This window comes from Rheinheimera baltica DSM 14885, assembly GCF_000425345.1.
In the GTDB taxonomy this organism is placed as follows: Bacteria; Pseudomonadota; Gammaproteobacteria; order Enterobacterales; family Alteromonadaceae; genus Alishewanella; species Alishewanella baltica.
Genome location: NZ_AUDG01000019.1, coordinates 1 through 57671 on the forward strand (window position 1 = coordinate 1; position 57671 = coordinate 57671).

57 protein-coding genes (1 of these 57 running past the window's edge) are annotated in these 57671 nt (G+C 46.5%); 30 read left to right on the plus strand and 27 right to left on the minus strand.

The window, feature by feature from the left end:
* Positions 1–127: 127 nt before the first annotated feature.
* The 6 genes from H595_RS21885 to H595_RS0108015 all read right to left on the minus strand — a co-directional run bounded on the left by H595_RS21885 (position 128) and on the right by H595_RS0108015 (position 7177).
* Positions 128–1645, minus strand: coding sequence for an amino acid ABC transporter ATP-binding/permease protein (locus tag H595_RS21885; protein WP_051219789.1), 1518 nt, complete (start codon positions 1643–1645; stop codon positions 128–130).
* Positions 1638–3377, minus strand: a complete 1740-nt coding sequence (gene cydD / locus H595_RS0107995; protein WP_027670740.1) for a thiol reductant ABC exporter subunit CydD — start codon at positions 3375–3377, stop codon at positions 1638–1640. Before cydD ends, H595_RS21885 begins: the two co-directional genes overlap by 8 nt.
* Positions 3349–3462, minus strand: coding sequence for a cytochrome bd-I oxidase subunit CydX (cydX, locus tag H595_RS0108000; protein WP_027670741.1), 114 nt, complete (start codon positions 3460–3462; stop codon positions 3349–3351). The genes cydD and cydX overlap by 29 nt, the downstream gene beginning before the upstream one ends.
* A gap of 17 nt (positions 3463–3479) precedes the next feature.
* Entirely contained in the window at positions 3480–4616 is a 1137-nt protein-coding gene (gene cydB, locus H595_RS0108005; protein WP_027670742.1) for a cytochrome d ubiquinol oxidase subunit II, read from the minus strand.
* A 1-nt stretch (position 4617) separates the two neighbouring features.
* Positions 4618–6174, minus strand: coding sequence for a cytochrome ubiquinol oxidase subunit I (locus H595_RS0108010; protein ID WP_027670743.1), 1557 nt, complete (start codon positions 6172–6174; stop codon positions 4618–4620).
* A gap of 142 nt (positions 6175–6316) precedes the next feature.
* Complete coding sequence (locus H595_RS0108015; protein WP_027670744.1) at positions 6317–7177, minus strand: MurR/RpiR family transcriptional regulator; 861 nt, start codon at positions 7175–7177, stop codon at positions 6317–6319.
* 137 nt (positions 7178–7314) lie between these two features.
* Here H595_RS0108015 and H595_RS0108020 point away from each other — a divergent pair, with 137 nt between their 5' ends.
* The 3 genes from H595_RS0108020 to H595_RS0108030 all read left to right on the plus strand — a co-directional run bounded on the left by H595_RS0108020 (position 7315) and on the right by H595_RS0108030 (position 10401).
* Positions 7315–8517, plus strand: coding sequence for an anhydro-N-acetylmuramic acid kinase (locus H595_RS0108020; RefSeq protein WP_027670745.1), 1203 nt, complete (start codon positions 7315–7317; stop codon positions 8515–8517).
* 104 nt (positions 8518–8621) lie between these two features.
* The gene (locus H595_RS0108025) at positions 8622–9479 is read left to right on the plus strand and encodes a hypothetical protein (protein ID WP_027670746.1); all 858 of its coding nucleotides are present in this window, start codon (positions 8622–8624) and stop codon (positions 9477–9479) included.
* A 154-nt stretch (positions 9480–9633) separates the two neighbouring features.
* Positions 9634–10401, plus strand: coding sequence for a hypothetical protein (locus H595_RS0108030; RefSeq protein ID WP_027670747.1), 768 nt, complete (start codon positions 9634–9636; stop codon positions 10399–10401).
* On the opposite strand, the gene H595_RS0108035 is transcribed toward H595_RS0108030, so the two are convergent.
* The 7 genes from H595_RS0108035 to H595_RS0108065 form a co-directional block, all read right to left on the minus strand.
* Entirely contained in the window at positions 10391–11746 is a 1356-nt protein-coding gene (locus H595_RS0108035) for a sensor histidine kinase (RefSeq protein WP_027670748.1), read from the minus strand. The genes H595_RS0108030 and H595_RS0108035 overlap by 11 nt on opposite strands.
* Entirely contained in the window at positions 11743–12438 is a 696-nt protein-coding gene (locus H595_RS0108040; protein ID WP_027670749.1) for a response regulator transcription factor, read from the minus strand. The genes H595_RS0108035 and H595_RS0108040 overlap by 4 nt, the downstream gene beginning before the upstream one ends.
* 29 nt (positions 12439–12467) lie before the next feature.
* On the minus strand, positions 12468–13598 hold the full coding sequence (locus H595_RS0108045; RefSeq protein WP_027670750.1) for a type 1 glutamine amidotransferase domain-containing protein: 1131 nt from the start codon (positions 13596–13598) through the stop codon (positions 12468–12470).
* 79 nt (positions 13599–13677) lie between these two features.
* Positions 13678–16233: an ABC transporter permease gene (locus H595_RS0108050; RefSeq protein ID WP_240474856.1), complete on the minus strand. Its 2556-nt coding sequence runs from the start codon at positions 16231–16233 to the stop codon at positions 13678–13680.
* On the minus strand, positions 16223–16924 hold the full coding sequence (locus tag H595_RS0108055) for an ABC transporter ATP-binding protein (RefSeq protein ID WP_027670752.1): 702 nt from the start codon (positions 16922–16924) through the stop codon (positions 16223–16225). Before H595_RS0108055 ends, H595_RS0108050 begins: the two co-directional genes overlap by 11 nt.
* A gap of 218 nt (positions 16925–17142) precedes the next feature.
* On the minus strand, positions 17143–17460 hold the full coding sequence (locus H595_RS0108060; protein ID WP_027670753.1) for a CcdB family protein: 318 nt from the start codon (positions 17458–17460) through the stop codon (positions 17143–17145).
* Positions 17460–17705, minus strand: a complete 246-nt coding sequence (locus H595_RS0108065) for a type II toxin-antitoxin system CcdA family antitoxin (RefSeq protein WP_027670754.1) — start codon at positions 17703–17705, stop codon at positions 17460–17462. The genes H595_RS0108060 and H595_RS0108065 overlap by 1 nt, the downstream gene beginning before the upstream one ends.
* 326 nt (positions 17706–18031) lie before the next feature.
* Between H595_RS0108065 and H595_RS0108070 the strand changes: the two genes are divergently transcribed.
* Together H595_RS0108070 and H595_RS0108075 are read left to right on the plus strand one after the other, a co-directional pair.
* Positions 18032–18289, plus strand: a complete 258-nt coding sequence (locus H595_RS0108070) for a type II toxin-antitoxin system Phd/YefM family antitoxin (protein WP_022990189.1) — start codon at positions 18032–18034, stop codon at positions 18287–18289.
* Positions 18277–18579: a type II toxin-antitoxin system RelE/ParE family toxin gene (locus tag H595_RS0108075; RefSeq protein ID WP_027670755.1), complete on the plus strand. Its 303-nt coding sequence runs from the start codon at positions 18277–18279 to the stop codon at positions 18577–18579. The genes H595_RS0108070 and H595_RS0108075 overlap by 13 nt, the downstream gene beginning before the upstream one ends.
* A 75-nt stretch (positions 18580–18654) precedes the next feature.
* On the opposite strand, the gene H595_RS0108080 is transcribed toward H595_RS0108075, so the two are convergent.
* From H595_RS0108080 to H595_RS0108105, 6 genes are all read right to left on the minus strand, one after another.
* Complete coding sequence (locus H595_RS0108080; protein WP_027670756.1) at positions 18655–19572, minus strand: histone deacetylase family protein; 918 nt, start codon at positions 19570–19572, stop codon at positions 18655–18657.
* Positions 19572–21428 (minus strand): bifunctional acetyl-CoA hydrolase/transferase family protein/GNAT family N-acetyltransferase, encoded by a 1857-nt coding sequence (locus H595_RS0108085; RefSeq protein WP_027670757.1) that lies wholly within the window; start codon positions 21426–21428, stop codon positions 19572–19574. Before H595_RS0108085 ends, H595_RS0108080 begins: the two co-directional genes overlap by 1 nt.
* A 104-nt stretch (positions 21429–21532) precedes the next feature.
* Complete coding sequence (locus H595_RS0108090) at positions 21533–22231, minus strand: OmpW/AlkL family protein (RefSeq protein WP_027670758.1); 699 nt, start codon at positions 22229–22231, stop codon at positions 21533–21535.
* A gap of 131 nt (positions 22232–22362) precedes the next feature.
* Positions 22363–23754, minus strand: a complete 1392-nt coding sequence (locus H595_RS23445) for a DUF3300 domain-containing protein (protein ID WP_051219790.1) — start codon at positions 23752–23754, stop codon at positions 22363–22365.
* Positions 23755–23931: 177 nt separating this feature from the next.
* A complete protein-coding gene (olsF, locus tag H595_RS0108100; RefSeq protein ID WP_027670759.1) occupies positions 23932–25638 on the minus strand; it encodes a bifunctional ornithine lipid synthase OlsF in 1707 nt (568 codons plus the stop codon).
* Positions 25639–25730: 92 nt separating this feature from the next.
* On the minus strand, positions 25731–26516 hold the full coding sequence (locus H595_RS0108105; protein WP_027670760.1) for a UDP-2,3-diacylglucosamine diphosphatase: 786 nt from the start codon (positions 26514–26516) through the stop codon (positions 25731–25733).
* A gap of 88 nt (positions 26517–26604) precedes the next feature.
* Between H595_RS0108105 and H595_RS0108110 the strand changes: the two genes are divergently transcribed.
* Positions 26605–27525 carry a 2-hydroxyacid dehydrogenase gene (locus tag H595_RS0108110; RefSeq protein WP_027670761.1) on the plus strand — a complete coding sequence of 307 codons (921 nt, stop codon included), beginning with the start codon at positions 26605–26607 and terminating at the stop codon, positions 27523–27525.
* A gap of 1 nt (position 27526) precedes the next feature.
* Positions 27527–28117, plus strand: coding sequence for a GNAT family N-acetyltransferase (locus H595_RS0108115; RefSeq protein WP_027670762.1), 591 nt, complete (start codon positions 27527–27529; stop codon positions 28115–28117).
* A 314-nt stretch (positions 28118–28431) separates the two neighbouring features.
* Here H595_RS0108115 and smrA read toward each other — a convergent pair whose 3' ends face one another.
* The 3 genes from smrA to H595_RS0108140 form a co-directional block, all read right to left on the minus strand.
* Positions 28432–29010, minus strand: coding sequence for a DNA endonuclease SmrA (gene smrA, locus H595_RS0108125; RefSeq protein WP_027670763.1), 579 nt, complete (start codon positions 29008–29010; stop codon positions 28432–28434).
* Between the two features lie 73 nt (positions 29011–29083).
* Positions 29084–29371: a hypothetical protein gene (locus H595_RS0108130; protein WP_027670764.1), complete on the minus strand. Its 288-nt coding sequence runs from the start codon at positions 29369–29371 to the stop codon at positions 29084–29086.
* A 590-nt stretch (positions 29372–29961) separates the two neighbouring features.
* A complete protein-coding gene (locus H595_RS0108140) occupies positions 29962–31293 on the minus strand; it encodes a M20/M25/M40 family metallo-hydrolase (RefSeq protein ID WP_027670766.1) in 1332 nt (443 codons plus the stop codon).
* Between the two features lie 257 nt (positions 31294–31550).
* On the opposite strand from H595_RS0108140, the gene H595_RS0108145 reads away from it, so the two are divergent.
* Complete coding sequence (locus H595_RS0108145) at positions 31551–31856, plus strand: ArsR/SmtB family transcription factor (protein WP_027670767.1); 306 nt, start codon at positions 31551–31553, stop codon at positions 31854–31856.
* A 50-nt stretch (positions 31857–31906) separates the two neighbouring features.
* Here the strand turns inward: H595_RS0108145 and rpsT are convergent, their stop codons facing one another.
* A complete protein-coding gene (rpsT, locus tag H595_RS0108150) occupies positions 31907–32176 on the minus strand; it encodes a 30S ribosomal protein S20 (protein ID WP_027670768.1) in 270 nt (89 codons plus the stop codon).
* A 175-nt stretch (positions 32177–32351) separates the two neighbouring features.
* Between rpsT and murJ the strand changes: the two genes are divergently transcribed.
* The 19 genes from murJ (at position 32352) to H595_RS0108245 (ending at position 51372) form a co-directional block, all read left to right on the plus strand.
* Complete coding sequence (gene murJ / locus H595_RS0108155; protein WP_027670769.1) at positions 32352–33926, plus strand: murein biosynthesis integral membrane protein MurJ; 1575 nt, start codon at positions 32352–32354, stop codon at positions 33924–33926.
* A gap of 41 nt (positions 33927–33967) precedes the next feature.
* Positions 33968–34951: a bifunctional riboflavin kinase/FAD synthetase gene (gene ribF, locus H595_RS21895; protein ID WP_338109704.1), complete on the plus strand. Its 984-nt coding sequence runs from the start codon at positions 33968–33970 to the stop codon at positions 34949–34951.
* Positions 34948–37776: an isoleucine--tRNA ligase gene (gene ileS, locus H595_RS0108165; protein ID WP_027670770.1), complete on the plus strand. Its 2829-nt coding sequence runs from the start codon at positions 34948–34950 to the stop codon at positions 37774–37776. The genes ribF and ileS overlap by 4 nt, the downstream gene beginning before the upstream one ends.
* Positions 37776–38264, plus strand: a complete 489-nt coding sequence (gene lspA, locus H595_RS0108170; RefSeq protein WP_037054128.1) for a signal peptidase II — start codon at positions 37776–37778, stop codon at positions 38262–38264. The genes ileS and lspA overlap by 1 nt, the downstream gene beginning before the upstream one ends.
* The gene (gene fkpB, locus H595_RS0108175) at positions 38261–38698 is read left to right on the plus strand and encodes an FKBP-type peptidyl-prolyl cis-trans isomerase (RefSeq protein ID WP_027670772.1); all 438 of its coding nucleotides are present in this window, start codon (positions 38261–38263) and stop codon (positions 38696–38698) included. The genes lspA and fkpB overlap by 4 nt, the downstream gene beginning before the upstream one ends.
* Before the next feature lie 2 nt (positions 38699–38700).
* Complete coding sequence (gene ispH, locus H595_RS0108180) at positions 38701–39630, plus strand: 4-hydroxy-3-methylbut-2-enyl diphosphate reductase (protein WP_027670773.1); 930 nt, start codon at positions 38701–38703, stop codon at positions 39628–39630.
* Positions 39631–39710: 80 nt separating this feature from the next.
* Entirely contained in the window at positions 39711–40733 is a 1023-nt protein-coding gene (locus H595_RS0108185; RefSeq protein WP_051219791.1) for a sensor histidine kinase, read from the plus strand.
* Between the two features lie 10 nt (positions 40734–40743).
* Positions 40744–41454 carry a LytR/AlgR family response regulator transcription factor gene (locus H595_RS0108190; protein WP_027670775.1) on the plus strand — a complete coding sequence of 237 codons (711 nt, stop codon included), beginning with the start codon at positions 40744–40746 and terminating at the stop codon, positions 41452–41454.
* Between the two features lie 123 nt (positions 41455–41577).
* Positions 41578–42144, plus strand: a complete 567-nt coding sequence (locus tag H595_RS0108195) for a GspH/FimT family pseudopilin (RefSeq protein ID WP_084153535.1) — start codon at positions 41578–41580, stop codon at positions 42142–42144.
* Between the two features lie 3 nt (positions 42145–42147).
* A complete protein-coding gene (pilV, locus tag H595_RS0108200; protein ID WP_051219793.1) occupies positions 42148–42570 on the plus strand; it encodes a type IV pilus modification protein PilV in 423 nt (140 codons plus the stop codon).
* Positions 42567–43550: a PilW family protein gene (locus H595_RS0108205; protein WP_027670778.1), complete on the plus strand. Its 984-nt coding sequence runs from the start codon at positions 42567–42569 to the stop codon at positions 43548–43550. Before pilV (H595_RS0108200) ends, H595_RS0108205 begins: the two co-directional genes overlap by 4 nt.
* Before the next feature lies 1 nt (position 43551).
* Entirely contained in the window at positions 43552–44061 is a 510-nt protein-coding gene (locus H595_RS0108210; RefSeq protein ID WP_027670779.1) for a pilus assembly PilX family protein, read from the plus strand.
* A 17-nt stretch (positions 44062–44078) separates the two neighbouring features.
* Positions 44079–47492, plus strand: a complete 3414-nt coding sequence (locus tag H595_RS0108215; RefSeq protein ID WP_027670780.1) for a pilus assembly protein — start codon at positions 44079–44081, stop codon at positions 47490–47492.
* Positions 47493–47503: 11 nt separating this feature from the next.
* Entirely contained in the window at positions 47504–47914 is a 411-nt protein-coding gene (locus tag H595_RS0108220) for a type IV pilin protein (protein ID WP_027670781.1), read from the plus strand.
* An 80-nt stretch (positions 47915–47994) separates the two neighbouring features.
* A complete protein-coding gene (gene pilV, locus H595_RS23450; protein WP_051219795.1) occupies positions 47995–48489 on the plus strand; it encodes a type IV pilus modification protein PilV in 495 nt (164 codons plus the stop codon).
* Between the two features lie 2 nt (positions 48490–48491).
* Entirely contained in the window at positions 48492–49445 is a 954-nt protein-coding gene (locus H595_RS0108230) for a PilW family protein (protein ID WP_027670782.1), read from the plus strand.
* A 9-nt stretch (positions 49446–49454) separates the two neighbouring features.
* On the plus strand, positions 49455–49826 hold the full coding sequence (locus H595_RS0108235; protein WP_156885945.1) for a hypothetical protein: 372 nt from the start codon (positions 49455–49457) through the stop codon (positions 49824–49826).
* Position 49827: 1 nt separating this feature from the next.
* The gene (locus H595_RS0108240) at positions 49828–50898 is read left to right on the plus strand and encodes a hypothetical protein (RefSeq protein ID WP_027670784.1); all 1071 of its coding nucleotides are present in this window, start codon (positions 49828–49830) and stop codon (positions 50896–50898) included.
* On the plus strand, positions 50899–51372 hold the full coding sequence (locus H595_RS0108245) for a type IV pilin protein (protein ID WP_084153533.1): 474 nt from the start codon (positions 50899–50901) through the stop codon (positions 51370–51372).
* Here the strand turns inward: H595_RS0108245 and H595_RS0108250 are convergent, their stop codons facing one another.
* Together H595_RS0108250 and nadE are read right to left on the minus strand one after the other, a co-directional pair.
* Positions 51373–51873 carry a GspH/FimT family pseudopilin gene (locus H595_RS0108250; protein ID WP_027670786.1) on the minus strand — a complete coding sequence of 167 codons (501 nt, stop codon included), beginning with the start codon at positions 51871–51873 and terminating at the stop codon, positions 51373–51375.
* 90 nt (positions 51874–51963) lie between these two features.
* A complete protein-coding gene (gene nadE, locus H595_RS0108255) occupies positions 51964–52791 on the minus strand; it encodes an ammonia-dependent NAD(+) synthetase (RefSeq protein WP_027670787.1) in 828 nt (275 codons plus the stop codon).
* A gap of 149 nt (positions 52792–52940) precedes the next feature.
* Between nadE and glnB the strand changes: the two genes are divergently transcribed.
* The 3 genes from glnB to H595_RS21905 all read left to right on the plus strand — a co-directional run bounded on the left by glnB (position 52941) and on the right by H595_RS21905 (position 55387).
* Positions 52941–53279, plus strand: coding sequence for a nitrogen regulatory protein P-II (gene glnB, locus H595_RS0108260; RefSeq protein ID WP_027670788.1), 339 nt, complete (start codon positions 52941–52943; stop codon positions 53277–53279).
* Between the two features lie 76 nt (positions 53280–53355).
* Entirely contained in the window at positions 53356–54486 is a 1131-nt protein-coding gene (locus H595_RS0108265) for a tetratricopeptide repeat protein (protein ID WP_027670789.1), read from the plus strand.
* A 1-nt stretch (position 54487) separates the two neighbouring features.
* A complete protein-coding gene (locus tag H595_RS21905) occupies positions 54488–55387 on the plus strand; it encodes a M28 family peptidase (protein ID WP_051219797.1) in 900 nt (299 codons plus the stop codon).
* Between the two features lie 16 nt (positions 55388–55403).
* Here the strand turns inward: H595_RS21905 and H595_RS0108275 are convergent, their stop codons facing one another.
* A complete protein-coding gene (locus H595_RS0108275; RefSeq protein WP_027670790.1) occupies positions 55404–56915 on the minus strand; it encodes a cryptochrome/deoxyribodipyrimidine photo-lyase family protein in 1512 nt (503 codons plus the stop codon).
* Positions 56912–57671: the 3' portion of a DASH family cryptochrome gene (locus H595_RS0108280; RefSeq protein WP_027670791.1), read on the minus strand. It continues 614 nt past the right edge of the window; 760 of the gene's 1374 nt are visible here — the last part of the coding sequence; its start codon lies beyond the right edge, outside the window; it ends in the stop codon at positions 56912–56914. Before H595_RS0108280 ends, H595_RS0108275 begins: the two co-directional genes overlap by 4 nt.

A 57671-nucleotide genomic window follows, 5' to 3' on the forward strand; every position in this document is an offset into this window, starting at 1 on the left:
AAGCGAATTATCCATGTTGACTGGTATTAAGGGCGTGTTTTACACGAGTGAATATATAACTGAAGAGCCGGATGCGGTAATTCCGCACGTCCGGATCTGTGTGGGGGCGGCTCAGTAATGGGTCGTTCTACCACGATTCCAGCCCGGCAAAGGGTTCATCCAACATTAACACTGGCCGCTCTGTTAACAGTAAACGAGCTAGCGCAACGCGCCGTGCTTGCCCGCCAGATATTGCTGCACCATATTCGCCCAACACGGTGTTAAGGCCGTCAGGCTGGTGTTTAGCCCAATCGGCCAGAGCAACATCGGCGAGAACTTGCCAAAGTATTTCATCACTGGCGTCGGGTGCGGCTAAACGCAGATTTTGCGCTAATGTTAAGTCAAAAATATCCAGCTGTTGCGGCAAGTAACCTAACGTCTGCTCCAGTTGCCAGTGATTAAACGGCTGGTTGTTCAACTCGAGTGTTCCGCTATAGGCCAGCTGATTTGCCAGGGCTTGTAGTAAGGTAGTTTTACCTGCGCCAGACGGGCCACTAATGAGAAGCACATCACCACTTTGTAATGAAAAGCTAATATTGTCCGGGCCATATAAAGCGTTACTCTGGCGGGCGAAAAGCTGGGAAACGTTAAGCTGAAAAGGGCCTGTAGGCACTGGTTTTTCGCTATTGTCGGCGAGTGCAGTACCCGGTATTTGGTTAAGCCGGTCTCGCGCTGACATGCTAAGCCCAAGGGCAATAAAACTGTGGCACAGTGGCATCAAGACTTCATGTAAAGCCCACAATGCCAACACTGCTGCTAGCAGTAACGGCACACTGAGCATTGTGTCGTTTACTAACGCAGTGCCTTGCCATAATAGCGCTAACAGACTTATAGCCAATAACCATTGCTGTATTAATCCACTGCGGCTGGCTAATTGTTGCTGACGTATTTGCAATGTCAGATAGGCGCTATCCTCGGTGCTAAATTGTTGTGTTTTGTCGCACCAGCGCTGCCAAAGCAGCAGTGCGGTAAGCATAGACAGTGGCTCTAGTAACATTGTACGGCGCTTTGCTGCGGCAGCGGTGTCTTGTTTTGCCAGTATTATACCGCTTCGCAGTGTGATAAGCGGAACAGCCAAAGCTAATAGCAGTGGCACGCTGGCGCTAATAAACAGTGCGGGTGTTAACCAGTACCAAAATAATAAAACGAACGCCAATAAGCTGCAGGCCCAAAACCAGGGTGCGATAACTTTTAATGGAAATTGATCAAGCAAGTCTATGTCCGTTACCAGACGCTGCAGGGTATCGCCAGAGTGGCGCTGGTTTGCGCGGCTGTTGGCTAGCGCAGTAAAGCGATTGACACGTAAGTCTTTAAGTAAGCCAAGCGCAGCATAGTGTGATGTTAATCGTTCGGCGTAGCGGCCTGCAGTGCGGCCAATGGCGCATAAACGAATAATGGCCGCTGGACGAAAATAATCAAATCCGACGGCACTGATACTGGCCAAGCCAGCTAAAGCTGCCGCACTAATAAACCAGCCTGACAATGTCAGCAACGTGACTGCCGCCAGTAGGGTAATACTCCCCAGTAGCAGGGCGAGAAGCCAGGCATTGCGGCGGCTGTGTAGTAGCGTGCGCAGCTGGATCTGCTGCCGATGTCTCTCAGGCATTGGCGGTATATCCTTGGCTTATGTTGTCGGTATCGTTAAGGGTTACCACTCTATCTACCCAATTAAGCCCGGATAACGTGTGACTGATAATAATCACTGTTTTACCCCTGCTCAATTGGCCTATAAGTTGGTACAAACGATAGGCTGTTGCGTCATCAAGGTGCGCGCAAGGTTCGTCCAATAACCAAAGTTTGGCATCACGCAGCAGCAGTTGTGCCAGTGCTAATCGTTGTAACTGGCCACCGGATAAGCCCAGGCCGCGCTCGCCTAGCAGGGTGTTCAGTCCAAGTGGAAGTTGTTGTATCAGTTGCAATAACTCAACCTGCTGCAATACGTCTAGCAATTGCTGCTCAGTTGCCTCGGGGGCTGCCAGACGCAAATTTTCGGCAATGCTGGTCGCAGCTATCGGGCTATGTTGTGCCAGATAGGCTAACTGTTGCTGCCAGTGATCCCGATGCATCTCGCCTAAGGGAGTGTTGTTAATAAGTATATCGCCTTTAAAAGGCACAAAGCCCAACAGCGCTTGCAACATCGAAGATTTACCGCTGCCACTGTAACCTTGCAGTGCAATACGCTCAGCACGGTTAAGGTGTATATCAACCGGCGCCAGCCGCTCGCGGCCATTCGTGGTTAAAATGTGTAGCTGGCGCATGCAGATGGCGGGGGGCTGATTTAGGGTTATTTTGTTTAAACCTTGATGATGCCAGGCATGGTGTTGCAGTATTGGGGTTAGCTCCTCCAGTGCCGCTTCAGCCTGTGCTTTAGCATGGTAATCGCTACCCAGCTGGCGCAGCGGTGCATAAAATTCTGGCGCCAACAACAAAATAAATAAGGCACCCTGATAAGGCACCGGTATTACACCTTTAGCCCAGGGTAAAATGCCCAACAGCCCCAGGCCTAAATACAGTGCCAGTAATGCAATTGCCAATGCTGAAAAAAACTCCAGTACGGCACTGGATAAAAAGGCCAGTTTTAACACGCCCATACTACTGTCTCGATAACGCTGTGCTGCATTGGCGATCGACTGCGTGGCGCGATCCGTTGCTTGTAGCTGCTGCAGGGTGTTGATGCCGCGAACTAAATCCAGAAAGCGACCGCTCATACGGGCAAGTTGGCGAAACTGCTTCCTGCTGGCTTCAGCCGCGGCATTGCCCAGTAGTACCATAAACACCGGCACCAAGGGTGCGGTAAGTAATAAAATAATGCCGGCGAGTGTGCTGTAGTAAAAGGTTGCGGCTACCAACAATAATGGTGTAATCACCACCAGGTAACGCTGCACATAGTAACGGCTTATAAAGCCATCCAGTGCATCAACTTGCTCAAGTAACTTACTGCTTAAGTTGCCATCACTGCCATACAGGCTTTTACCTGGCCCTGCGCTGGCTAATTTATCCAGCAAGGTGTTACGCAACGCCAGTCGAATATGTTTGCTGGCCTGTAAACTGTATTGTTCCCGGCCATATTGCAGCAAAGGCCTAAAGAGCAAACATAGCGCTAAAGCAGGCAATATCGCCAACAGTACAGAAGCGCTAAGTGGCTGTGCTTGCTGGCTGGCCATTAGCCAATCAGCAAACACAACTGACAGCAAATAGCTCTGCAGAATAAACAGCACACTGCTGACAACCGCCAGCGACAGTGCAATACGCAGTCGTCGTTGCTGTGGCCCTAGCAGCCGGTTTAGCTGTTGAGCTGCCGTTACCGCTTTAGTCAGTTTGGGTGTCCTCGCCTTCATAGCCTTTTAATTCCAGCCACATGGCATTGATGATGCCAAAAGAACAGGCCAGTAATACCCCTAAAATCCAGGCAAAATACCACATAGAGTGCTCCTGATTAATTAATACAATGAATGGCTGTTATCACGAATATGCTGCTCGTTTAATCTGCCTCGCATGACAAAGTAGCTCCATGCCGTGTAGGCCAGAATAAGCGGTACAAAGATGCACGCTACAACGAACATGATCATCAACGTAGACTCACTGGCAGTCGCATCCCACATAGTTAGACTGTGTGCCGGATGGCTGCTTGAAGGCATAACAAACGGAAACATACTTACGCCCACAGTCAGGATAACCATTGCCAGTGCCAGCGCAGAGCTAACAAACGCTAATATATGGCGGCGGCTTTTGCTGGCCAGCGCGCAAATTAAGAAGCCAGTAACGCCTAGTGCCGGTATTAGCCACAGCAGCGGCCATTTAGCATAGTTGGCAAACCAGGCACCGCTGGCAATGGCGACGGTTTTTTCTGTTGTGCGGTTTCCGCCGTTGGTATCTATCATACTGGTAACGCTGTAGCCATCAATGGCGCTATATAGCCAGACACCGGCCAATACAAAAAGTGCGGCACATACTAATGCTAGTATCGACGACAGTTTTTCACTGCGGGCTTTAAGTTCGCCTTCAGTCTTTAGTTGCAGATAGGTGGCGCCATGGTTAACGATCATCAGTAGGCTTAACACGCCGGCCAGTAAAGCAAAGGGGTTAAGCAATGCCCAAAAGCTGCCGGTGTAATGTAGGCGCAGAATGTCGTCAAAATAAAATGGTACGCCTTGTAGCAAGTTACCAAACGCCACACCAAAAATAACTGCCGGAACTGCAGAGCCTGCAGTTAATGCCCAGTCCCAGCGACTGCGCCATTGCTCGGTATCAATTTTAGCGCGGTATTCAAAGCCGATAGGGCGTAAAAATAGCGCAAATAGCGTTAGCATTAAGGCGATATAAAACCCACTGAATGAGGCCGCATACACCGTAGGCCAGGCGGCAAAGAGTGCCCCACCTGCGGTAATCAGCCAAACCTGATTACCGTCCCAGTGCGGTGCAATAGCGTTAATCATTACCCGGCGTTCGTCGTTGCTATTGCCGAGTACTTTTAGTAGCGCAGCAACACCCATATCAAAGCCATCGGTTACCACAAAACCAATGAGTAATACGCCAATTAATAACCACCAGATAAATCGCAGTGCTTCGTAATCCATGTTATGCCTCCTTCGCTACTGGGCTTTCTAAGTCATATTTACCGGTATGCAAGGCGGAAGGCCCAATTTTGGCATACTTGGTCATTAACCACATTTCGATAATGACAAACACTGTATACAGCACCGCTATGGTGGCCAAACTAAACCAAATATCGCTGACACTAAGCTGAGATACCGCCATATGGGTGGGTAAAATTTCACCAATAGCCCAGGGCTGACGACCGTATTCGGCGACAAACCAACCGGCTTCACAGGCAATCCAAGGCAAAGGTAGGCTAAATATGGCAAATTTGAGTAACCATTTCGGCTTGTCGACGGTACGCTTGGCGCTATGCCAAAAGGCGAATGCAAACAGCAGTAACATTGATACACCGCAGGCGACCATAATGCGGAAACTCCAAAATAATGGCCACACTTTAGGTACTGAGGCATCTACAGCCAGTGCAATCTGTTCGGCCGTGGCATTGGCAACATCATCGGTATAAGCGGTAAGTAACATACCGTAACCTAAATCATCGCTAACTGCGTTAAAGCGAGCCACTGTAGCGGCTGACTTGTCACCAGCGCGGTATTGCTTCATTAATACGTAAGCTTCCTGGCCGCGAATAATGCGCTGCAGATGCTGGGCTTTTAGCTCTGTTAGCCCAGGCACTTCTTCGTCTAGTGAACGGGTAGCAATAAGCCCAAGCACAGCGGGTATTTTTAATGCGAAGTCGGTTGTTTGTGTTTCTGCATTTGGTAAGCCAAACACGGTAAAAGCGGCAGGAGCCGGATGGGTGTTCCATTCTGCTTCTACGGCAGCCAATTTTACTTTTTGCACATCACCTAGCTCGTAACCAGACTCATCACCCAGCACAATTACCGACAGCGCACTGGCTAAACCAAAAGCTGAAGCAATAGCGAAACTGCGTCTGGCAAAGGCTAAATCACGGCCTTTTAGTAAATACCAGCTGGAAATTGCCAGCACAAAAACGGCGCCGGTAACATAGCCTGCCGATACGGTATGAACAAACTTAACCTGAGCTACCGGATTAAATATTACCTCGCTGAAGCTGGTGAGCTCCATGCGCATAGTATCGATGTTAAAGACGGAACCTACCGGGTGCTGCATCCAGCCATTAGCAACCAGGATCCACAATGCCGACAAGTTGGTGCCTAGTGCCATCAGCCAGGTAACGGCCAGGTGTTTCTCTTTACTTAGGCGATCCCAGCCAAAAAAGAATAACCCAATCAGCGTAGATTCAAGGAAGAACGCCATCAGGGCTTCTATGGCTAGTGGTGCACCAAAAATATCGCCAACATAGTGCGAATAGTAGGACCAGTTCGTACCAAACTGAAACTCCATCGCAATACCGGTGGTAACCCCTAGCGCAAAGTTTATACCAAACAATTTACCCCAAAACTTAGTCATATCGCGATAGATGGTTTTACCAGTCATAACATAGACTGACTCCATTATTGCCAGTAAAAATGTCATGCCAAGGGTTAAAGGGACAAACAAAAAGTGGATCATTGCCGTAAAGGCAAACTGAAGTCGGGACAGGTCTACAATATCCATCTGCTTACTCCGCAAGCGCAGGTTAAAAAGGAGCACTGCAGCTACAAAGGTAGTACAGTCTGGCCACTATACTTGCATCGATGGCCAGCGCTTATGCGCTGGATCAAGTTTCTGTTTAGATATATTAGTAAAGTTGAATGCGTTAGCGTTTGCGGGCTAGGAAGGTATCAACCGCTTGATTGGAGGCAGCAAGTTTTTTGCGGCCTTGTGGGCAGGTTTGTGTCAGTAAAATAAACAGGGTGTCTATTACTAATTCTTGTGCGTTTCGCGCCAGGATTGATGACAAGCGCGCAGAGCTCTCATCGGCAACGGTAAATAAATTTAGGCTGGCCAGTTTAGCCACACTGTTGCCGCCAAATGCAGTAATACTGATAATTTTAACGCCGTTGGCTGCAGCTTGTTCGGTAATTTTTACGCTATCAGGCGTTTCGCCAGATTCACTTAATACCACTAAAACATCGTCACTGGTGTAATTGGCAATATTGGCCAGCTGGACATGGGTATCGGTTTCTGCCAGAGCGGCGGTACCTAACTTTTGCAGCTTGTATGATAAGTCTTTTGCCACCAGTGCAGAGCCACCTTTGCCACACAGCAGCACGCGTTTTGCGTTACGCAGCAACATTGCAGCCTGCTCAAAACTGGTTTGTGAGTTAATGGCGAAGGTTTTTTGCAGCACATTAATTTTGCTGGCCAGTAATTTTTGGCTCATGGTGCTAAAGGTATCGTCCAGTGAAATTTCACCGTGCAGTTTATCTGTACTGGACGCAGGTGTTTGATGATGCAAGCTGTCACTGATAGCAAATTTAAAATCGGGGTAGCCTTTGTAGCCTAACTTCTGAGTAAAACGCACCACACTGGCCTGACTAATGCCTACAGCTTTGGCCAACATCTGTGATGGCATATCACGGATATGATCTGGATTCGCCAGAATATATTCTGCAAGCTGCTGTTCAGCGCGCGGAAATTTATCGCGTAGGGCGGCAATTTTATCAAGTACAGACATCGGATATCCTTTGTGCTATGCGCAACACCAACTGATTTTGCCAGAGGATGCAGCATTGCAAGGCGTTAATTGGTAATCTACGGCTTATTATACGCATAAATTATTCATTTTTGTCGTCGCATGCAGAGGAAACCGCTATGCACCACCATATTCAGCAGCTATATAACATAGCGACTAAGCCTGGCCGAAGGGTTATAGGTTTGATGAGCGGTACTTCTCTTGATGGCTTGGATGTGGCGCTGTGTGAGCTAACCGGCGCTGGGTTAAATACCGCTATTAAGGTATTGCAGTTTACTACCGTTGATTATAACGCTGACTATAAGCAGCGGGTAAAGGCGGTATTTTCTAAACGTGAAGTAGACCTGCAGGCTATTACGCTGCTTAACCCGTGGATTGGTATTGAGCATGGTCGGATAATTAACCAGTGCCTGGCCAAATGGCAGCTAACGGTAAGCGATGTTGATGTTATTGCCAGCCATGGCCAAACAATTTTTCATTGCCCGAAACGCCAGCACAACCTCATAGATTACGGTAATGCTACTTTGCAAATTGGCGATGGTGATCATCTGGCGGTTACCACCGGAATTATTACGTTAAGTGATTTTCGCCAGAAACATATTGCCGCGGGTGGTGAAGGGGCGCCCTTAGCCGTATACGGTGATTATTTGCTGTTTAGTAGTGAGCACGAAAATCGCATTATGCTGAATATTGGCGGCATAGCTAACTTCACCTGGTTGCCAAAAACACGAGACGCTGAGGCCGTATTTAGTACGGATATTGGCCCCGGCAATACCATAATGGACGCCTTTATTCAGCAACATTACCCTGAGCAATATTTTGATGCAGACGCCAAACTGGCTAAAGCGGGTGTAGTCAGTGAGCCTTTGCTTGAAGCGTTGAAGCAGGATGATTTTTTTGCCCTTGGTTTTCCTAAAACCACCGGTCCGGAAGTATTTAACCTGGCGTATCTGGCTAAAGCACAGCAACAAAGTGACACAACAAGCCTGAACCCTGCCGATGTGATGGCAACCCTTAATCGCTTTTCTGCCGATATGATTATCAGTGCTATTGCGCGCACTACAGCGCAGTTAAATAATTTTGTCATTTATGCCAGCGGCGGCGGTATTCATAACCCGTTGTTAATGTCACAAATTAAGGCTGCACTGCCTGGCGTGGACATTAAAACAACGGCAGATCTTGGCATAAACCCTGATGCTAAAGAGGCGGTATTATTTGCTGTACTGGCGAATGAATGTTTGGTGGGGGGCAAGCAACAATTTAGCAATGCCCGTGAAGGCATACCGGGAGTAAGCATGGGGAAAATCAGCTTTTCTGATTAATAGCCGGGAAAAAGGATTCATTGAAAGGAATGTATGAATCTTATACAATGACACCGTTGTCATTAGTAGGGCAGCCAACTCAAAAAACGATTTCAGGAGCAGTAATGATCGGTCGATTAATAAAAGGATTTAGCCTTGGTTTGCTATTTAGCACTAGTGTATTGGCCACGCCGATTCATTTAGGAGAGTTAGCTAACTTTGCTTTGTTTGCTGGCGCGAACGGGGCCAGTAGTCAGTCAGGATACATGGGGCTTGGCTCTGAGAGTGATGTACATGGCAACATTGCCGCGAAACAATTAGAGTTTGGCGCGGGCACTATCGTTAATGGTTATGCTGCCGGTATCAATCAACAGCAAGGTGTGGGTATTCACATTACGCAAGGCTGGCAGCAGTGGAACAATAGTCAGTTTATCAGCTTGCAAGATCAGCTAAGTGCGTTATCGCAACAGCTGCAGGGCCTGGGCGGTACGCAGACAAATTTACAGAGTTTAAATAACTATACCGGGAATGGTGGTTTAAATGTATTTTCGTTAAACCCGGTTATTATGGCGCATCAAGCTATTAACTTATTTGGTAGTGCTGATGACACCTTTGTATTTAATATCAGCCAGTGGTTTATGATGGACGGCGGCGGCATTTTTTTACATGGTATAAACCCAAACCAGGTGTTTTTTAATTTCCATAGCCAAAATCAAGCGGAAGAATACACTACGCTATCTGCCGGGATGTTTGGTACCAGTAATATTCAAGGCAACTTGTTGGCGCCCAATATGTTTTTGCAAGTAGGGGACGGTGCGACACTTAATAACACCCGTATTCTTGCCGGAGCGCTGCAGTTAAATATTCAAACATTAATTCCACCACCTACAGCGCAGGAGCCATCACAGGTTCCAGTGCCTGCCAGCATGTTATTATTGTTACCCGGTTTGCTGCTGTTAACTAAACGCAAGCGCTCAAACTAACGGTTAACAAAGATAGAGAAGGCTGAACTTTCAGCCTTTTTTATGTCTACTCACTTAGGCTTGCGGCTCAAATTAAATAGGTATGGATTTCACGCCGGTTTCACAAGCCCGGCGTTATGTTGAGTGCCTGTTTGGTTGATCTAAAAGGCATAACATGGCTAAAAAATATTATGGGTTGCTGCTTTGCATTGGTTTTGCGGCGCAGCCGCTGGCATTAGATATCAGCGCTACAGAACACGTAGCGCTTAATGCGCACCTTTCTGCAGCGGCGGAGTTACAAAACACTATTGCCAGCGAGATACGGCAGTTTGAACAACGATCGCGCCGTGACTGGGCTTATCGTATTAGCCGTTATGAAAATGAAGAGGGTGATATTAGCAGTAGTGTTGAGCTGTTTGAGCCAACAAATACGCCGGACAGGCAATGGCAGTTGTTAAGCATTAATGGCCAGGCGCCGGATGATAAACAGCTGAGAAAGTTTGCCGCGTTGAAACAGCCACAGGGCAAAGCGGCCGGGCAGCAGAATTTTTCGGTTAAGCTAAGTGAGCTTATTCAACTGGATAGCTTGCAGCTGACCTTTGAAACCCCGCAACATTTACAGGCCAGTTTTGCGGTGTATCTCAGCCAGCTTGGCGGCGATGTCAGCAAAAAACTGCAGGGTTCGCTGCGCTTTAATAAAGAAGAGCACTATATCGACACTATTGAAATTACTAACACAGCAAACTTTTCACCGCTGTTTAGTGCCAATATCAACGAGTTTAACCTTACACTGCGCTTTACTAAAATTGACAGCGCAATACTGCCACAGCAGCAGGAGATGAGGATGAAAGGCACTTTTGCCTTTTTCACTAAGATTGATGAAGTCTCGACCGATACCTTCTCAGATTATCGCTATGTTGGTAATGAAAGTTTTACTGAGTAAAACCTACTCTCACTGTGGTGCCCTTATCGCTACTGACGTGGGCACTGCTAACGCTCATCTGCCAGCCCTGATGTTCACACAATCGTTTAACAATGGCTAAGCCAAACCCAAAGCCGGTACTTTGCCGGCCTTTTACACCAGCCTCGGTAATATGCGGGTAAATATCAGCTGTCATGCCCGGGCCGGTGTCGCGGATTATTAGGTTGTTTTCGCTAAAGGCAATGCTTACTTCGCCTGACTCGGTGTATTTAAAGGCGTTACTGAGCAAATTATCCAGCAGCACTTTAAGCATGTCGGCATTGGCGCTGATGCTAACCTGGCAACTATCACACAGCTGCACCGTAACCGGCTTGCCTTGTAGCAGTATGCTGTTGTCCAAAATAGCCCGCTCAACCAGCGGCATCAGTTCAGTGCTACTGTATTTATTGGCGGCATGCTCTTCTCTGGCCAGAATAAGCAGGGTTTGCACGGTTTTTTCCATTTGTACCGCAGCATCATAAATGCGTGTCATTAGCAGCTTATCGCTGTCAGGCTCTGTCTGCGGAGGTGCCGCCTGTTGACTGCCAGTTTGCTGGCTTTGCCATAGCTCTGCGGCGTTTTTAATCACCGCCAGCGGGGTGCGCAGCTCGTGGCTGACATCGGCGGTAAAACTTTTTTCGCGTTTAAGCGCTCGGGCAATACCGCTTAGGCTATGTTCCAGTGTGCGCGCTAAAATGCCCACTTCGTCATTGGCGAATTGGCTGGCAAACTCACTGGCAAAGGGTTTAGAAAAACGCTGCGACAGCTGTTCAGGCGCGACATTATCAACCAGTGCCGCCAGCTGTTTTAGCGGCCGGGTAGTTTTGCGGCTGACAAACCAGGCGATAAGGCAGGCAAGGGTAGTGACAAGCAGTGCGCTGATAAACAGAAATTGCAGCACACCGCCACGAATAGGCCTTACCAGTAATTGCTGGCTTACCTCGGCCAGCAGTAACACTTCAGGCTGTGGCGTAACCGTATATAAGTGATAATGCCGGCCCTGCTGGCCGGCAAACTCTTTGCGCTTTGGCTCTGCTAATGCTTTTTCGCGTATCTCGTCGGGCAGGGTGTCGCGGCTAAAATGCAGTTGCATGCTGTTACTTGCCGGCGGTAGCCATTGGCCGTTGGTTTGGTAATGGCTATCAAGGCGAGCCGCTTCCTGCTGCAACTGCTGTTCAATAAAGCTGTCTTCCAGCGTGTACATCAGGATAAAAGAGATAAGGCCGTTCACCGCAGAAATTACCAGGGTGAAAATACAGAACTGCAATACGATACGCCGGCTTATGCTGTGAAACTTTGCGGTGTTTTTTCGGCTATCAGCGCTCATTGTGCGGGTATCTCCAGGGTAAAGCCGACGCCAAAAACGGTTTTTAACAGCGGATAGGCAAAAGGTTTATCCAACACAGCGCGCAGCTGATAAATATGCGAGCGCAGCGCGTCAGATTCTGTTGGTTCATCGCCCCAAAGTTTGTGGCTTAGTTCAGAGCGGCTGAGCACTTGCGGATAAGCCTCAGCCAACAGCAGTAAAATGTTATAGCCCATGGTGTTAAGCGCCAGCAGCTGGCCATCGCGTTTAGCAATTCTGCGTTGTTTGTCCAGCTCCAGCGGCCCCAGGGTTATCGTGTGCTGTTGTTGTAACAGATGGCGGCGGCACAGCGCCAGACAGCGCACTTCCAGCTCCTGCAGTGAGAACGGTTTGGTTAGATAATCGTCGGTGCCAACCGTAAAGCCGGATACCTTAGCATCGATGCTGTCGCGGGCGGTGAGCATTAACAACGGAATATGCCGGTCTGCTTGTTGTCTTATTTGTTGGCACACCTGCAGGCCGTCCATGCCCGGCAGGTTTAAATCCAAAATGATCAGGTCATAATACTGTTGTAGTGCTAACGCCAGCCCCTGTTTGCCATTGTTGGCAAAATCAAAAATATGGCCTTTTTGCTCCATATAGCCGGCAATGTTTTTCGCAATGCTCAGCTCATCTTCAATTAGCAGTACCTGCAGTACTCCGGGCTTGTTCATCACTCAATCCATTCCAATCCAGTTTAAGGCTACAAATCAGCTAACAATGCGGTTGCCGCGGCGAAATCGGGTTTAGCGGCAAGAATCTGCTGCAGTGTTGCGCGCGCGGCGGCCTTATCATTCAATTTAAGCTGTGTTTTTGCAATCGCCATATCCAGTGCAGTGTTATTAATGGCAGTTTGGCCTGCTTGCATCAGTGTTAGTGCATGCTGCCATGCTTGGGCGGTACTGGCCGTATTAAGGTAGTAATACCCGTACATGCCCAGCAATTCAAGCTGATACTGCGTGGCATCGGCGGACAATACCTGCTGTGCAGTAATGTTGCCGTTCAAAAGTTCAGCTACCAGTGTCAGGGTAGCATCATCTTGATGTGGCGCCATCGGTAGTGGGGTAATGCCCATTGATGTAACCAACGCCATCGCTGTTGCTACCGTTGAGGTTGGGTTTTGTCCGGTGATCAACCGGTTATCCACCGCCACATGGCTTAGCATCATTGGGCTGTGTTCAAAGCGGCCACCGCGTGCAGTTAGTTTGTCTTGCAGCATAAAATCAAACTGAGCCAGCCACTTTTTGCCAAACAAATGCTCTTCTTCGTTGGTAAAGCTGTTTACCGCTTTATTGGCTACCAGATAGCTGCCGTCGGCTAATTTCACATTAACCAGCGCCGCCGGGCCATGACAGACGGCCGCCACCGTGCCTTGCTGCTGATAAATATCGCTAATTAATTGCTGCAGAGCAGTGTCTTTAGGTAAGTCGAACATGGCGCCTTTGCCGCCAACGATAAAAATAGCGTTGTAGTCAGCTGCTTTAAGCTGCGCAGTGCTAAGGCTATGGTTTAACTTTGCCATAATGGCGGCGTCGTTCAGCACTTGTTGGTTATAGGCTTTGGTCGCATCGTATTTATCGGCTTCTACTTTGCCGCCTAACGGGCTGGCAATGTCGACCGCAATTCCATGCGCCTGAAATACCAGATAGGCCTTGGCAAATTCATCAAATTCATAGCCCGGTGCTTGTTGCTCTGGCTGGCCGTAACCACTTAGTACCATCACAATACGTTTGCTGTCGGAAGATTCGGCAAATGCCGGGCGACTGACCAGCGCGCAAAGCAGGGCGCAAAGCAGGGTGGCGATAATCAGCATACAAAGTTTAAACTGTTTCATCTTAGTGCTCCTAAAAATGGGGTTGCGCCGACAGCATGGCAACGCAGCCGTGAAATGCATGTGAAAAATGGCTGCTGGTTCACTCCGCCATCAGCTGACGCACAGAGCCGGCCAAACTGTTTTTACTCAGTACAATACCCAGCCCCGTGACCAGCGACAAAATAACGGCCAGGGTGCCCAGTAACCAGCCAATATCAGGGTGGTAGGGTAAGGAGAACTGCGATTGATAAATCAGTAAACCGGCCAGCCAGGTGGCAACAATGGCACCCGTGGCAGCAATAGCGCCGGTTACCAGCCACTCGATGATATTCAGTTGCAGGCAGGTGCGTTTTGACAGGCCGAAACTAAGAATAATGCTGTTCTTTTTCTGCTCTTTGGCTTCAACGGCATGCACTGAAGACACCATAACGACACCGGCAAGCAGGATAATTAGCCCGGCAAAACCGCTGATAAGCCTGGTTACCAGAGCCAGGCTGCTGTCAAAGCGCTGGGTCAGTTCTTGTAGCGACACCATGCGTAGCGACGGGTGTTGCTGCCACAGTTGGCCCAGTAAGGAAAATTGCTCTGGCTGCAGCTCCAGGCTGGCCATACTGTAATGTGGCGCCTTGATATGTGTAAGTGCCGCAGGTGGCATTTGCAGCCAGAAGGTAATAGCGCCGGCACCGCTTTGGTAAGCATGCGTGGCCGCAATGCTGAACTCAACATAGTGCTCTGCAATTACCAGCCCTAACCGGTCGCCCAGCTGCAAGCCAAGATCGGTCATCACTTCTTGCTCTACCGACAGCTGCTGCCAGTTGGTATCTGCGCTGTGCCACCATTGGCCGCTAACCAGCCGGTTATTACCCGGTACAGCTTCGCTCCAATGCAGACGCACCGGGCGACTTAAGGTCGCCAGACTGTCGCTGGGTTTTTGCATCACATCCGCCAGCTGGCCGCCGTTGATGTGGGTAAGCTGGACGTACATAAAGGGTTTATGCTGGCGAATGGTAATAGCGTGCTGCGCCGCCCATAGCTGAATATCGGCCATTTGTGCCGAACTTGCCTGCGACACCAACAAGTTGCCATCATGCGTTCGCTGATGAGCCGCCATATTGTCGCCCAAATCTTTTAGCAGCATTAAAGTAAACAGCAACAAAAACGCGGCTAACCCTATGCCTAAAATTTGCGTCGTTTTGCTTAGCAAGCGCTGCTTCATCATATAAAGGGCAAACGGCAGTATACCGGAAAACGGCTGGCTGAGCTTTTCGCAAAGCGACAGAGTCAACCAGCTAAGCACCAACAGCAGCGCAATACTTGCCAGCATTGAGCCCAGCAGCATGGCGGTGAGCAGGCCATTATCCGAGTAATGTGCCGCCACCCCGGCCAGTACCAGTGTTGCGCAGCCAAACAATACGGCGTTACTGATGCTGCGCCGCTGCGGCTGAATTAACTGCCGCACAGAGCATTGCCACAGGGCCAGCCAGAGCGGAAAGTTGAGGACTAAAAAAATCGATGCACTGGCAACAATGGTTTTTACTGCCAGCGCAATGTCGGGCTGCCACGCCAGATTGGCAAAACTGCCGGCTGCCCCTTGCTGCGCAAAGGCTTGTGCCTGTAGCCATTGCAGTAATAACCAGTGACACAGCGCAGAAATCGCCAAAACCTGGGGTAATAACAACAGTAAGCCGAATAGCCACTTCAGCACAGAAATGTGTAGCACAGTCTGTTTCGACGCGCCCACGCTTAAACACACCGCGCTGAAAAACTGCTGTTGCTGCAGTTGCGCCCGGGTAAGCTGCTGCATGGCAATGGCCGCCATAAAAAATAATAATATTGAGGCTAAACCAATAAAGTTTTCTGTGCGCTGCCAAAACAAGGCTAACGGGTGGGCGCCATGTTTATGGTGTACTTGCGCGGCGGGTAAATGGGTTTTTTGCCACTGTAAAATAGTGGAGATTTGCTGTGCATTAGCGGCAAATAAATAGCGATGCTGAATAATATCGTCGGTAGCGCGAAACTGCTGCAGATCAGTGCGATGCAGCAGGGCGCGCATTTCCACAGTGTGGCCCTCCATCAGCCGGTCGGGTTCATGCAGCAATATGCGCGATACGGTAAGGCGGTGACCGCCAATGCTAAGTTGCTCACCAAGGCGCAGCCCTAAAGCGGCGAGTAAGCGCGAGTCTAGCCAGATTTCACCCACAGCTGCCCCTTGGGCGCTTACATTTTCTTGCCCGCCCTGAGACGTTGCCGTGCGTAATTCACCTTGTAACGGGTAATCATCTGCTACGGCTTTTAGGGTTGCCCGTTGCCATTGACCATTATGAGTAAGCGTTGTGGTTAAGCTTTGGCTTAGCACTATCTGCTGAGACATTGCTGCCAGTTCGGCGTGTTGGCTTGCCGAAAGCGCAAGCGGTTGGCTCAGTACCAGGTCGGCGCCCAGCAGGTTGGCTAAGTTATGGCTCAGATAAGCCTGAATGCTGGCGCTGGTTTGGCTTAGCGTAACAATAAATACCAGCAAAATGCCTTGTACCCAGCGCAGCACGCGTTGGCTGCTATGGTGCTTTTGCTGTTGATAAAAATGCCAGGCCAGTTGCAGGCTATTTCGAATTGGATTTTTTCGAAGTGGGCTATTTTTAGCAGAATTATTAGCAGGCACTTTGCACCTCCAGCGGCGCATTTTCAAGCAATGCACAGTTGCCATTGTTAAAGGCAAACACCTGCTGTGCCCGCGCCGCCAGTTGTGGGCTATGGGTTACCATTACCAAAGCAGCACCGTTTTGCTGGCAGCAGGCAAACAGCAGCTCGGCCACATCTGCAGCACTTTTGCTATCGAGATTACCGGTGGGTTCATCGGCAAAAATAAACTTAGGTTGAAATACTAAAGCTCTGGCAATGGCTACCCGCTGTTGCTCACCGCCACTCAGTTGCTGTGGTTTGTGGTTAAGCCTGTGGCCCAGGCCAACTTTTTCCAGCCATTCGCGGGCCGTTGCTTCGGCATTTTTTTCGCCGCGCAATTTAAGCGGCAAGGCCACATTGTGCAGCGCGGTAAGCTCGGGCAATAAATGAAACTGCTGAAACACAAAACCAATATCTTGTCGCAGTTGCGCCAATGGCATGCTGCGCCCGTGCTGCAGGTAGGCAACCTGGCCGGTGGTAGGCTGCTCCAGGCCTGCCATCAGCATTAACAAACTGGATTTACCCGAGCCGGATGGGCCGGTAATGGCATAAGAGTGGCCTTGTTCAATACACAAGCTCAGCTGGTGAAACAACTGCACCTGATGGTTATGATGACTGAACGTTTGACTGACATTAGTCAGTGCAATGGTACTGAAAGCAGATAGCGGCATGGGGTCACCTCTTCAATGGTTTAGGCATCGAAGCGTAACGGCCGGGCTGTGAAACAGGTGTGAAATGAAGCAGAGAAAATGGGGCTGTATTTGCTAAGCCAGCAATGATTATTAGGGTCAGAACAATGATTATTAGGGTCAGAACAAAATTGAGCTAATAATCGTTATGACTGTATTTAATTGTCTCCGACCCCTTTTTCGGACCCCTTTTTCGGGTGTTAAATTCCGGTAACCAGGAAGTCTATGGCAGCGACAATATCATCTCGACAGTCAGTAAGTGAAGCTTCCTTCTCTTTTAAAAAGCTGACGGAGACGCTCGTTAATTGATGAGTAAGAAGAACAAACTTTTTGTTTTTGATTTCAATGACAGGACAAAGGTGCTTGGGGTAGGTTTTTTCAGATTTCCGAACGGGCGTTAGTGGTATTACTACTCTACTGTTAAGTGTATCGAGAAGGTCATTTTGAATATCAACAAAGTAGGGATAAGTCTGATTGGTATCTTGATCTGTATTTACGTAAAGGTCAAACTGCTCCATCAGAGTACCCGATGTTTATCAGAGAAAAGACCGTTTTCTTCGACAAGTGTATTACAATTATCAATGGCTTCACGGTTATCTTTCCGCCACAGATTGCGCTTTTCCTGGCGGATTTTCTCAGTCAGCGCCCATTCAAGAGTTGCTGAGAGGTTTATGTTCAGGCTGCGAGCCTCTGCCAATAAATCTCTGTTTATAGAGAGGTTTGCCGCTTTTTTAGAGGTGGCGTTGCCAGATAAAGGTTGCATCAAATTTGCTCTAAGCATAACCCGTGCGTATTGTTAATGCGAATTATTGTAGTTGGGCGCATTTAACAAGTCAAGTAACCAGACTGCTTCGCCGCCGGTTATCAAAGGCGTTGAGGCTCTCTAAGGTATAAGGGGTCGGAGCTAATAATCGTTATGATTTTGCAAAGCACTGAAATACAAGGGGATTAACCTAGGCGGTATTTAATTGTCTCCGCCCCCTTTTTTCCGGGTCATTACCGACTTTTTCTACAGCCTCGTTAGCTGGGATTGCCTCACCCGCAAAGTGATACTATAGTGTCACTTTAAATTTAGAGCAGGGTGAACGGATGAAAGTTGAGCTAGTTACGAATCTAAAGCGTCAAGCTACAAAGATTCTGGCAGATCTGCACTTGTCGAAAGAGCCCGTATTGATTACGGAGCATGGCCAGCCATCTGCATACCTTGTTGATGTGCAAGATTATGAATTCATGCAGCGTCGGCTTGAGCTGCTTGAGGGGCTCTCTCGGGGAGAGCGTGCTGTACTTGAGGGAAGAACGTATAGCCAAAGTGAGGCCAGAGAGAAAATGAGTAAATGGCTGAAGTAATCTGGACAGAGCCCGCCCTTCAAGAACTGGATGCCATTGCTGAGTATATTGCATTAGACAATCCTGCTGCCGCAAGCGATCTCGTTAAGGTGGTTTTCGATAAGATCGAGCGTTTGGAGAATTTCCCCAAATCCGGGCGGACTCCTCCAGAGCTCCCGGATTCGGTATACAGTGAGGTAGTGGTTCCACCGTGTCGCATTTTTTATCGTGAGGATGAGCAGCGAGTTCTCGTCCTCTATGTTATGCGAGAGGAGAGGCAACTTCGTGCGTTCATGCTTGGAAAAAGCTAGCAACGTCATTCGGGACCTTCGGCCCCTGCGACGCTCTACTCTGCTCATGCCAGCCTATAACACTGCATCAAGAACCTAAATAAGCCCTTTTAAAAATGCGACCACGCTGCGCCCCAGTGCGCTTAAGGCATAGCCACCTTCCAGCGTAGCTACAAGACGCCCGTCGCAGTGGGTGTCGGCTAATTGCTTCAGTTGTTGTGCTATCCACTGATAATCATCTTCGGTGAGCAGAAACTGCGCCATATCGTCTTCGCGGTGGCCATCAAAGCCGGCTGATACCAGAATAAGCTGCGGTTTAAAGTGGTTTATACGAGGCAGCCAGTGCTTAACAATTTGCTCGCGCCATAGCGCTGGTTTGCATAAGGCGGGCAGTGGTAGGTTTTCAATATTATTACCCAGCGGTGTGTCACCCGTATTAGGGTAAAGCGGAAATTGAAACGACGAGCAAAACAACACCCGCTCATCGCCAGCAAAAATATCTTCTGTACCGTTACCATGGTGCACATCAAAATCGACGATAGCGATACGTTCAAGCTTATGCTGTTCAAGTGCATGCAAAGCTGCGATAGCAATATTGTTAAAAATACAAAAGCCCATGGCCTCGCCGCGGGTAGCATGATGTCCAGGTGGGCGCACACTGCAAAATGCTTGCTGATTGGGCTCTTGCATCACTAAATCTACCGCATTAATACCCGCGCCAGCGGCGTGCAGGGCCGCGTTTAGGCTGTGCTTCATCATCTGGGTATCCGGATCCAGCCAGATATGACCCTCACCAGGTGTCTTAACGAAAATTTCATCGACGTATAAGTTGCTGTGCGCGCGATAGACCGCATCTTTGGTGGCAGCAGTGGCATCGCGCTGCTGCACGATATACTCCATACCCGAGCGTATTAACTGATCATTAATCGCACTGAGGCGGGCTGGTTGCTCAGGATGGTCATCGCCGGCTAGGTGCTGGTAACAGCTGGGGTGACTAAACATGGTAATGGCCATCAGCTAGGTTCTCCATTGCTTGTTACGCGTGGTAAGCGCAATTGCAAATACACTTCGGTTGGGTCGTCACCAGGAAGCCGCGCAAAGCCGGCTTTTTGGAATACTGCCAGCATGGCTTTATTCTCGGCACGGACAAAAGCCAGCATATTACTCAGACCACGTTGCTCGGCTACCTCTATTAGTTCTTGCAGCAGGCGCTTGGCCATGCCTTTACCCTGATACTTTTCACGCGTAACAAAGGCCACTTCACAACCTTGATTATCATTGAGTAAATAATAACGGCCTACGGCCTGGATTTTTACCGCTGAGCCTTTTTGCTTAACAATACACAGCGCCAAATCTCTGGATTGATCGACGCCAACCAGTGTGCAAGATTTCTCCCGGCTCATTTGTGTTGGCACAGCACTGTAGCGCAGTTGCAGTGTTTCTTTGGTGTGCGAGTAAAAAAACTCTTGTAACCGGCGCTCGTCTGACGGGTTTAGTGGCCGCAGATCAAACTCTTCGCCATCAATAAACAGTTCTTTAAAGCCAATACTGCCAAGTTCTGGCACTTCGGTGGGGGTATGTAACTGATAATGCGGCACCCAGAAATGCAGACGGATTTGCTCCAGCAGTTGCTGGCGAAACTTCGGGTGTGCTACGCGGATTAACTCCAGGGCTCGCTCGCGAATGCTCTTACCACGTAAAGACGCCACGCCAAATTCGGTAACGACATAATGTACATGGCCACGCGAAGTGACAACACCTGCACCTTGGCTTAAATGGGCAACAATGCGTGATACTGTGCCGTTTTTTGCTGTGCTGGGCATAGCAATAATGGGCTTGCCGCCGTTACTCATCGAAGCGCCACGGCTAAAATCGACCTGACCGCCAATACCGCTGTAGAATAAATGCCCAATAGAGTCAGAGACAACCTGGCCAGTCAAATCGACCTCTATTGCGCTGTTAATGGATACCATATTGTCATTGCGGGCAATATTGGCCGGTGAGTTAACATACTCGCTAGGGTAAAAGCCCATATGCGGGTTGCAGTGCACAAAGTCGTATAGCGCTTTACTGCCCACACAAAAACTGGCCACGGTTTTGCCCGGGTGAAAAGTTTTTCTGCGATTGGTTATTACGCCTTTTTTAATCAGCTCCATCATGGAGTCGGTGATCATTTCACTGTGAATGCCTAAATCTTTGTGGTTGCCCAGGTAGCGCAGCACTGCATCGCACATTTTGCCAACACCAATTTGAATGGTGGCACCATCTTCAACCAATAAAGACACATACTGGCCAACGCGCTCGGTAACGGTGTCCAACTTTACTGCCGGCATCTGTGCAAGGGGTTGTTCGGCATATAAATAAGCACTGATTTGATCTTTATGAATAAACGACTGTCCATAGGTGATCGGCATTGACAGGTTTACCTGAGCAATAACTTTTTTTGCTGCTTTTGCAGCCGCTGAAACAATATCAACAGAGACACCAAGCGAGTGATATCCGTGTTCGTCAGCCGGACTAACCATTATCAGCGCTGCATCCAAGGGTAATATGCCATCGCTGAATAATGAGGGAATATCGGACATAAAACAGGGGGTATAGTCGGCGCGGCCTTCTGCTACCGCACGGCGTACCTGTTCTCCACCAATAAATAAGGCATTAATTTTAAACAGTTGCTGGTGCTCTGGTTCTGCCCACTTATTATCTGACAAGGAGTACACCTGCACTATTTCAATATCGTGCAGTTGTTTGGCGTTAGTGATTAAATCGTTAATCAGCAAGGTGGGTGTGGCGGCATGTGAGCCAATAAAAATACGATCGCCAGATTTTAACAACTGCTGCCAGTTTAGTTTTTCCGGATCTTTTGCCACTGTTAGGCTCCGTTTGGCTCATGTGTAACTGATTGATACCAGTGTAACGTAAAAAGGCGACAGTATTGCAGTCGCCTTTAGTCTAGTTGACCACGCTTTCGATATTATATCTGCCAGCGCAAACCAACCATGGCAACATAGGGGTCAATATTGACATCAACACTTTGCACTGTGCTGCCATTTACTTGTACCCGGCCTGTGGTATCAATGTCTATTTTGCTTAACATTAAATGCAGGCCAAGATTGTCAGTAAAACTAATGTTTATCCCTGCTTGTAAAGCCAAACCAAAAGAGTTTTTTAGTTTTAAATCGACTACGTCATTTGGGCCTGTAACATTTAACGCAGAAAGAGCGCCTTCAAGCTCAGTGTCAGTTTGGCTATCAAAGAAAACTGTGTAGTTCAGGCCCACGCCAACAAAAGGATCGAATGTAGCGTTTGCTGGCATAAAGTGATATTGCGCCAGCAACGTTGGTGGTAAATGTTTAGTGCTGCCTACTTTTAAACCGTCAATGGCTGAACCTTTAACAGCAATGTCGTGGCTAAATGGGGTTGCAGCAATTAGCTGCACTGACCACTGTGGTGTAAATTGGTAGTCTACCGTCAGGCCTAATTGAGTATTTGAATTAACACCTACTGCTGTAGAACCCGTTGGCAAACCGGCAACTTGTTCAATGACATTTAAGCTGCTACTGCTGTCGTCAGGTGCGACGCTGATAGCGCCGACGTTTATTGCAAAATATGCCAAAGCTGGTGCTGAAGCCAGCACTGTAACTAAAGTAAGGCAGGATATCGTTTTTTTCATAACACTCTCCACAGATAAGTTCTGCGTAGATTGTCTGCTTTTGGCGATGATAAATATTGGTCTGGATCAATAAAAACGGGGCTGAATTAATATTCAGCCCCGTAATTTGTTTTGCATCAATAAAATAACACCTAATCGATACTTCTAGCCTGGCGTTCCGACGTTCTAGCCGTAGTTTGACGGGAAGGGGACTCTCGTTGCGCACGGTGTGTCACTGCTTTTGGCTCAGCAGCGCTTTGCACCTGACGCTGTGGTACCGCCGGAGTGCGATACTGAGGCTCTTGCCGAGGAGTTACGCGCTGTTGTGTTTGAGCCGTATCGCGCTGGCGTAACTGTTCAGTGCTGGCGGCTCTTGTAGTAACCGGTTCCCTAACCATTCGCTGGTCGCGTAGAGGCTCATTCAAACGTTGCTGGGCTTTTTGCCGCTGCTCATCACGGTTATTGTTAGCATGTACTTTCTGCTCATCATACTTGCTGCGTTGCTGGCGCAGGGTCTCATTGCGCTGGCGTGCATCACCATCGCCAATTCGCTGTTCGCGTTTTAGCACGGTAACTTGTTCGGCAGTTTTACGTTGATACTGTTGTTTGTGTTCACGCACCGACACATCACGATCATTGCGAGTGTGCCGTACTGCAGTACTTTTCGTTTCGCGTGTAGGCTGGCGGTAACCATAACCGGCATTATAATCGCGGTTTAAACGTTCATGCCGGTAGTGTACGCCGCGACGGTGTTCGGTGTTGTGGTGCCAGCGACGGGCATCCGTATAATGTTTATGGCGTTTGGGGTAATACCGTGGCGGTGTGCGATAGTAATTGTGTTGAACGATCACATGGCGTTGACGCCAGTCGAATATGCCAAAATAGAACCAGGGACGAACGTTGACACTTACACCCCAATAAAATGGACTATTACGATAGTATGCGCCTGCTGTGTGCCAGTATACCGGCGGGTGAAAAGGCCACCACCAGTTACCATAAACAACACGAGTATCATATACCGGCACATACACGACTTCTTGACGTGCCGGTTCTATAATGATGATTTCGCGTTCACGTTCTACCACAATGTGTTGGTTATCATCTAGCGCGCCATTGTCATACGCTTTTTGCCGCAGGGTTTGAATGCTGGCAAGAACGGTGGTTTCATCGGCTAAGAAAGCCTCACCCAGTTGTTCGGTCCAGTCTAAATCATCACTGAGCCGTGTCAGTAGCTGTGGAAATGCCACCAAAGCTTTAACACTTGGGTCCCAGCCTTTATCTTCAACCGCGTTTACAGCGTCTTCACCCGTTAGATTAGGGTTCGCTTTTACCCAACGTGATGCTTGCACCACTTCAAGTGGATAAGTTGCCGCAATCAGTACGTGGGTTAATACGGTATCAGGATACAACGCAACAGGTGCGAGCATCTGATCCAGTTCTGCTTGAGTTAAAGCGTCTTCATTGGCTAGTGCAATGCTCGCTGTGCTAAGCAGAATTAAAACAGCGGCTAGTAGCCGGCTTACTTGCAGCATGAAATTTTTCATCTTGCTATCCTCAGTTTCACCGTCAGGGTATTGTTGCGCTGATGGCTTTTTGAACACTGTATAGCTTATAGGGGGCTGGGGCTGAATTGAAACTGAACTTTACGTAACCTTTACATTAAAGCACTGGCAGTATTTTCTGCCAGTGCTGGTTTATAAGAATAGAAGTGAAGAAGGAGGTTAGTCGATATAGCGTGCTTTTTTATTCGCTTTTAACATCGTCATATCAACCAGCACCAAGCCATCAACGCAGTTAGCGAAATCAGGATCCGTGCCGAAGGCTAAAAACTTCACGCCGCCAGGTTCACATAACTCACTGTATTGTTTATACAGTGTGGGCACGCTAACGCCCATATTGGCCAGTAAATGTTTTAACTGGGTAAAATCGCCAAGGTAGTTATTGCCACAAAAGTGTTGTTGCAGCTCAGTGAGTACCGCCTGTGGTAGCTGATAAGGCTGTTTTGATACGGCGGCACAGCTTGGATCACTAAAGTACAAACTGTAAAAATACACCATCAAATCACGTGCTGCCTGCGGATAGCTATGTGACAAACTCACGCCACCAAATAAATAGCGTATATCCGGGTTACGCTTTAAGTATGCGCCAATGCCATACCATAAGTATTCTAAGCTACGTTTACCCCAATATCGGGGTTGAACAAAGCTGCGTCCAAGCTCTAGCCCCGCATCTAAATAAGGCTTCATACTGCTGTCGAATTGAAACAAAGATGCGGTATAAAGCCCTGTTAAACCGTGCTTTGCAATAATATTGCGGGTGTTAGCAAAACGGTAGGCGCCAACAATTTCCAGATCATCTTTATCCCATAAAATAAGCTGTTCATAGTAGCTGTCAAAGCGGTCGATATCACGGCGTAACCCACTGCCTTCGCCCACGGCTCTAAATGCAAATTCTCTCAGGCGGCCAATCTCCCTTAAAACAGGAGAGCTTTGCTGATGTTGATAAAGATAAATCTGTTTACCGTCGGCGGTTTCGCCCAGCAACTCGCAGTTCTCTACCGCTTTTTTAAGCACTATCCGTTCTTCCGGATGAGCAATGGCACTTTGGGTAGTAAAAAGCGGCGGCTTATCTTTGGCCAGACGATACAAATGTTTTTTAAATAACTTAACTTTGGCCTGGGTTTCCAATGCTAAATTAGCAAAAGCGTCATAAGGGATTTGCTCGCCAATACGTATTTCGAGTTTTTTGCGCTGCTGCTTAAACATTTCCTGCACCAGCAACATGGTTGCCAGCGGCTTGTACAGCATAGAAGCGCCATAGAATAGTGCCGAATTTCGGCCATCAATAAATACGGGTAAAATGGGTGCTTTAGCATTGCTGGCAAAACGTAGGAAGCCGTTATGCCACTTACCGTCCCGAATGCCATCTGGGCGCAGCCTGGATACTTCGCCTGAAGGGAACAAGACTAATGCGCCTTCTGCGGCTAAATGCTGCTGAATATTATCCAGCGCACGCCGTTCAGTACCCCCCTGCATATTATTTACCGGTAGCAATAAGTTGTGCAGTGGCTTTAGCGCCATGAGTAGCTGATTAGCAACAACTTTTACATCTGGCCGAATATCGCTTACCAGCTTTAGTAAGGCTAAGCCGTCCAGCGAACCTATTGGGTGATTGGCAATAATAACGATGCGGCCAGACGAGGGTATGCGTTCTATTTCGTTATCGCGTACGGCATAGCGAAAATTAAAGTAATCCAGTACCTGCTCAACAAATTCTAACCCTTGTAAATGCGGGTAGCGTTCAGCAAAGTGGATAAAATCCTGTTCATGCAACAACCGGCGCAAGGCACCTTTTACCGGCTTATAAAGCCAGGGCTTGCTGGTTAGCCCGGGAAGGTTTTGTGAAAGCACTTGTTCAACATTGATCATACTTAGCTCCGGTAGCACTGCAATAGGCTGCAGTCAGGCTAATGGTGTTGTATGACAGTCAGGTGTCTTTTTTATGGCAGTTTGTGGAAATTTCAGGCAGCCTTTTTACTGTTACCCGTTAGCGGAAGACCAGCAATTATCTCGGCTTGTTCTGTCCAATGATACAACGCCAGACAGCCATCTAACTGTTCAACTAAGGCCGTGCAGCTGTCAATCCAGTCTCCATCATTACAATAGATAATACCCTGTTGTAGCCGAATTTCGGGGTGATGGATATGGCCGCATACCACGCCATCAAAACCCCCACGTTTGGCTTTGGCGATAGCCGCATCGCGATAACGGGCAATAGCATTTTGTGCGCCAGGGACTTTACTTTTAATGTAAGCGGCAAGACTAAAATAACTGCCACCGGTAAGACGACGCAGCCGATTATACCAACGGTTTAAAAATAGCAGCAAATCGTAGAGATTATCGCCAAGCCAGGCTTGGGCGCGGCCAAAATTCACCTCTTTGTCAAATTCATCACCATGAAGTAGTAGCAATTTTTTGCCTTGTGCTGTGGTATGGCTACCACGTAGTGCAATATGAATATTGCCAAAGCGTTTCCCGGCGTAAAGCCGCATTGCTTCATCATGGTTACCAGGGATATACACGATTTTGACGCCTTGTTCGGCTTTATCCAGCAAACAACGCACAATTTTATTCTGGCTTAATGTCCAATGAACTTGTTTACGCATAGCCCAGAGATCCACGATATCGCCCAGCAGGTAAATGGTATCGGCCTTAGCTTGCTCAAGAAAGTTAAGCAGATAATCAGCCTGGCAGTCTTTACAGCCCAGATGTACGTCAGATAAAAAGATAGTGCGGCAGTTCAGCATCAGTCTGTACCATGTTATCTTTGAACCGTTCCAGCATTACTGTTGGCTGTGTCAACGGTATGACGCATTTTTGACGTTTTGGTGACCTATGAGCCTTGCCCTGATCATCCCTGATCGTAAATTAGATGACTTACGCCTGCGTTTGGCGAATTTGCTATCCGATACCCACATTGAAATCTGGCCCCAAATCGCTGAGCCTGACACGGTTGATTTTGCCGTCGTGTGGAAGCAGCCACATGGCAGCCTGGCCTGCATGAAAAACCTAAAAGCTATTCAATGTTTTGGTGCGGGCGTTGATGCTATCTTGTCAGATCCCGAGTTGCCAGCCTTGCCCATAGCCCGCATTGTAGATCCAACGCTAACCGACACCATGGTGCGTTACCTGGATGGGGTGGTAAATTACTATCGGCTAAGGTTGGATCAGTTTAGTGCTCAGCAGTTGCAACGAGTTTGGAAAGCGAAAAGTCCCAGAAAATTTAGCACTATTTGTGTGTTAGGGCTGGGTGAATTAGGTGCTGCCGTCGCACAGCATTTTGTTCAACTGGGTTATAGCGTTCATGGGTGGTCTCGAGGCCGCAAAGCGCTAGACAACATTGTCTGCCATTTTGGTGATGATGGCTTAGCTGCTGCAGTGGCAACCGCCGATATTGTAATTTGTTTACTGCCATTAACGCCTGCTACAGAAAACCGGATAAATACAGCGTTTTTTCAACAGCTCAAAGAGGGTGCGGTATTTATTAATGTGGCACGCGGCGCCATAGTCGATGATGACGCCTTGCTGGAGGCGCTGGATAGTGGCCAGTTACAAGCAGCTTGTCTTGATGTCTTTCGGCAAGAACCGTTGCCCAAGCATCATCCGTTTTGGCAGCATGCTGGCATTATGATCACACCACACGTTTCTGCCGTGACAAACGTGAATACGGCGGTGGCACAGATTGCTGAAAACTATCGGCGTAGTATGCGCGGCGAAATGATGCTGAATCTGGTAGATATTAAGCGGGGCTATTAATATGTCGACAAACGATACAATCGAAATTACCACCTGGTTTTTGCAGTTTGATGCAGATATCCCCTCACACGTGGCGTGGCCTGACAAGGTGCAGTTGGTAGAGGCAGAAATAGCTAGCCCAGAATTAAATCAATTTATGTTTCGCACCGTTGGCGGGCCTTGGCGTTGGTTTAGTCGGCTAAGCTGGACTTATCAGCAATGGCTGCAGTATTTAACACAACAACAAGTACGTACCTGGCTGTTGTGGGTAAAAGGTACCCCAGCGGGGTATGTTGAATTGCTAAAGCATGACGATGGCAGTGTTGAAATTAAATTTTTTGGTTTGTTGCCTCAGTTTATCGGGCAAGGATTAGGCCAGCCTTTAGCACAGGCCGCCGTGATGCTTGCGGCACAATGGCAGGCAACAAAAATATGGCTGCATACCTGTTCTGCGGATCATCCTTCTGCGTTAAAAAATTATCAACGAGCAGGGTTTACTTTGACCCATAGTGAAACAACGCAAGAGGCATTACCGCAGTTAACTGATGGCCGCGTGCTTGCGGCAGATTTTGTTTATTCAGCTTTGGCGTATTATGCTGAAAATGCTGGTTAAATATACAGTTATTGTAACTTTATTACAATTTAACTACACTCTGTACCGGCTTAAGATAATTTAAGCCAAGCTACTAAATAAAATAATAAAATGTGTTTTGAGGTTTATTATGAGTAAAGCGTCCAATCGTGGTTTTGGCTTTACCGCAATCGCTGTTGTTGTATGTTTAATGGCGTTATCGGCATTTTTAACCAAAGCCGAAGCTGTCTGCCTTTTGTGTGGATAGCAGGAACCGAATCTGGTCAAATGGATTGACCTAAATTCAAGGGGTCTTTACTGTGAACGCGGTACCGGCCCCTTGATGTTTTAAGTGACTAGCGTTTGCTATGTCGTTCCCGATTCTCTCTTTTTTGTTCAGAATTTTTCTGTAAAAGTACATAAATAGCTGAATAACCGCCATGTTGTTTTTGCGCCGTATTACACGCTAAAACGATCGGTATTTGAGGTAGCCATTTAAACACGTAGCTACGTAAAATAGCTGGATGAGGCTTACTGTTTCGTCCCATACCGTGATGAATTAATAAGGTACGAATACCGCGTCTGTGGCAGTCTTCAATGAAGAAAAAGAGTTCACGACGTGCATCGGCCAGTGTTTTGCCAAGCAAGTTTAGCGTAGCATCCAGCTGATATTTTCCTAAGCGCAGATTGCGATAAACGCCATCCTGAACCCCATCTTTCTTGTAGGTAAACGGCTCATCGGGTTTGACTAAGTCAACATATTCCATGCTGAGATAGTTAGCGTCGTATTCCATCTCCTGTTCTGCTGCTTTACGTCTGGCTTGTTGAGCCAAGGTTGGACTGAATTCACCTGGCTCCAGCAATACCTCATCTTGTGACAGAGGTTTAACACCAGACATCTCTTGCAGAAACATGTCTATGTCATCGTTTTGCATTCTGGATACTCTTATCTTAGCGGGTCAATAATTATAACCCGCTTAAAGACGAGACAAAAGAAGTAAGCCGCTGTTACTCCGCTTCAGTCGTCAACGAACGAGCCGGAATAGCCGACTGCTGACTTGCTTTTTCCGCTCGTCGGGCTTTTGCGAAGTGTAATAAGTAATAAGCATTAATTAATAATACTAATAAATTAGAAATCACACCTTGTGGAATAGCGATATGGCTGTAATAAACAAAGAGCAGGCTGCATCCTACTAAAGTGGCGAGGCGTAGCCAAAAAACGTCTTTAATAAAAAACGCACCAATACAGATTGTTAAACCAATCCAGCTAATAATGTCGAACACGATATGTTCCATGGTGCGTTTCCAATTGCTTGTCTGACCAAAATTTGTGCGCATTATGCTGATCTGAATTAGCTTGCTCAACTGAGTAATTTTACCGCATTCAGATTAGTTAAATTGATGCATTAAATCAAAGCTTGCGCTGCTGGTTAAAAAGTGTTCTACACTTAGTTGGAGCTAAACATGGAGGGTAGATTATGTTGCCTGGAAAAGTGTACGAAGTGTTACCTTATGCATATGTCGGATTAGGCTTGGCACTCTGTTGATGTTCGATTCTTGGCTGGCTATATTGCCAGGACTTTATATCGCAGCCGCAGGTGCAGTGATTTGGATATTACGCTCTAATAATCGTCGTTCAGATGTAAAAAACGCTAATGAGAAATACGGCGGAGTACTGCCTTTCTGGCTTTATGAAATGCTACCATTTAGCTATTGCTCGGCTGCACTGTTACTATTTGTTAGTAGCGAAAATACATACGCTTATCCATTTGCTATGTTGATGCTAGTAATTGGAATGCACGTGTGGATGCTTCGTGTAAGTTCTCGCAAACATCAGCGGCCTGTTTTGGTAAAAAGATACAGACCACTGCATCATCGGATCTAAATTATTTTCTCAGATCAATTTGACTATTGGCTATCGTCGTTATTGTCGTTAGCCAAACTTGTAGATTTTGCTGCAGCTTAGCTGGGTCGATTTTATCCAGAGTGTCATTTGGTGTGTGATGATAGTCGAAGTAATCTGTGCCATCCTGTTGCAGGCTAACAACTGGCACGCCTTGGGCTTTGAGAACAGAAATGTCTGGTCCACCGGAAGCGGTGTTATCACCCATTGTTACTCCAAAAGGTGCCAGCTTTTCTTGTAGTTTTCGACCAAATGCTAAGGACTTTTCACCAAAACCGGTATCTAGCCGCCAGATAAGCCCAGCGCCAAAATCTGATTCAGAAGCAAATACATGGTTAGATAAGTTGGCAGCATGCTTGGCGGCATAGGCGCGGGCACCTATTAAGCCACCTTCTTCGTTACCAAATAACACAACACGCACGGTGCGCTCTGGGCGCGCTTGTTGTTTCAATAGGGCAGCAGTGGCCATAACTATGCCGACACCAGCACCGTCATCCAGCGCGCCGGTACCTTCATCCCATGAGTCAAGGTGAGCACCAATTAATACGATTTCTTCCGGGTACTTACTACCAGTAATCTCGGCAATCACATTATAGCTGGTGACGGTACCGGGCAATTTGTTTTGCATGTTAAGTTGCAAGCTAATCTCTGGTTTAAGTTTCAGCATTTTAGCCAGTTGCAACGCGTCAGGTACTGATATAGCAGCTGCCGGGATACGTTCTACTTCATCACTGTAGCGCATCATTCCGGTATGGGCAAAACGATTAATGCTGGTTCCAACCGAGCGAATAACAATAGCTTTAGCACCAAGTTTGGCTGCTTCAATGGCACCTGTTGCGCGAGCACCGACGACAGCACCATAAAAACTGCCGAGCTTATCTTTGCCCATGCCTTTGTTAATAAATACAATTTTGTTTTTAACTTGGGCCGGTGCTGCGGCTTTCAGTTGTTCCAGACTGTCAAACATGACAACTTGCGCGTTAATGCCATCAACTGGAGTGGCAATGGAGCCTCCAAGCGCAGTGACGACCAAACTTTGTTTGAACGGCGCGCTGACAGTTAAACTTGCCTGACCACGCTCCCAGTATTGCATGTTGAACGGTTCGGTCCAGACTTTGTCATACCCCAACTGGTTAAATTTTTGCTCAGCCCAGGCGACGGCACGTGCATCTGCTTCGCTGCCAGCAAGACGCTGGCCCACTTCTACCGTGAGTGATTCTGTTAGTTGATAGGCCAGATTGTGGTCCAATATCAGGTCATTTGCCGCGACATTTAGGCTCAGTGCCGCTGTAAGAGTAGTTAGCCAGCATTTCATCTTTTTACTGTGTCCCGTTATTGCTAAATTAGTTATGACTTTAACACCTTTTTACTTTGGTTCTACAATAACAACCGGTAGAAGTGTGTATTTGTCCGATGGAATGAATTCAGTCATTAAGGATACGTGTATGGCAGTAAGGCCGCTCAGTGTGCAGGTCGTTAAAACGTTATTCTTTGTTAAATAAGAATGATTATATTGTCGATTTGTCCTTAAATCGGTAAGATTAGGCATCACGAAAGACAGAGTCAGGCGTAATGAATTTACAAGATATGCTGGAAAACTCGGCAAAAGCCGTGAAGTTGCTTAAAGCGGTGTCGAATGAGCGACGTTTACTTATTCTTTGTCACTTATTAGAAGGTGAGTTGTCAGTAGGTGAAATGAATCAAAAGCTTGAATTGAGTCAGTCTGCTTTGTCGCAACATTTGGCGTTATTACGCAAGCATAAGTTGGTTAAAACGCGTAAGGCAGCACAAACGGTATATTACAGCCTGCAGAGTAAAGAAGCAGAAGAGTTGATTGCCTTGCTGCACAAGTTGTATTGCTCAGATCCGATAAACTAACAACAACAAAAAAGCCGGCGTAAGCCGGCTTTTTTGTTGTAACTGGTGTCTTAAGCTGCGCTTAATGCTTTAACATGTGCATTTAAACGAGCTTTATGACGTGCTGCTTTGTTCTTGTGGATCAGACCTTTAGAGGCCATACGATCCAGAACAGGCACCATTTTCTTGAATGCTTCAGTTGAAGCAGTTACGTCAGCAGTTAATACCGCCGCGTAGGTTTTCTTAATGAAAGTACGCATCATTGAACGTTGACTAGCGTTTTGCTGACGACGTTTTTCTGATTGAATTGCGCGCTTCTTAGCAGACTTAATGTTAGCCAAGGTAACACTCCTAAAAAACTAAACCGGACCCATCAAAGGCCGCATAATATGCCTATTTAATGGCCCGTTGTCAAATGCTTTAACGGTAAAGTTACAGATTTTAATCTGTGAACCTACTGGTAATCAGTTGTCATAACAAGGCAAAATAGCGACTTCATTATATAAGGACATATCAGTGTCAGCAAAGTTATTAAAATCAGGCCTTATCGTCAGTGCTATGACATTGATTTCGCGAGTATTAGGTTTGGTGCGGGATGTGGTAGTTGCCAACTTTATTGGTGCTGGCGCTGCGGCTGACGTGTTCTTTTTTGCTAATCGGATACCCAACTTTTTACGCCGTTTGTTTGCCGAAGGTGCTTTTTCACAGGCATTTGTGCCGGTGTTGGCTGAAGTTAAAGCCAAACACGGTGATGATGCTGTGCGCGAATTGCTGGCTAAAGTAGCCGGAACCCTGGGGGTTATTGTGACCCTAGTGACATTGTTTGGCGTGATAGCTTCACCGATTCTTACCATGTTATTTATGACGGGTTGGTTTATTGAATGGCTAAATGATGGCCCCGAAGCGCATAAGTTCGAGCTGGCCAGCCTGATGCTGAAAATTACCTTTCCATATCTTTGGTTTATTAGTTTAGTCGCGTTGTCTGGCGCGGTACTCAATACCTATAATCGTTTTGCAGTAGCCGCCTTTACGCCAGTATTCCTGAACATTGCCATTATTGCCTGTGCTTTATTTATGGCGCCAACGTTAAGCGAGCCTGCGCTGGCGTTAGCCTGGGGCGTATTTATTGGCGGTGTGGTGCAATTGTTGTTTCAATTACCGTTTTTAGCCAGAGCCGGCTTGTTAGTGTGGCCAAAGTGGGGCTGGCGCGATGACAACGTAGTGAAAATACGCAAATTAATGCTGCCGGCGTTATTTGGCGTGTCAGTTAGTCAGATCAATTTGTTATTAGATACGGTTATCGCTTCGTTTTTGCTTACAGGCGCCGTGAGCTGGCTCTATTACTCTGACCGCCTAATTGAGTTTCCACTGGGATTATTCGGTATTGCTATCGCAACAGTGATTTTGCCAAATTTGTCGCGTCACCATGCAAATGAAAATACCCTGCGTTTTAGCCAAACACTGGATTGGTCTCTGCGCTTTGTTGCGTTATTTGGTATACCGGCAATGGCAGGTTTAATCGTGCTGGCGCAGCCGATAATTGCGCTACTGTTTATGCGCGGCGAATTTTCGCAAAATGATGTGTTAATGGTGTCGTACAGTTTAATTGCCTACAGCACCGGTTTGCTTAGCTACATGCTGATAAAAGTGCTGGCACCCGGCTTTTACGCGCGCCAGGATATAAAAACGCCGGTACGCATTGGCATTATTGCCATGGTGGCGAATATGGTATTTAACCTCATGTTAGCGCCTTTTTTAAGCTATGTCGGTTTGGCGTTAGCAACAGCAATGTCTGCCAGTTTAAATGCATTTTTATTGTATCGTGGTTTAAAACAGGTTGGGGTGTACCAACTAAGTAAAGCTAGCATGCTATTTTTGCTGAAATTGCTGATAGCGAGTAGCCTGATGGCCGCGGTGCTGTATTGGTATACACCAACACTGACTGATTGGGTGCAACTTAGTTTAACTGTTCAGGTTTGGCGTTTGAGTACACTGTGTGTGCTGGCAGTTGTCGCGTATTTTGCGCTGTTATGGGTGTTAGGTGTACGTTTGCAACATTTTAAAGCCAATTCTGTTGCTGAAAGCAATTGATTAAGTGGTTATAATGCGCGGTTTATAAGCAGCAGTTAAATATGGCAGGCATGGAGTTAATTCGCGGATTACATAATATTCAGCCTCAGCACCGCGGTTGCGTTCTCACTATTGGTAACTTTGATGGGGTGCATCTTGGGCATCAGGCAGTATTAGCGAAAGTGGTTGCTATTGCTAAGCAAAAGCAACTGCCCTCATGTGTCATGCTGTTTGAGCCGCAACCACTTGAGGTATTTGCTGGTACAGCGGCGCCTGCGCGATTAAGTCGTTTTCGCGAAAAGTACACGGCGTTGGCACAGCTTGGTATTGATCGTTTGCTGTGCGTTAATTTTACAGCCGCTTTTGCAGCACAACAGCCACAGCAATTTATTCAGCAATTGTTGTTAAAGCAGCTAGGCGTTGAACATCTTATTGTTGGTGATGACTTCCGCTTTGGTAAAAACCGTAGTGGTAGTTTTGACCTGTTAGCGCTGGCGTCAGTGCAGCATCAGTTTGGGCTGTGTAACACATCCAGCCTGATTATGGCTGAGCAACGTATTAGCAGTACATTAATACGCCAAGCGTTGGCCGAGGACAACCTGGTGTTAGCAACGCAAATGTTAGGCCGGCCATTTTCACTTACCGGCCGGGTACGGCATGGCCGTAAGTTAGGCCGTGACTTGGGTTTCCCTACGGCAAATGTGTTTTTGTACCGGCGTAAGCTGCCTGTAGCGGGTGTATATGCGATAACGGCAAATACGGTGTTTGGTCGTTTTTATGGCGTAGCAAATATTGGCAATCGGCCTACGGTGCAGGGGCAACGACAGCAACTTGAAGCACATTTGCTCGATTTTAAAGGCGATTTATACGGTAGCCAAATTGAAGTACAGCTGCGGCATAAGCTTCGGCCAGAACAACGCTTTGATGGCCTTGAGGCACTGCAACAACAAATTGCTGCGGACGTAACAGCAGCAAAATTATTTTTTCAGCGTAATGCTTTATTTGAAGCAAGCGCAACTACTGATAAGACGGAACAGAACGGATGAGCGACTACAAGCATACCCTTAATTTGCCTGAAACGGCTTTTGCGATGCGCGCCAATCTGGCGCAGCGTGAGCCGCAAATGCTGGCAAAATGGACCGAAGCAGACTTATACGGCAAGATCCGTGCAGCAAAAAAAGGCAAGAAGAGCTTTATTTTGCATGACGGCCCGCCATACGCCAACGGCAATATCCATATTGGGCATGCAGTTAACAAAATTCTAAAAGACATTATTGTTAAAGCGAAAACGCTGTCAGACTTTGATGCGCCTTATGTGCCAGGTTGGGACTGCCATGGTTTGCCAATAGAATTAGTCGTTGAAAAGAAATATGGCAAACCGGGTACTAAATTAACCGCGGCAGAGTTTCGACAAAAATGCCGTGAGTATGCGGCAACACAAATTGATGCTCAGCGTACAGACTTTATCCGCTTAGGTGTGTTCGGTGATTGGCAGAATCCATACCGTACGATGGACTTTGACTTTGAGGCCAATATTATTCGTTCGTTGGGTAAAATCATCGACAATGGTCACTTACAACAAGGCTTTAAGCCGGTTCATTGGTGTACCGACTGCGCCTCTGCGTTAGCTGAAGCTGAAGTGGAATATCAAGATAAAGTCTCACCTGCTATCGACGTGCGTTTTGCCTTGGTTGACGAGACAGCAGTAGACCGCTTTGACCATCCTGAAGAAAAACGCGGTAATGGCAAGGTGTCTGTGGTGATCTGGACAACGACGCCCTGGACGATACCCGCCAACCGTGCCATTGCGTTAAATGCTAAGTTGGATTATAGCCTGGTTCAGGTAGAGCAAGGGCCAAACGGTGCTGAGCGGTTAATTATTGCTACCGATTTAGTACAAGATGTTATGGCGCGTGCAGGTATTGAACATTATCACACCTTAGGTTTTGCTAAAGGTATAGCGCTTGAGTTGGTGCAGGTTAGGCATCCGCTGTATGACTTTACTGTGCCACTGATTATGGGGGAGCATGTAACCACCGAATCCGGTACAGGTTGTGTACACACTGCGCCCGGCCATGGTCAGGAAGACTTTATCGTTGGTAAATTGTATAACCTTGAAGTGGCTAATCCCGTTGGTGCGAATGGGGTTTATTTACCTGATACGCCACTGTTTGCTGGTCAGCACGTGTTTAAGGCTAATGACTCTGTCGTTGAAGCGCTTAACGCAGCAGGGGCTTTGCTGGTGCATAAAGCTTACAAACATAGCTATCCTCATTGCTGGCGCCACAAAACACCTATTATCTTTCGTGCCACGCCGCAATGGTTTATCAGTATGGATAAACAGGGTTTGCGCAGTCAATCTTTAGAACAAATCGGCCAAACGCGTTGGATACCAGATTGGGGCCAGCAGCGTATTGAAAAAATGGTTGCCGGGCGCCCGGACTGGTGTATTTCACGGCAGCGTACCTGGGGTGTCCCTATTGCGTTGTTTGTCGATAAAGACACGGGGGCTTTACACCCGAATACTGCTGCGTTGATGGAGCAAGTTGCACAGTTGGTAGAAAAAGAGGGTATTCAGGCTTGGTTTGACTTAGCCGCTGAAACCCTACTGGGCGCTGATGCAGAACAATATGTTAAGGTAAGTGACACCCTAGACGTTTGGTTTGATTCTGGCGTTACCCATGCTTGTGTCGTGGGCGCACGAGCTGAATTCGGCGGTGCCGAGCAGGCCGATTTGTATCTGGAAGGTTCAGATCAGCACCGAGGCTGGTTTATGTCGTCATTAATGACGGGCGTAAGCATTAACCATAAAGCGCCTTACAAGCAGGTGTTAACCCACGGCTTTACCGTTGATGGTGATGGCCGCAAAATGTCAAAATCGCTTGGTAATGTGGTGTCGCCACAGGATGTAATGAACAAACTTGGCGCAGATATCTTGCGTTTGTGGGTGGCAACCACTGACTATACCTCAGAGATGACGGTATCAGATGAAATTTTAAATCGCGCTGCTGATAAGTATCGCCGTATTCGTAATACTGCACGTTTTTTACTTGCAAACCTGAACGGTTTTAATCCGGCAACGGATGCTGTTCCGTTTGAGCAAATGGTTGAATTGGACTTGTGGGTAGTAAGCCGTGCAGCCAAATTGCAACAAGAAATTGTTGATGCCTATGACAATTACCAGTTCCATCAGGTCAGCAGTAAGCTAATGAACTTCTGTACGGTCGAGCTTGGCAGTTTCTACCTGGATGTGATTAAAGACCGGCAATACACTGCGCACACTGATGGTTTAGCTCGTCGTTCCTGTCAAACGGCGCTTTATCACATTGCACAAGCAATGGTGCGTTGGATGGCACCTATTATGAGCTTTACTGCTCAGGAAATCTGGCAGGCGCTTCCGGGTGAGCGTGATGAGTTTGTCTTTACCGATGTTTGGTATAGCGGTTTTGCCGGCATACCGGCAGGTAAATTTGATGATGCATTTTGGCAGCAACTGCTGCAGGTTCGCGATGAAGTAAACAAAGTACTTGAAGCGGCACGTCGGGAAGAAAAAATTGGTGCATCACTGCAAGCCGAAGTGACGTTATACGCGTCTAGTCAGCTTGCAGCAAATTTAGCTAAATTAGGCGACGAGTTGCGGTTTGTATTAATTACTTCAACAGCCAATGTTAGCACTGATAACGCACCTATAGATGCGGTAAAAACTGAACTGACTGGGTTAAGTGTTCAGGTAATTGCTTCAGCTGGCGCTAAGTGTGAACGTTGTTGGCACCATCGTCAGGATGTTGGCGTTAATACCGCGCATCCGGGTTTATGCTTGCGTTGTATCGACAATGTTGAAGGTGATGGCGAATTGCGGGCTTTTGCATAATGACGCTATTTAAAGATACAGGCTGGCGACTATGGTGGCTAATGCTGTTGCTGGTATTGGCTGACCAACTGACAAAGCAAGTGGTTATCGCCAATATGCAACTGTTTGAGTCAATTGAACTGTTGCCGTTTTTTAACTTTACCTATGTCAGGAATTACGGTGCGGCATTCTCTTTTTTAAGTGATGCCGGAGGCTGGCAGCGTTGGTTTTTCACGTTTATAGCAGTGGCTATCAGTTGTGTGCTAGCGGTATGGTTGGCGCGTAATAACAAAGAACAGCTCAAGTTGAATTTAGCGCTTAGCCTAGTGTTGGCAGGGGCTATTGGTAACCTTATTGATCGCAGCGTTTATGGTTACGTAATAGACTTTTTGCATGTCTATTATCAGAACTGGCACTATCCGGCATTTAACATAGCTGACTCAGCTATCTGTATTGGTGCAGGATTATTGATTTGGGACAGTTTTAGTAGTAACGAGGTGAAAAAATGACAGACGTAGTAATCGGCGCTAAAAGTAGCGTTATTTTTCACTTTGACATTAAGTTATCCGACGGCAGTGCGGCAGAGAGTACCCGGGTACATAATAAGCCTGCTAAGCTGCAAATGGGTGATGGGAGTATTTCTCCAGCGTTTGAACTTGAGCTCACTGGCCTAAAAGCGGGAGACAAAAAAAACTTCACGCTGGCGCCAGAAGATGCTTACGGTATGCCAAACCCTGACAATATCTACTATGTTGATCGCAGTAAGTTCTCAGCTGATGCTCCAGCTAAAGCGGGAACGATTATTGGCTTTACCATGCCTGACGGTTCTGAAATGCCGGGTTTGGTGCGCGAAGTGGTTGGCGAGTCAGTGACAATAGATTTTAACCATCCTTTGGCCGGGCAAACATTGACCTTTAGCGTTGAAATTGTGCAGGTAAATTGAATATGGACATTTTGTTAGCGAATCCGCGTGGCTTTTGTGCCGGGGTAGATAGGGCTATTAGCATTGTTGAGCGTGCGTTAGAATTATACGAACCGCCAATATATGTGCGCCACGAAGTGGTACACAATAAGTTTGTTGTAGATGGTTTGCGTCGACGCGGAGCAGTGTTTGTTGATGAGCTAACCGAAGTGCCAGATGACAATATTGTTATTTTCAGCGCGCACGGTGTGTCGCAGGCCGTCCGCGAAACCGCCAGGCAACGCGGATTAAAAGTGTTTGACGCAACCTGCCCGCTAGTAACAAAAGTGCATATGGAAGTAACCAGAGCCAGCCGCAAAGGCATTGAATGCATTTTAATTGGTCATGCAGGACACCCTGAAGTTGAAGGCACCATGGGGCAGTATGATAACCCGGCTGGTGGCATTTACTTGGTTGAGTCAGCAGAAGACGTAGGCACATTACACGTTAAAAACCCAGAGCAGCTCTGTTTTAGCAGTCAAACGACGTTGTCAGTAGATGACACCGCGGATGTAATAGACGCGCTGCGTCAACGTTTTCCTGGTATTGAAGGGCCACGCAAAGACGATATTTGTTATGCCACACAAAATCGTCAGGATGCGGTGCGTGATTTAGCCAGCAAGGCCGATTTGTTATTGGTGGTGGGAGCTAAAAACAGCAGCAACTCAAATCGATTGCGCGAACTGGCTGATAAGATGGGCTGTAAAGCCTATTTAATTGATACGGCGAATGATATTCAGCAACACTGGCTAGACGGCGTGCAGGCGGTTGGCGTTACGGCTGGGGCTTCTGCACCTGAGGTACTAGTGCAGCAAGTGGTGAAACAGTTGCAGCAGTGGGGCGGTAAAACCGTCAGTGAGAACCCAGGACGGGAAGAAAACGTGGTTTTTGCGATTCCGGCGGAGCTTAGATAATTTGTTAATTTCATCAACGTGTTCATGTTTGTAAGTGTTGGGTGTAGTATTTCGATATAACTGTTAAAAAGAATGGCGTAATGCTTACCCAACTCTCCTTGCCCAAGTTGCAAATTCCTTTTCTATGTCATGGCCAGTTTATGGTCAGGGTGTTAGTGGTGTCTCAGGCCGTTGCTGTTGTGTTGGCTTTTGCCCCGGGTGTTTATGGCGACGTATGGGCTCGACTGGGTTTCATTAGTGTTTTTGTGCACTGGATTTCTATTATCACAACACTATGTTTATGTGCTGCGCGGCATAAGATTAACCAACTTAAGCCCATTAGCATAATTAGTGTGGTTTTGTGTATTTTTTTAACGCTAACTCTTATTGTTAGCGCAGTTGCATTTTCACTATTCAGCACGCTTTTTAATAGCATTAACCATGAAATGAGTGAGTTTTTGGCGAAAAACCTGATGGTTGCCTTTATTGTTGCCTTGGTTGCTGTGCAGTTTTTGATTGTGCATGCCGAGAAAAGCGAGCAATTAAACGCTCAAACCCATGCAGAACTAAACGCGTTACAAGCTAGAATACAACCGCACTTTTTATTCAATACTCTAAACACCGTAGCCGAACTTACACATATTGATGCTGATGCCGCGGAAAAATCGTTGTTGGCGTTATCAGCATTGTTTCGAGCTGCGTTGGATGTAGGAAAGCTGGTGCCATTGCAGACTGAACTGGAATTAGCTAAGCAATATTTGTCATTAGAACAGTGGCGGCTTGGGCGTCGAATGAACGTTAATTGGCAAATTCCTGATGCCTTACCCGCTATTCAGATCCCTGCTTTAACAATTCAGCCATTATTGGAAAACGCCATTAGATACGGCATTGAAAATAGTACAGAAGCCGGCAAACTGAATATCTTTTCTATAGAAAGCCGCAATGCACTAACAATAGTAATTACTAATCCATATTATCAAAGCATTAAAAGCAGTGGAGGAAATGGTATTGCTTTGGATAACATTCGCCAGCGTCTTATGCTGCAATATGGCAGCAGCGCAAGTTTAACCTTCGGTAATAGTGAAGGGTTGTATCGGGTTAAGCTTGTCATTCCAAAGTCTTAACGGAGTATAAATGCGAATTTTAATTGTCGATGATGAACCACTTGCCAGAGCAAGACTAAAGCGTTTAATCGCGGGGTATACAAACTACACCTGCATTGGTGAAGCAGAAACGGCGCAGCAGGCATTTGAATTAGTTGGTGCTCTACAGCCAGATGTTTTATTACTTGATATAGAGATGCCGCAGCAAGACGGGCTTAGCTTAGGCAAGCGCATTCTAGCGTTGCCCACGCCACCTGCTCTAATTTACGTTACTGCACATCCTGAATATGCGTTAGAAGCTTATCAGGCATCACCTGCAGATTACGTGTTAAAACCTGTGTCGGAACAAAGGTTGCTTAGTGCACTTGAGCGTGTTGGCAAGCAGACAAAAGCGCACATTGAAAAGAAGCAACAAGAAGCCAAATTTACTTTTATGCAAGGCGGCGTTTCTCGTAAAATCGCGATGAAAGATATTTTATATTTCACCGCTGAAGACAAATACGTTCGCATGGTATACCGCGATGGTGATGCATTGATCGAGCAAAGCTTGGCACACCTTGAAACATTAAAGCCTGAACTTTTTTTGAGAATTCATCGTCAGAATTTGGTCAATATCAGTTACATCCAGCGCCTGTACTTAATCGAAGGTCAGCATTGGATAACACTAAACCAAACAGATATAAAGTTAAAAGTTAGCCGACGGGCCGTGTCGTCTGTTAAATCTGCGGCAGTCATTTTGTGATAACTTACCATTCGTCGTTACAACTTACCGTTAATCAGTAAGCCTTGTACTTTCAATATCTGCTTCTATATATTAACCTGTGAAATTAAACTATTACAGCCTCAAAACACTAGTGGTATATAAATGAAAAGTCATATTACAAACAGGAGTTTGAACAAAGGGTTTACCTTAGTGGAGTTAATGATATCCGTGGCTGTTGTAGGAATCGTTGCCTTCATCGCTATCCCTTCTTATGGACGTTTTATTGCTGCTAATCGCTTGAGTGCTCAGGCAAATGAAATGTTATCTGCAATTACTTACAGCCGTTCAGAAGCAATAAGGTTGAATAGAAACATTATGTTTTGTAATACGACTGATGGTGCTACTTGCAACTCTACATCCGGTGCGTGGCAGCAATGGTTAGTGCTTGACCCTCTAAATGGGGTTTTACGAACCAGTCATATTATAAATTCAAGTTTGAATGTACTTTCGGACACCGGTATGACAAATGATACTATTGTATTTACCCCAATGGGGTTAGCCAGAAATGCGGCAAATACCCGCTTACCGTATAACGGCATTATACGTGTTTGTGTAGTGGATTCTGCCCTGGATTCAAATGGGCGTGACGTAGAGATTAGCAGTGGAGGGCGTATTATGATAGAGCGCTTTTTAACCAATAGTGGCACCTGTGCGAAGCCGGAGGTTTAAACGATGAAAATGCGTCCGATATGTGTATTAAACCGGCAAAAAGGCGTTACGTTGCTCGAAGTGTTAATTGCAATGCTGGTGCTTGGAATTGGTATTTTGGGGGTTGCAGGTTTGCAAACGGCAAGTTTAAGAAATGTTCAAAGTTCTTATGAGCGCTCTCAAGCCGTTATTCTAATGGACATGTTAGCCGAAACGCTGCGAGCAGATGCTCGAAGTGCTCGGTTAGGGAATTATGATATTGAGTGCGACAACGCAGCATTAGCCACTTGGACTGGCATGGTAAGGACTGCTTTAAATAACGACAGTGCTTGTGTTGAAATAGACTGGCAAGCAGATACGGCAACCTATGTCCTCACCTTAAGTTGGTCCGATGAGCGAATCGCCTTGGGTTCAGATTCTTCTTTATCACTTCGAGTAACACCATGAACAGAAAACCTGATATCTCGTCTTGGCTGAATAAAAACCATGGTTTTACACTCATAGAGTTAATGATTGCCATGGTACTTGGTATTATCTTGTTGGGTGGTGTCATTGGCATTTTTTTAGCTAATCAAGAAACCAGTAGAATAAATAGTCAACTTAGCCAACTTCAAACATCTGCACGCGTGTCTTTTCAATTACTTTCCCGTGATTTACGAAGTGCATCCTTTTCTGGTTGCGGTAACAACCCGAACGTGGTCAATGTAACCACTGCATTTAACGTAGCTGCAGCGCCATGGGCAACTTGGAATGGCGGCGTACTTGGTTATGATACTGCACTACCACAAATCGCTGGTATGACACCTTTTGCCGGAACTGATGCAATCAGACTAATGTACGGTACCGGTGATGGTGTAACCGTTTCTGGCCACGATGTTGCCAGTAGCACCTTTACCGTAAACCTTAGCCCTGCCGCAAACGGGTTTGTGGTTGGTGAGCTAGCTTTAGTTTGTGATGCAAGCGCAAAGGCCGCATTGTTCGAAATAACCAATATTGCGAATGCGGTTCCGTTTCAAGTCCGGCATTTGCAAGGCGCTGCCAGTAATGCCAGCGGTTTTTTAGGGCTGCCTCTTGGCTCACCTACAACCTTTGGTTTAGGTGCAATGGTTATGCCTTTGGAGTCAGTTGCTTGGTTTGTAGCAGAGAACCAAAACAATGGAAAATCGTTATACCGTTCAATTGTGGTGAATGGGGCTGAACAGGCAGATGAAATTATAGATGGCGTCGATAATTTGCAATTTGAATATGAAGTGCTTCAAGGCACTGCGCCTCCGGGCGTTTGGATGTCGGCAAATAATGTTCCTGCAACCAGTTGGGGGCTTGTTATTAGTGTGCGCGTTGTCTTAACAATGGAAAATGGTACACAGATGTCGGACAACCTAAACACAATGAACCATATGGTTGCTAACAGAAATAGGATGCAATGATATGAAATCTGTTAAAGCACAGCAAGGCATAGCGTTAATTGTAGGGTTGTTACTATTACTGGCAATTACATTGTTAGCCGTATCATCAATACGCGACAGTTCTTTACAAGAGCGTATGACATCCAATCTTACGGAGCGTGAGCTGGCTTATCAGCTTGTTGAAGCAACGTTAATGTTTGCCCAGCAACAAGTTAATGTTGCCAACCCTTTTTTGTTATGTGAAGGCGGCCGTGCGGGATTTTACTGTCAGCCAGACCCCACGCTTGCAGATAGATGGGTGGCCGTGAATACGGTATGGGGTAATGATGGCCCCGATGACGGCCAACTTGGTACTGCAGAATATATTGCAGAGTATATGGGGCAGTGGGTTAATACTGCTATAGACAGCTGCTCAAATGCTGGCCAGGCAGAAATTCCTGAAGAATGTTTACGCGATACTTGGCGTATCACTGCTCGTACAACAGATGCAGGCGGTGCGAATGTCATGCTGCAATCTATATTCCGTATATGATGGCGATGAGGTCAATTATGAAAACTTTTTTTAAATCGGTACAGCTAGCGTTTTTGATTGGCTTAGGGCTTGGCATTAACATAGCAAACGCGGCTGTTGAAATTGCCGAAGCACCATTACAAACAGGTAGCGCTGTAGCCCCCAATATTTATTTTGTGTTAGATGATTCTGGTTCAATGCAGTGGGAAGTGATGCCAGACGATTATGCGTTTGTAAATTCGAATATTCTTGGGTATTTGTTTCCTATTCCAGAAAACATGTATCAGGGGTTAAACCGGTTTGACAACCGTATTCCTGAGTTTGATGACGATAACATTCACCACATTATTAAACGTTCAGCTGAAATCAATAAGGTATTTTATAATCCAAGTGTTACTTATCAACCTTGGATAAAAGCTGACGGCAGTAGCTTTGGCAATATGTCACCCACCAATGCGCTTTGGGACCCCTACGTAAGTTCTGTTGGCAGTATCAATTTAACTGCGCAGCAGTCATTTGATCGCTGGTACTCACATGAGTCTAATTTAAGTAGCCGCAGTACAAGTAACTCTTCAAAAAATTACTGGCCAATGACCTTTTTTGTTTACGACGGGAGCGGTAGTACTACCGATCCTGATAATTACAAAGGTTATAGTATCCAAGGCAACCGTGTTTATGAAAAAAACATGAGCAGTAATGGCTCATGGACTAGAAAATATGATGCTTTCAGCTGGCAAAGAACAGTGGTTGATGCTCTAGGAAATTCAGTTACCGAGAACTTTACGCGCTCAATTTCAGAGGAAAAACAAAACTTCGCTAACTGGTTTTCGTATTATCGTTCTCGTATCCTTGCTGCCAGAGCCGGTACCAGTATTGCCTTTGCCGATGCAACAGCTGACTATCGTATTGGCTTTACTACCCTTGCCGCTTCAAAAACTGCGAGTAACACCTTAACCATTCCACTGCCTTCACTGGGCGATATTGAAAAAGGCACTTTCTCAGACGGAAATAAAAATACCTGGTTTGATTTGCTGTTTAAGGTGCCAATGAATAATGGAACCCCTTTGCGTAATGCTGTTAAATGGGTAGGAGATCAGTACACTCGTACCGATGCTGCGGGGCCTTGGGGGCCTGCGTCTGATGATGATCAAATAAGTTGTCGACAGTCTTTTGCCATTGTAACAACCGATGGATATTACAATGGGGCGTCGCCCGGTGTTGGTAATGTTGATAACGCGAATGGGGTAGAATTTGTACATCCAACAAATACCAACAATAATTTTCAGTATATAGCTGAAGAACCTTATAACGATGGCCATTCAAATACTCTGGCTGACGTTGCCATGAAATATTGGAAAAATGATTTACGTACAGACCTCGATAATAATGTACCCTTGGCCAATAGTGGCAAAAACCCTGCTTTTTGGCAGCATATGTCAACTTATGCGGTGTCAATTGGTGTTAAAGGTACTAAAGATCCAAAATCAGATGCGCCAGGAAATTGGCCCAACCCCAGTAATGGCAATGGCGAAAAAATAGACGACTTATGGCATGCTGCAGTAAACGGGCGTGGTGAGTTTATTGCAGCCTCTAAACCTGACGAGTTTACTCAGGCACTTCAACGAATTTTGCGTAGTATTTCTGAAGCAACAGGAAGTGCATCCAACCTGGCGGGGTCAACAACCTCTTTGGAGTCTGAAGCCGGTTTGTTTAGCGCCAGTTTTAATAGTGGTGACTGGTCTGGTGATTTAGTTGCAGTAGATACCAATAATGCGTTTAGTCAAACGTGGTCAGCCGCCAGCAAACTTGACACCCGAGTTCCTGCTAGCCGGCAGATATATTTTGGTAAAACCAATACAACAGCTGATATTTTTGTTGGAGCAAATGTTACCGACTCAATTTTAACTGATGATCAAGTAGACTATTTACGAGGTGAAACATCCAAAGAGCAAAAAAATGGGGGCAACTTCAGAAATCGTGGCTCTATATTGGGTGACATCGCTAATTCTACGCCATTATTAGTCGAAGGTATTACGAATCGTAATTATCAACTATATAGCTGGGGCGCAGGTTATGAGTCTTTCCGAAAAGACAGGTTAACTCGTGCACCAACGGTTTATGTCGGCGCAAATGACGGTATGCTGCATGCTTTTAATGCCGCTACTGGAGATGAACGTTTTGCGTACATTCCTGTTGCCGCAATGGAAAATATTGACAAACTAACAGACCCAGATTATGTGCACCGCTATTATGTTGATGGCTCTCCTATTGTTGCAGACATTCAGGATTCAAGTGGTAATTGGAAAAGTATCTTGTTAGGCAGTATGGGTCGAGGTGGCAACAGTTTATTCGCACTGGATATCACTGAGCCAACTAGCTTCACAAAAACCAATGTTTTATGGGACAGAAGTTACTCTGCTTTGGGGGTAACAACAGCTAAACCCTTAGTAGCACGCTTGAAGAATAATAAGTGGGTTGCCATTATTGGCTATGGTTACAATAACGAGCGTTCAAATAAAGGTGGTTTACTGGTAATAGATTTAAGCAATAACGGTGAAGTGTTGTGGCAAATTGATTTACCTAACAGTGTTGCTACCGATAATGGATTTGGCCAGCTTGAAGGTTGGGATGCTGATGAAGATGGTAATTTAGATTGGGTTTTTGCCGGCGATTTACACGGTAATGTTTGGAAGTTTGATTTAACCGTTGCAGATCCTACAGCTAATGGTATCGCTTATAGTAATACCCCGTTATTTACCGCAAAATCAGGAGCAGGTGTAAAGCAATCTATAACAGGTGGTATTTCATTGGCGCGAGAGCCAGGTACCGGTCAGCTTTGGGTCTATTTTGGTACAGGTAAACTATTATCAAATGCCGACCCTATCAATACTGATCAACAGTCATGGTATGGCATAAAAGATGGCAGTCCTATTATTAGCCGCGATTCTCAGTTAGTAGAGCGAACTATGACAAATGTAGGCTCTGGAGCGAGAAGTATCGAAGATGTGTCGACGAATGATCTTGCAGCCAAGCGAGGATGGTTTATCGATTTGGTTGATACTCGCGAGCGTATTGTGCAAAAACCTCAAGTGCGTTCAGTGAATTTAGGCAGCACCCTGGGTAGTGGATTAGTTGTTGCATCCACAGTGCCAACCAGTGATTTCTGTAGTCCTTCAAGCGATGGTTGGGTAATGGCGGTCAATCCGTTTACGGGAGGCCGGTTAACTGTGCCTTATTTTGATATCTCTAAGGATGGTAATTTTGATGGCGATGATGCAATAACAGACCCTGATTCGGGAGAAACCACCGTGGCAAGTGGTGTTAAATTTGTTGGAATGTCGGGTGATATTTTAATTGTTGGTGAAGAAGGTTTTGTGCAGCCATTAGAAGTTATTAATATTAATACCGGTACGATAGCTGGCCGTGTATCTTGGCGTGAGATGTCAAATTGAGGAAGTATGGTATGAAAAAAAATATGGGCTTCTCATTAATTGAAATAATGGTTGTTGTTGCGATAGTTGGTATTCTGGCAAGCGTCGCTTTACCTGCTTATCAGCGGTATGTTATTAAAGCAAATCGAACTGCAGCAACGGCATGTTTAGTAGAGTTATCTCAGATTTTTGAACGCACATATACACAAAACATGGCCTATAATCCGGCTGGTTTTGTGTTGCCGCCGATCCAATGCATTACTGAGTTATCTCAACGCTATACCATCACATTAGGAAATCATGCAGCAAGAACATTTACTTTGTCTGCTGCTCCAACGTCATTACAAAACGATTCTGAATGCGGCACGTTAACTTTAAACCAATCTGGTCAAAAGGGTGCCGCTGGTGGGGTTGATGCTACTGCTGTTAGAAGTTGTTGGTAATATATTGATTTGAAAATTTGATCTTTTGAAATAATGTTGTAACTTTATAGTTAATTTTAATTAGCTAAGAGCATAGGGATATGCGGTTACAACATGGATTTAGTCTTGTTGAAGTCTTAGTAACGCTGCTGATTTTAAAAGTGGCCTTATTGGGGCTGTTAGCGGCGCAAACAATGAGCTTGCGCCAGCTGCAAGATGCAATACAACGAACTCAGGCTGTTGCGTTAAGCCATAGCCTATTGAGTGAACTACAGGCCAATCGTCAACTGGCTAATGTGATTGGTCAACCGTTAACACCTAGCTCTGAATTGCCGCCCGCACCGGACTGTACACCCCCTTCCCAATGTAATCTCATGCAAATTGGTGCTAACCAACTTAATAACTGGTTTGGCAGTTTTCAAAGTACTGCTGGCGGTAATATTAGTAATCCGACAATGTGTTTGCAGTCGCAGGGAGCTTCATTTCTGCTGCAAATGAGTTGGCAGCAACGCTCAGCACAGTCACCACAAGATACACCGTCTTGCTATGCTGCAACCGGCCGCAGTGCTTTAGCTGTTGAAGGCGGTGGGTGGTAGCAATGAAGCGCTTATCAGGTTTCACTTTAACTGAGTTACTTATTGCCATGATGCTGGGGTTAATTCTGCTTAGCATGGCGATAACTGCCTTTAGTGCTGTTAGTAAATCCACACGGCAAGCTCAGCAGCTGGCTGAATTGCAGCAAAACGCACAACTGTTAATCAGTTTATTTCACAATGAACTGGCGAATGTCGGCTTTTGGGGTGGGCGTTCAGCACCCGCTATGGCCACAACGTTTGCTCTACCAATCTTGCCAGTCGGAGATTGTTTGGAACCAGCACTGGATAGCGGTAGCTTTCCAAGCCAAGATCAACATTTTGTTACCCTTTATGCGCAGTTTGTTAATGGTGGCCGCCAACTAAACTGTCTGCCAGAACCACTGCCACAGACTGAATTTTTGCAAGTTAAGCGGTTAATTGGTTTACAAACGCCAATAGCCGAGATGCGACAGAATCGGTTTTATCTTGAAACTCAATGGCAGCATAGCCGCTTTGTTAGTAGTGATAGCGCAGGATTAAGCGAGCATTTTCACTACTTTCCCTATCAGCATCTGGTGTTTTATTTGCAGCAACAACGTGTAGATGGTGATGTTATCCCGGTGTTGATGCGCAAAAGGTTGAGTAGGAATCAAGCCGGTATGGCAGTGATTAGCACTGACTCTATCTTAGACGGTGTCGAACGAATGCATTTTGAATTTGGTATTGATAGCGATGCTGACGGCCAGCTGAACTATCAACTGGCAACCACTGAGGTGCCTGCAGCCGCCTGGCAACAGCAAGGTGTACACATCATTAGCCTTAAATACTATGTACTACTTCGGGCGCGTAAGCCGGATCCTGCCTATGTCAATGAACAGCAATATGATATGGGGCAATTTCAGTTTGTCGCACCTGGTGATCACTATCGCCGGATGCTAGTTAGCAGCAGTATTTTCTTTCAAAACAACGCGCTATAGGAGCACGCTATGTCCGCAATGAAAGGAGTAGTACTGATCATGGCCTTGGTATTTTTATTAATTATGACTTTATTGGTGACAGCGATGTTACTGGTTACTCAGCTTAGCCATAAAGCCGCTTATTCCGGCCAACAGCAACTGCAAATATCTCAGCAGGCGCTGCAGCAGCATTTGCAACAAATGCAGTTACCAAGTGACAGTAACGAGGACGCGATTGAAAGCATGTCAACTTGTCCGGCGCAATATGCTGCTTGGACATCTGACACACTACGTTGCGATCTTCAGTTGTTGAGCACAGAGACTTACTCTGATAACCGCTATTTCTATGCTGGCTACAGTAGCCTGGTGTTACAGCAAAATTTAGCTTTGGGGAGTCATTAATATGCTGTTACGCCTTATTACTTATTTGGCTCTGGTGCAATCGGCTGCTGCGTTGAGCTGCAATCTAAATAGCACTGAACCCGTTGTGGCGAATGTAAGCTCGGTGCACGATAGTACCGAGCCGAGGCAGGTGTTGCTGAGCAATAATGTTCAGTCAGCTGCACCAGGCACTCAGGGTTTATTGCAAATGCATAGTGCTAACAATTTTGCATTGCTTGCACAATTAAACCAATGGCCGACGCCATCAGAGCAGGTTGCCACTATTAATGCGGAACCCTTTGTGATTGATACTAATCATGATGGTATCGCCGATGCCGTTTATGTTGTTGATATTAATGGCCAGCTCTGGTTCATTCCACTTAACGCGACATCGTTCGGTGAGCCAGAGTGGGTAGCCGATCTGAGTGTAACTGAAGCAGTTTTCGATCAACCACTTCAAATGGTACAAACGTTATCGCCGGACCACAACGGTATTTTGCGTAAGGTGAGCATGCTGTTGGTTATAGGCAAGAAAGCCGATGGCGATATACTATTGGCGTTAAAGCATTCCAAAGGCAGTGCGGAACCCGTGATGCTTTCCCAGTTAACTGACCGAACTGCCATTACCGCCGATGAAGTTCGCTACGGTATCAGCGAGTCGCTATGGACGCAAATACAGCAAGGAAATGGCTGGTTTGTTAATTTGCAGCAGCGTATTACAGCAGTACCTCAGGTTTACGCTGGCGTTGTGTATGTAACTGCGGCAAACGGCAGTGCAGTTCAAGCAGATTGTTCCTTAGCGGATGAAGCTGCTTCGCAACTCTATGCCATGCATTTACACCATGCCGGGCTTATTTACGCGCAACGACATTGGGATATTTCCAGCGAAACGAGTGGTAGCCTGGCATTGTTAAGTAACAGTGAGGGGGAGCTTGAACTAAGTTTGCAAGCAGAAGGCCAAGTTCAGCCGCTATTATCGGAATTACTAGCGATTACCGATGAATGTGCAGATTGTGTTTCCACGCTTAGCGCAGATCAGTATCCCCAGCGTATAAGGTTAGCCACATTTCAAACCGAACAGGGCGCGCATTAAATGCGCTTAGTTAGCAAAACTGCAGCCGCTAATCATGGGCAAAGGCCGAATAATGTTGCTAGCCATCTAAACGTTGCAGGCAATAACACAGGGCTAACGCTAATAGAGCTGCTGATAGCCGTAGTTATTATGGGCATCTTACTGGCTATTAGTTATCCTTCATATCAACAGCATATACTTAACAGTTACCGCTCTGAGGCGATGACCATGTTATTAACACTGGCGAATGCGCAAACGCAGTATCAAGCAGACTATGGCAGTTTTAGCAGCGATTTGGACGCGCTTGTCGCGCAGGAAGCTGTGTCATCGCGCTATCGTTTTAGTGTACAGCTAACACATGAGGGAGCGGGGTTTAAAGTGGTTGCTGATGCAATAGGAGCGCAACGAGAGGATAACGAATGTCCTCAATTTACACTCAACCATCTAGGCCAACGCAACCAAGGTAATCCTCAAAGCCTTATGTGTTGGAAATAATTAACCAGGACAAGGTGTTGCAACTTTAGTCAGGCGATTGCGTCCAGCTTGATTTAACGTTAATCGAAAGTGCCAGGATGCGCTTTGTCGACCGCAGTACAAAAATGTGCCATTCTCAAAACCATCTAAACTACCGTCACGACGAAAAGTTACACCGGCCCGGTTAAAGATAAGTTTATGTTGGTTATGTATAGCAGGGAGTTCGCGCAATACTGTTCGGCTATCTGGGTATAACAATGATACCTGCACGGGCGTCGTTTGCCATTGTTCAGCGCACTGGCCGGCGACAAAAGGGCAAACCTGAACTGGCAGGTTACTACTGGTTGCCGCTACTCTGGCATAGGCTAAATGCTGGCTGAACTGGCGAATGTAAGCATTGGCTCGCTGCTGATCAATAAACGATGCTGTAGCAGGTATTGCGGTATGCGCAAAAATAGCCATGATGGCTAAGGTAATGGTTAACTCTGGAAAGCTAAACCCCCGAAACGTTGAGGTATACATAAGTGACTCCCTGTCGTACTGAGATACAGGGAGTATAGCCAAGATTAACTTTATGTGACAAATATGTAGATAAATGGTTTTTTGCGACGGTTAATCATATATTGTTGGTATGGCTTGACGCTTGTGTTGTGTTCGCTGAAATATTGCAATTAGCTTACTGCTAACGTCGTTTGAAACTACTTTACCTTCAAGGAAATCGTCAATTTGTTCGTACGTGAGTCCTAAGGCGGCTTCATCTGCTTTTTGTGGAGCCAGGCATTCAAGGTCGGCTGTCGGCGTTTTACCCACCAATACTTCTGGTGCACCAAGGGTTTTACCGATTAAACGGACCTGACGTTTACTTAAACCAAATAATGGTGCTAAGTCACAAGCGCCATCACCCCATTTAGTATAAAAACCGGTAATATTTTCAGCAGAATGATCTGTGCCCAATACTAATCCGCCTGTCAACGCAGCAATATGGTATTGAATAACCATACGGGTTCGCGCTTTAACATTGCCTTTGGCAAAATCTGACTGATTATCACTGGCGGTTGCAATACCCAGTGCTGCCATCGCATTCCAGGTAGCCTGATGTATACCATCAGCACCAGGTTGAACATTAACTGATACTGCTTTGCTAGGCTGTATAAACTCAATGGCCATCTGCGCTTCTGCTTCATCTTTTTGTATTGCATACGGCAGGCGCACAGCAATAAATTGGTACTCGCTAGTGTTTTGGTTTAATTCATCCACGGCAAGTTGTGCCAGGCGGCCACATGTTGTTGAGTCGATACCACCACTAATACCCAGTACCAGGGTTTTCATGCCTGAATCCGTTAATCGCTGTTTGATAAAATCTACCCGGCGGCGAATTTCAAACTGGGGATCTATTTGCGGCAATACCCGCATTTCGGCAATTATCTGTGCTGCATTCATAGCAATTGGGCCTCTAGTGAACAATCTTATCTATCTTACCGTGCTTTACCCTGACCAGATCAAGTGATTCTTACCGATTAACTGCTGAACACTTGTTCGCCTTGTATTATACTGCAAGCATCAGGCGCGCTTAACAGACGGATATTACAATGAAAAAAATTGAAGCCATTATCAAACCCTTTAAATTGGATGATGTGCGCGAAGCGCTGGCGGATATCAATGTCACTGGTATGACAGTCACTGAAGTTAAAGGGTTTGGTCGGCAGAAAGGGCACACTGAGCTTTACCGTGGCGCTGAATATATGGTGGATTTCTTACCTAAAGTAAAATTAGAAATTGTGGTGTCTGATGAACAAGTTGAACGTTGTATTGAAGCGATTATGACGACAGCACAGACCGGCCGCATTGGCGATGGTAAGATTTTTGTTTTTGAAGTAGAACGGGTCATTCGTATTCGTACTGGCGAAGAGGATGAGGATGCGATATAACAAGGTTAATGATTGTTAATTAACTGGGTTTTATCGATTGATTACTTATATCAATGTTGTCGTTTGGGTGTTTTTAATGTTCTGTTTATCTGCGTGTTCTAGCACCGGTAAGCTAACCCTGCAGGAACCAACATTACCTTACTCAGATTTACTTGCCCAGGTACACTCAGACGTGCCAAGTGTGCAAGACATTTTTAGTCTTACCATTGAGCAAGAGCAAGAGTTTTTAGCTTATTTTCATGCGCCTGAGCATCAAGACCTGGCTGGGCGTAAAAGGTTGTATAATTTTTTATCTCAGCACACTGCCTATTTTGATTACCAGGGACACAATTATACGGCGAGCCAAGCATACCGTCTTAAGGCCGGAAACTGTATTTCTTTAGCAGTATTAACTAAAGCTTTAGCTGATGTAGTGGGCGTAGATATAAAGTTTCAGAGCATTATTTCTGCGCCTGTATTTGACATGAAAAATAGCTATATGCTGTCATCTGATCATGTCAGAACGTTTTTATATGAATCGGATTTTGTCTCTAAAAGGGGTAATAGTTATTTTTTACAACCTCTGCTCGTCATTGATTATCTGCCTGCAGCAGGCGGTATCGTAGGCGAGAATATTTCAGAAAAAACCTTTATCGCGATGTTTTATCGTAATTTAGCCGCTGATGCTTTGCTGAAAGAAAATTATCATCAGGCTTTAGCCTTGCTTAAAACTGCCCTTAGTTTTGATCCAACTTATGGCGCTGTGATTAATTTAGTCGCTATAACACATAGAAGACTAAACGAACCTGAACTGGCTGCAAAATTTTATGAATACGGCCTACAAGTGTCAAATCGAAAAACGTCGCTTACCAGTAATTATGCTGTGCTAAAACAGCTGCAAGGTGATGAACACGGCGCAGAGCAGCTTCGACAATCACTTAGCCTGCAAGATGATAACGACCCTTATCTTTGGTATTTATTGGGCAAAACAGCAATAGAACAGCGGCATCCAGCTGATGCGGCGATCTATTTTAGTAAAGCTATTGAGCGGGCCCCTTACATGCATGAATTGTATTTGGAGCTTGCAGTCGCACAATATCAAAATGAGCAACCTCAACGAGCCAGAAACACATTGGAACGTGCGGCGGAACTGGCTACGGCAAAGACAACGCAACAACGCTACTTTGCTAAACTTGACGCATTAAAACGCAGTGTCGAAGCGCATTAAAATGCAGTGGATTATTAGTATAGTTGGGTGCTTATTTATTTTTAGTGCTCAGGCGCAGCTACTAAAAGATATTCAAGAGTTAAGTGCTGACAACATGCAAGGTCGCAAAACAGGCTCTGATGGTACCGAACTGGCTCGGCAGTTTATTGCCCAACGTTTTGAAAAATTGCAGCTGGGCGCGTTTAATACGTCATACCTGCAAATGTTTAACTATGGTTTTGGACAACATAAAACCGGCACTAATGTAGTGGGGTATCAGCGTGGTTGCACTTACCCAGAGCACTACATTGTGGTGACAGCACACTATGATCATTTGGGTAACGAAGGAAAAAACATATTTCATGGCGCTGACGATAACGCGTCTGGTGTTGCTGCACTGCTTGAGCTTGCATCAAGACTAAGTGAACGTTGTTCTGCTTATTCTTATATTTTTATTGCCACGGATGCAGAAGAAAACGGTTTGTATGGTAGTAAAGCTTTTGTATCTTCGCCGTCAGTTCCGTTGGGTAATATAACGCTGAATCTTAATCTGGATATGATTGGTCGGCCAGACCGTCGCGGAAGGCTCTATCTTACAGGTGCAAAGCGTTACCCTGCGTTAATCGCACAGTTGGAACAGCAATTTAGCCATCTGCAGTATTTACCTCATCGAGGGCCTGGACAAGGCTTACGCAGCCTTCCTCGTTACGACTGGCCAAATGCCAGCGACCATGGTCCTTTTCACCGCGCCGGTATCCCTTATTTGTTTTTTGGCGGGCAAGATCACCGCGATTACCATACGCCTAACGATACGTGGCAGAATATTGAGCCAGAGTTTCTTGAGCAGGCAATGCAGGCTATCTGGCATACCGTGCAATGGCTTGAGCAACAAGCACCACAAAGCTTACAAGCCCCGAACTAATCACCTTTCGAAATAATTACCAATTAAAACTCAGCTGATCCCGATGCGGCTTTGTTTTGCGTGTAACCGGCCGTTTGCGACTGGCGTGCCGCTGAAACACTGCGCGTTTTTGCTGTTGCCAGTGCTGACGATCAGTATTCAATAGCCAATCTTTCAATTTTGCTCTGGCATGTTGTTGTGCCTGGGTTAAGTCTACGATTGGGGCTGGGTAGTCTGTTTCGATAATACAACCATAACGTTGTTGTAGCTCTGCAGGCATCAACCAGGGCGTATGTAGCCAGCTGTTAGGAACGCGGCGAAGTTCAGGCAACCATTGGCGAATAAAAACGCCCTCATTGTCTTTTAATTGGCTTTGTTTTATCGGGTTGTACATGCGGTTGGGGTTAATGCCCGTTGTGCCTGCCTGCATCTGAATTTGGGGATAGTGAATGCCCGGCTCATAGTCGACAAAGCATTGAGCCAAATGCAGGGCAAGCGGCCGCCAATGCAGCCATAAATGATAGCTGGCAAACGCGACCAGCATAGCGCGGGCGCGAAAATGCAGCCAACCGGTTGCCAACAGGCAGCGCATTGCGGCATCAATAAGCGGGTAGCCTGTTTGCCCGCGTTGCCACGCCAGAAAGTATGCCGGGGTAAAGTCTTGCTCACGCAAGCCGTCGAAGCCTCTGTGCATGTTAAAAAATTCTATTGCCGGTTCATCTTCTAGTTTCTGCATAAAATGGCAGTGCCATCTAAGCCGGCTAAAAAAAGCCTGCAGGCCTTGTTGTTGGCGTATATTGGGGCTGCGCTTAATTGCGCTAAAACTTTGTTGCTGCAGCTGTCTAAGGCTAAGCTGACCATAACTAATATAAGGGCTAAGCCTGGAGCAGCTTTGTACTGCTTTGGCGGCAAAGGAAATATGCTGGCGATAGTTCATACTGCGCTGTGAAAGAAAACTATCAAAAGTAGCTTCTGCGTGAAACGGAACTTGTATTGGGTAACAAAGCGGCAGGTCATGCTTTCGGGTTGGCGCCATGGCGGTTAAGTCCCATTCTGCGGCTGTTAAAAACGGGAGGCGTGAAACGGGAGGAGCAGTTGATGACTTTAACCATTGGTCTGCCAAATTAAACCAATTGTCCCTATTGGCCAAATGACGAAATACCGCAAACTGACGAAATTGCTGCCAGGGTATCTGTAATTGCTGCAACAGGCGGCTTACAGCAATGTCACGCTGATAGGTCCAAAGATTACCAGTTTCTTCATGGCTAAATACCTGGGTTATAGCATATTGCTGGCACAGTTTACGCAGCACTAAAGTTGCCGGGCCTTTTACCACTAACAGTGGCTGGCCTAATGCGGTTAATTGCTGATTTAACTGCTCAAGTGCAGGGCTGATGAACTGCCAATGCCGCAAAGAAACGTCAGGCTGTTGCCAGTAATCTGGTTCAATAATATAAACCGGCAATACCAGCCCAAGCTTCGCCGCGTGCCATAGCGGTTGGTGGTCTTCAATACGTAAATCCCGCTTAAACCATACCAGCGTTGTCATGGGGTGGAACTTGCTGGTTGTAGTTTTGCCAGCCAGTGATGCCAGTGCTCAGGGCTTTGGAATTGCTGACTAGGTTGGTGAGCTAAACTGCCACTTAAAGTGATCTCCGGTAGCATTGCGCGTACAAAGCTGCCATCAGGGTCATAGTGAAGGGCTTGTTTTATAACATTAAATTGTCGTTCTGCTGCATTGCCACTGCCAGCAATATATGCCCAGTTTCCCCAATTGCTGGCGCAGTCATAATCCAGTAAACGTTGTTCAAAATAGGCAGCGCCAAGCCGCCAGTCTACTCCCAGATCATGTACTAAAAAGCTGGCAACGTTTTGTCTGCCGCGGTTGCTCATTAAGCCGGTTTGGTTAAGCAAGCGCATATTGGCATCTATAAAAGGAACCCCGGTACTGGCTTGACACCAATTCTCAAAACGCTTCAATTGCGCGGCATTGAGTTTAGGCTTGTTAAAATCGATGGCTCCTTTAATCGCGCCCTTGCTAAACCAACGCGCGCCGTATTTTCTAAACTGCCAGCGGAAGAACTCACGCCACAGTAGTTCGAATTTAAGCCAGTAAGTAGAGTCGTTGGCGGTTACGCTGTGCTCAAACGCAATAATTTGTTGCCAAGCCCAGCGCACAGACAAGGTGCCTAATGCCAGTGGTGCCGACAAAAAGCTCGCATAGTGCTCACCATAAAGCTGATTACGTGTTTCCTTGTAATGGCGTACATGTTGTTGCTGCCAAATGTATTGCGTAAAGTGGGTT

What these genes read in the sequence shown, in the direction of transcription:
- cydB (WP_027670742.1), bottom strand. Translation starts at nt 4,616, where the DNA reads ATGGATTACGAAGCACTGCGATTTATCTGGTGGTTATTAATTGGCGTA.
- H595_RS0108235 (WP_156885945.1), top strand. Translation starts at nt 49,455, where the DNA reads ATGTCCGCAATGAAAGGAGTAGTACTGATCATGGCCTTGGTATTTTTA.
- lspA (WP_037054128.1), top strand. Translation starts at nt 37,776, where the DNA reads ATGACGCTATTTAAAGATACAGGCTGGCGACTATGGTGGCTAATGCTG.
- H595_RS0108220 (WP_027670781.1), top strand. Translation starts at nt 47,504, where the DNA reads ATGAAAAAAAATATGGGCTTCTCATTAATTGAAATAATGGTTGTTGTT.
- H595_RS0108205 (WP_027670778.1), top strand. Translation starts at nt 42,567, where the DNA reads ATGAACAGAAAACCTGATATCTCGTCTTGGCTGAATAAAAACCATGGT.
- olsF (WP_027670759.1), bottom strand. Translation starts at nt 25,638, where the DNA reads ATGATCAATGTTGAACAAGTGCTTTCACAAAACCTTCCCGGGCTAACC.
- pilV (WP_051219795.1), top strand. Translation starts at nt 47,995, where the DNA reads ATGCGGTTACAACATGGATTTAGTCTTGTTGAAGTCTTAGTAACGCTG.
- H595_RS0108105 (WP_027670760.1), bottom strand. Translation starts at nt 26,516, where the DNA reads ATGCTGAACTGCCGCACTATCTTTTTATCTGACGTACATCTGGGCTGT.
- H595_RS0108080 (WP_027670756.1), bottom strand. Translation starts at nt 19,572, where the DNA reads ATGGCCATTACCATGTTTAGTCACCCCAGCTGTTACCAGCACCTAGCC.
- H595_RS0108115 (WP_027670762.1), top strand. Translation starts at nt 27,527, where the DNA reads ATGTCGACAAACGATACAATCGAAATTACCACCTGGTTTTTGCAGTTT.
- cydD (WP_027670740.1), bottom strand. Translation starts at nt 3,377, where the DNA reads ATGAAGGCGAGGACACCCAAACTGACTAAAGCGGTAACGGCAGCTCAA.
- H595_RS0108190 (WP_027670775.1), top strand. Translation starts at nt 40,744, where the DNA reads ATGCGAATTTTAATTGTCGATGATGAACCACTTGCCAGAGCAAGACTA.
- ileS (WP_027670770.1), top strand. Translation starts at nt 34,948, where the DNA reads ATGAGCGACTACAAGCATACCCTTAATTTGCCTGAAACGGCTTTTGCG.
- H595_RS0108055 (WP_027670752.1), bottom strand. Translation starts at nt 16,924, where the DNA reads ATGCCGCTATCTGCTTTCAGTACCATTGCACTGACTAATGTCAGTCAA.
- H595_RS0108035 (WP_027670748.1), bottom strand. Translation starts at nt 11,746, where the DNA reads ATGAGCGCTGATAGCCGAAAAAACACCGCAAAGTTTCACAGCATAAGC.
- H595_RS0108020 (WP_027670745.1), top strand. Translation starts at nt 7,315, where the DNA reads ATGCACCACCATATTCAGCAGCTATATAACATAGCGACTAAGCCTGGC.
- H595_RS0108215 (WP_027670780.1), top strand. Translation starts at nt 44,079, where the DNA reads ATGAAAACTTTTTTTAAATCGGTACAGCTAGCGTTTTTGATTGGCTTA.
- H595_RS0108265 (WP_027670789.1), top strand. Translation starts at nt 53,356, where the DNA reads ATGTTCTGTTTATCTGCGTGTTCTAGCACCGGTAAGCTAACCCTGCAG.
- H595_RS0108090 (WP_027670758.1), bottom strand. Translation starts at nt 22,231, where the DNA reads ATGAAAAAAACGATATCCTGCCTTACTTTAGTTACAGTGCTGGCTTCA.
- smrA (WP_027670763.1), bottom strand. Translation starts at nt 29,010, where the DNA reads ATGCAAAACGATGACATAGACATGTTTCTGCAAGAGATGTCTGGTGTT.
- H595_RS0108065 (WP_027670754.1), bottom strand. Translation starts at nt 17,705, where the DNA reads ATGCAACCTTTATCTGGCAACGCCACCTCTAAAAAAGCGGCAAACCTC.
- cydX (WP_027670741.1), bottom strand. Translation starts at nt 3,462, where the DNA reads ATGTGGTATTTTGCCTGGATTTTAGGGGTATTACTGGCCTGTTCTTTT.
- H595_RS0108140 (WP_027670766.1), bottom strand. Translation starts at nt 31,293, where the DNA reads ATGAAATGCTGGCTAACTACTCTTACAGCGGCACTGAGCCTAAATGTC.
- H595_RS23445 (WP_051219790.1), bottom strand. Translation starts at nt 23,754, where the DNA reads ATGAAAAATTTCATGCTGCAAGTAAGCCGGCTACTAGCCGCTGTTTTA.
- ribF (WP_338109704.1), top strand. Translation starts at nt 33,968, where the DNA reads ATGGCAGGCATGGAGTTAATTCGCGGATTACATAATATTCAGCCTCAG.
- H595_RS21905 (WP_051219797.1), top strand. Translation starts at nt 54,488, where the DNA reads ATGCAGTGGATTATTAGTATAGTTGGGTGCTTATTTATTTTTAGTGCT.
- H595_RS0108185 (WP_051219791.1), top strand. Translation starts at nt 39,711, where the DNA reads ATGCTTACCCAACTCTCCTTGCCCAAGTTGCAAATTCCTTTTCTATGT.
- H595_RS0108010 (WP_027670743.1), bottom strand. Translation starts at nt 6,174, where the DNA reads ATGGATATTGTAGACCTGTCCCGACTTCAGTTTGCCTTTACGGCAATG.
- H595_RS0108230 (WP_027670782.1), top strand. Translation starts at nt 48,492, where the DNA reads ATGAAGCGCTTATCAGGTTTCACTTTAACTGAGTTACTTATTGCCATG.
- H595_RS0108145 (WP_027670767.1), top strand. Translation starts at nt 31,551, where the DNA reads ATGAATTTACAAGATATGCTGGAAAACTCGGCAAAAGCCGTGAAGTTG.
- H595_RS0108025 (WP_027670746.1), top strand. Translation starts at nt 8,622, where the DNA reads ATGATCGGTCGATTAATAAAAGGATTTAGCCTTGGTTTGCTATTTAGC.
- H595_RS0108015 (WP_027670744.1), bottom strand. Translation starts at nt 7,177, where the DNA reads ATGTCTGTACTTGATAAAATTGCCGCCCTACGCGATAAATTTCCGCGC.
- H595_RS0108195 (WP_084153535.1), top strand. Translation starts at nt 41,578, where the DNA reads ATGAAAAGTCATATTACAAACAGGAGTTTGAACAAAGGGTTTACCTTA.
- pilV (WP_051219793.1), top strand. Translation starts at nt 42,148, where the DNA reads ATGAAAATGCGTCCGATATGTGTATTAAACCGGCAAAAAGGCGTTACG.
- H595_RS0108245 (WP_084153533.1), top strand. Translation starts at nt 50,899, where the DNA reads ATGCGCTTAGTTAGCAAAACTGCAGCCGCTAATCATGGGCAAAGGCCG.
- ispH (WP_027670773.1), top strand. Translation starts at nt 38,701, where the DNA reads ATGGACATTTTGTTAGCGAATCCGCGTGGCTTTTGTGCCGGGGTAGAT.
- H595_RS0108060 (WP_027670753.1), bottom strand. Translation starts at nt 17,460, where the DNA reads ATGGAGCAGTTTGACCTTTACGTAAATACAGATCAAGATACCAATCAG.
- H595_RS0108130 (WP_027670764.1), bottom strand. Translation starts at nt 29,371, where the DNA reads ATGGAACATATCGTGTTCGACATTATTAGCTGGATTGGTTTAACAATC.
- H595_RS0108210 (WP_027670779.1), top strand. Translation starts at nt 43,552, where the DNA reads ATGAAATCTGTTAAAGCACAGCAAGGCATAGCGTTAATTGTAGGGTTG.
- nadE (WP_027670787.1), bottom strand. Translation starts at nt 52,791, where the DNA reads ATGAATGCAGCACAGATAATTGCCGAAATGCGGGTATTGCCGCAAATA.
- H595_RS0108240 (WP_027670784.1), top strand. Translation starts at nt 49,828, where the DNA reads ATGCTGTTACGCCTTATTACTTATTTGGCTCTGGTGCAATCGGCTGCT.
- H595_RS0108070 (WP_022990189.1), top strand. Translation starts at nt 18,032, where the DNA reads ATGAAAGTTGAGCTAGTTACGAATCTAAAGCGTCAAGCTACAAAGATT.
- H595_RS0108030 (WP_027670747.1), top strand. Translation starts at nt 9,634, where the DNA reads ATGGCTAAAAAATATTATGGGTTGCTGCTTTGCATTGGTTTTGCGGCG.
- H595_RS0108110 (WP_027670761.1), top strand. Translation starts at nt 26,605, where the DNA reads ATGAGCCTTGCCCTGATCATCCCTGATCGTAAATTAGATGACTTACGC.
- glnB (WP_027670788.1), top strand. Translation starts at nt 52,941, where the DNA reads ATGAAAAAAATTGAAGCCATTATCAAACCCTTTAAATTGGATGATGTG.
- H595_RS0108275 (WP_027670790.1), bottom strand. Translation starts at nt 56,915, where the DNA reads ATGACAACGCTGGTATGGTTTAAGCGGGATTTACGTATTGAAGACCAC.
- H595_RS0108075 (WP_027670755.1), top strand. Translation starts at nt 18,277, where the DNA reads ATGGCTGAAGTAATCTGGACAGAGCCCGCCCTTCAAGAACTGGATGCC.
- H595_RS0108045 (WP_027670750.1), bottom strand. Translation starts at nt 13,598, where the DNA reads ATGAAACAGTTTAAACTTTGTATGCTGATTATCGCCACCCTGCTTTGC.
- H595_RS21885 (WP_051219789.1), bottom strand. Translation starts at nt 1,645, where the DNA reads ATGCCTGAGAGACATCGGCAGCAGATCCAGCTGCGCACGCTACTACAC.
- fkpB (WP_027670772.1), top strand. Translation starts at nt 38,261, where the DNA reads ATGACAGACGTAGTAATCGGCGCTAAAAGTAGCGTTATTTTTCACTTT.
- H595_RS0108250 (WP_027670786.1), bottom strand. Translation starts at nt 51,873, where the DNA reads ATGTATACCTCAACGTTTCGGGGGTTTAGCTTTCCAGAGTTAACCATT.
- H595_RS0108040 (WP_027670749.1), bottom strand. Translation starts at nt 12,438, where the DNA reads ATGAACAAGCCCGGAGTACTGCAGGTACTGCTAATTGAAGATGAGCTG.